Source organism: Marichromatium bheemlicum, from assembly GCF_012276755.1.
GTDB lineage: Bacteria > Pseudomonadota > Gammaproteobacteria > Chromatiales > Chromatiaceae > Marichromatium > Marichromatium bheemlicum.
In genome coordinates this window covers 56,384-113,374 of record NZ_JAAXKX010000009.1, presented here as the reverse complement: position 1 = coordinate 113,374, position 56,991 = coordinate 56,384, and the positions used below count along the sequence as shown (strand labels likewise).

Below are 56,991 nucleotides of genomic sequence, written 5' to 3'. Positions count from 1 at the left end.
GACGTGGTGGTCACCACCAACATGTTTGGTGACATCCTCTCCGATTGCGCGGCCATGCTCACCGGCTCGATCGGCATGCTGCCCTCGGCCTCGCTCAATGCCGAGGGGCAGGGTATGTACGAGCCGATCCACGGTTCGGCCCCGGACATCGCCGGTCGCGGCATCGCCAACCCGCTGGCCACCATCCTCTCGGTGGCGATGATGTTGCGCTACTCGCTCGATGCGGGCGAGGCGGCCGATCGCATCGAGGCGGCCGTCTCCAAGGTGCTCGACGACGGTCTGCGCACCGGCGACATCATGTCCGAGGGCATGCGTCAGGTCGGCACCGCCGAGATGGGCGATGCGGTAGTCGCGGCGCTGCGCGCCTGAGCCGATCGCGCTGAACGCCTGCCGGGGCAGGGTGCCGAGGGTTCGGCGCCACGCCCCGGCGGGCGAATCCAGATCAGATGACTGTGGGGTGAGAACAATGCAACGGGTTGGTTTCGTCGGCTGGCGAGGCATGGTGGGCTCCGTGTTGATGGAGCGGATGCGTGCCGAGGGTGACTTCGCCCACATCACCGAGCCGGTGTTCTTCTCCACCTCGCAGGCCGGGCAGCCCGGTCCCGACGTGGGGCAGGGCGCCCAACCGCTGCGCGACGCCGATTCGCTCGACGCGCTGGCGGAGATGGACGTCATCCTCAGTTGCCAGGGCGGCGACTACACCAAGCGCCTCCACCCGCAGCTGCGCGCGCGCGGTTGGGACGGCTACTGGATCGACGCGGCCTCGACGCTGCGCATGGCCGCCGATTCGACCATCGTCCTCGATCCGGTCAACCGTGAGGTCATCGACGCGGCGCTCGCCGCCGGTCGGCGTGATTTCGTCGGTGGCAACTGCACCGTCAGCCTGATGCTGATGGCCATCGGCGGGTTGTTCCGCGCCGGTGCGGTGGAGTGGGTCAGCGCCATGACCTATCAGGCCGCCTCGGGCGCCGGTGCGCGTAACATGCGCGAGCTGCTGGCACAGATGGACGCGCTGCACGAGGCGGTTGCGCCGCAGCTGGCCGATCCGGGGTCGGCGATCCTCGAGATCGACCGCGGTGTGACCGCGGCGATGCGGGATTCGGCCTTCCCGACCGAGAGCTTTGGGGTGCCGCTCGCCGGCAGTCTGATCCCCTGGATCGATACCCAGCTCGACAATGGTCAGAGTCGCGAGGAGTGGAAGGGACAGGCCGAGACCAACAAGATCCTCGGCCTCGACGCCGCCGCGCCGCTGCCGATCGACGGCATCTGCGTGCGTATCGGCGCGATGCGCTGTCACAGCCAGGCGCTGACCATCAAGCTCGCGCGCGATCTCGAGCTCGACGAGGTCGAACGCCTGATCGCTGCGGCCAACCCCTGGGTGCGGGTGATCCCCAACGAGCGCGAGCGCAGCATGCGCGAGCTCTCGCCGGCGGCGGTTACCGGGACGCTCGAGGTGCCCGTCGGACGGCTGCGCAAGATGAACCTCGGCCCGCGCTATCTCTCGGCCTTCACCGTTGGTGATCAGCTGTTGTGGGGGGCGGCCGAACCGCTGCGGCGGATGCTCGCCATCCTGCTCGCGCGAGTGGCCTGAAAACAGATGCCGGCTTGGTGTGTATCGGCCGATCGGATATAGTCGGGCCCATTTCGTGCGGCCCGTCGGGAGATCGTGACGGATCTGGCCGGCTGATCGTCGTTGCACAAGGTGCATGAGGGAAGACGATGTTTCGCAACTTTGTTCTGGCGTCGGCCGTGGTGCTGACCTTGGTCGTAGCCGATGCGAGTGCGCTCGGGCTGGGAAGCCTGCAGACGTACTCGGCGCTGAATCAGCCCTTCCGGGGCGAGATCGCGCTCATCGACGTTAATCCGGATACCTTGGATACGGTGCGCGTCGAGCTGGCGCCATCTGCGGTCTTCGATCGCGCCGGCCTCGAGCGCTATCACTATCTCACCGAACTCGAGTTCACCCCCGGCCTCTCGGCGCGCGGCGAACCGGTGGTCCAGATCACCAGTCAGGACCCAGTGCGTGAACCCTATCTCGACTTCCTGATCCAGGCCACCTGGCCCGACGGTCAGCTCGTCCGCGGCTATACCGTATTGCTCGATCCCCCGGTGTCGACCCAGGGGCGTGCCCCGGCGGTCGCCACGCCGCGGGTCTCGGCGCCTGCGGCCGAGGTGCGGGCCGAGCCACAGCGGGCGTCCGTGCCACCTGCCGCGGCCGATCGCGCCGAGCAGTCGGCCATCGACCTCCCCGAGGGGGTCGACCCCTCGGTGTTCCCGGTCAAGGTCGGTCCGGTCCCCGAAGGCGTGGGGTTGTGGCAGTTCGCGCTCGACTCCCGTACCCAGGGGGCGAGTCTGGCGCAGACGGCGATGGCGCTCTATCGCGCCAACCAGGACGCCTTCATCCAGGGGGACATCAACCGCCTGATCGCCGGCGAGACCTTGACCATCCCCTCGGCCGAGGAGCTGTTCGCGCTCGAGCCGAGTGCCGCCCAGAGCGAGTTCCAAGCAGCGATGCAGGGCCAGGCGGTCAATCGTGCGCCCTTGGCGCCGCCGCCCCCGGAGCCGGCGAGGCTGAAGATCGCCGGTGAGGTCGGCGAGGTCGGTCAAGAGACCCCGGCGCGCTCGGCCGAGGTGGTGGCGCTCGAGCAGGAACTGCTGACGGTGATGCAGGCACACGAGAGCACCCGCCAAGAGACCCTGGAGCTGCGTGCGCACATCCGCGAACTCGAATCACGGCTCAGCGAGATCCAGGAGCTGCTGCAGGCCCGTAACGCCGAGGTGGCCCGCCTGCAGGCCGTTGCCGCCGCGGCGCGTGAGCCGGTGCCTGCCGCCCCCGCTGAGTCCGAGCCGCCGCTGGCCGGTGTCGCGCCGCAGGTAGCGCCAGAGTCGGCGCAACCACGCCCCGAGCCCGCAGCCCCCGAATCACCGGACTCAGATGCCTCCACCGAGACGGAGACGATGGCCGCCGTCGATGCCGAGCCGACCACCACCGAGGCCGCGGCGGCGGACTCGATCGTCGAGCCCGAGCCGGTCGTGGCCCAGGACGATGCCGCCGACTCGTTGTGGCACGCCTTGTTGCTGCCCCTGGCCGGTTTCGCCGCGGTCGCTGCGCTGGGTCTGATCGGCTTCTCGTGGTGGTCGTCGCGCCGGCGTCAACGCGAGGATACCGAGCTGGTCTCCACCCTCGAGATCGAATCCGAACTCGCCCCGCTCGACGTTCCCGCCCGGGGTGCGAGCGCGGCGTCTCGGAGTGTCGAGGAGGAGAGCACCTTCTCGGAGCTGGTCGACGAGCCCTCGGCCTCGCCGTTCTCCGCGCTCACCCAGCTCGACTCGACGCTCAACGAGGCCGACCCGATCGCTGAGGCCGATATCTATATCGCCTATGGTCGTTACGACGAGGCGGTGCGATTGCTCGACGGTGAACTCGAGAACACCCCCGAGCGCATGGATCTGCGTCTCAAGCTGGCCGAGGCCTATGCTGCGATGCGTGATGCCGCGGCACTCGATGCCTTGGTCGAGGCCACGCGTACGGCTGGGGGCGAGCGCAACGACCCCGAGGGCTGGCAGCGGTTGCTGGCGATGCAGGCGCGACTGACGCAGGGCGGGGCAGGTTCAAGCGCGCCTCGGGAGTACGCCGGGCTCGACGCCGACTCGACGGCCGCCGATGAATCGATCTCGCTGCGCCTCGAGGACGTCGCCGATCCGGCCGCGCCGCGCCCGCCCGAGGCGGCGGCTCGGCACGACGAGTTCGATCTGCCGTTGCTGTTCGACGACACCGATCTCGAGGAGCCGCCGGCGGAGGAGGTCGATAAGGCGACCGAGCCGGCGCCGGCGAGCGCATCGACCCCGTCCCACCCGGCGCCGTCGCGTTCCGCACCCGCGCAGGCCACGCCAGCGCGGGCGCAACCGCCGGCCCGGCCTGAGGCCGAGGTCGAGGATTCGGCCCTCCCCGACGAGGCGGGCGATTCCGAGCTGATGCTGACCCTGGAGGACATCGACGGCTTCTCCGATTCCGATCTGGCGCCGCCGAGCAAGCCACAATCGCTTGCACCGGAGTCGACCGCCCGGCCCAGCGGTGGTGGCGAGGTCCGACCGATCGCCGATGCCGCGCCCAGTGAGTTCCTGCTCTCGCAGTGGGAGATGGACTCCGGACTGTGGGACGAGAACGCCACCAAGCTCGATCTCGCGCGCGCCTATCTCGACATGGACGACAAGGAGGCCGCTCGCGGGATCCTCGACGAGGTGATCGCAGACGGCCGTGACGATCAGCGCCAGGAGGCCCGTCAGCTGCTCGAAAGGCTCGGTTGACGGGTCGTTGATGAGACCAATGAACGCCCCCGTGCTACGGGGGCGGGGCCTGTCTGTGGCCCGACAGCAATCCACAGGAGAGAGACCGGCGTGACGCCTGGACGAATTGTGATGGGCGTCGAGTACGACGGCTCGGATTTTCACGGCTGGCAGATCCAGGTCGGGGTGCGTACCGTGCAGCAGTGCCTGGAGGCGGCGATCTCGCGGGTGGCCAATCACCCGGTCGGGGTGCAGTGTGCCGGTCGCACCGATACCGGCGTTCATGCCATCGAGCAGGTGGTGCACTTCGATACCACCGCCTCGCGCAGCGAACGCTCCTGGGTGCTCGGCACCAATGTCAACCTGCCGCCCGACGTGGCGGTGCGCTGGGCCCACCGGGTCGATGACGACTTCCACGCGCGCTTCAACGCGGTGGCGCGTCACTATCGTTATCAATTGCAGGTGCGCCGCACCCGCTCGCCGCTCGCACGCAACCGCGCCGTGTGGGTTCACGACGCGCTCGATCTGGGGCGGATGCGCGAAGCCGCGCGCGCCCTGGTCGGCGAGCACGATTTCTCGAGCTTCCGCGCCGTGGCCTGTCAGGCCAAGAGTCCGGTGCGCCGGGTGCACTATCTCGAGGTCGAGGCCGAGGGTGACCTGGTTGTGCTGCATATCGGCGCCAACGGCTTTCTCCATCACATGGTGCGCAACATCGCCGGGGTGCTGGTGGCGATCGGGCGCGGTGAGGCCGAGGTCGGCTGGACCCGCGAGCTGCTGGAGGTGTGCGATCGCACCCTCGGTGGTGTCACCGCGCCGCCCCAAGGGCTGTTCTTCGTGCGCGCCGACTATCCCGAGCACTTCGCCCTGCCGCAGGCGGCATATCGCACGCCGTTGCAGCGGCTGGCGGCGGACTGAGGCGCCTGGGGGGTTTACGCCATGATCAGGACCCGGGTTAAGATCTGTGGGCTGACCCGCCTGCTCGATGTCGAGGCGGCGGTCGCGGCCGGTACCGATGCCATCGGGCTGGTGTTCCATCCCGACAGCCCGCGTGCCGTCTCCATCGAACAGGCGCGAGGACTGTGTCAGCACTTACCGCCCTTCGTCACCGCCGTGGGGTTGTTCGTCGATGCTGACCCCGAGCAGGTGCGCGAGACCCTGCGCCAGGTGCCGTTGGAGCTGCTGCAGTTCCACGGTGAGGAGTCACCCGAGTATTGTGCCGCCTTCGGTCGGCGCTGGATCAAGGCGTTGCGGATGCGCCCGGGGATCGAGCTGGAAGCGGCGCGGGCGCGCTATGGCGCGGGCGCTGGGTTGCTGCTCGATACCTATCGCGCCGGCGTCGCCGGGGGGACCGGGGAGCGCTTCGACTGGGCGCGGATCCCGCCGCCGCTACGCGCCGAGATCGTGCTCGCCGGTGGTCTCGCGCCAGACAACGTCGCCGCGGCGATCGCCGCGGTGCGACCCTTCGGTGTCGACGTCAGCGGTGGCGTCGAGGCCACGCGAGGGGTCAAGAACCACGCAAAGATTTCCGCCTTCATGACAGGGGTAAGAGATGGCGACAGATGTCGATAGCACGCGTCCGCTGAATCCGCGGACCGCCAGCCAGGGGTATGATGATCTGCCCGACGCCGACGGTCACTTCGGACCTTATGGCGGCAGCTTCGTGCCAGAGACCCTGGTCTACGCGCTCGACGAGTTGCGCGAGGCCTATGCGCGGCTGCGCAATGACGCGGCGTTCTGCGCCGAACTCGAGGCCGATCTGCGCGACTACGTCGGGCGCCCCTCGTCGCTCTATCATGCCGCGCGCTGGAGCCGTGAACTCGGCGGCGCCCAGATCTACCTCAAGCGCGAGGACCTCAACCACACCGGCGCGCACAAGGTCAATAATACCATTGGCCAGGCGCTGCTGGCGCGGCGCATGGGCAAGACCCGGATCATCGCCGAGACCGGTGCCGGTCAGCACGGCGTGGCGACCGCCACGGTCGCCGCGCGACTCGGGCTCGAGTGCGTGGTCTACATGGGCGAGGTCGATGTCGCTCGTCAGGAGGCCAACGTCTATCGCATGCGCCTGCTCGGCGCCAAGGTGGTGCCGGTCAAGTCTGGCTCGCGCACCCTCAAGGACGCGATGAACGAGGCGATGCGCGACTGGGTCACCAACGTCGACAATACCTTCTACATCATCGGTACGGTTGCCGGACCACACCCCTATCCGATGATGGTGCGTGACTTCCAGACGGTGATCGGGCGCGAGGCGCGGGCGCAGATGCTCGAGCGCACCGGACGCCTGCCCGATGCCCTGGTCGCCTGCGTCGGTGGTGGCTCCAACGCCATCGGGTTGTTCCACGCCTTTCTCAATGACACCGCCGTGGCCATCTACGGGGTCGAGGCCGGTGGCGATGGCATCGCCAGCGGTCGTCATGCCGCGCCGTTGTGTGCCGGCACCCCAGGGGTGTTGCATGGCAACCGCACCTATCTGATGGAGGACGCCAACGGCCAGATCACCGAGACCCACTCGATCTCGGCCGGGCTCGATTATCCCGGGGTCGGTCCCGAGCACGCCTGGCTCAAGGACAGTGGTCGGGTGCGCTATGACGCAGTGACCGACGCAGAGGTGATCGACGCCTTCCATCAACTCACCCGCACCGAGGGCATCATCCCCGCGCTCGAGTCCAGCCATGCGCTGGCCTATGTGCAGAAGATCGCCCCCGGGATGCGCCCCGACCAGAGCATCCTGGTGAACCTCTCCGGTCGCGGGGACAAGGACATGCATACGGTTGCCAAGCTCGATGGGTTGACGCTATGAGCCGGATCTCGACACGTTTCGAACAGCTACGCGCGGCGCATCGTACCGCGCTGATCCCCTTTATCACCGCCGGCGACCCGCGCCCCGAGACCACCGTCGAGCTGATGCACGCGATGGTCGCCGCCGGCGCCGACCTCATCGAGCTGGGGGTGCCGTTCTCCGACCCCATCGCCGACGGTCCGGTGATCCAGCGCGCCACCGAGCGAGCCCTGGCTCGCGGTGTCTCGCTCGGGGACGTCCTGGAGATGGTGCGCTGCTTCCGCGAGCGCGATACCGACACCCCGGTGGTGGCCATGGGCTATCTCAACCCGATCGAGGTGATGGGCTATGGGCGTTTCGCCCGTGCCGCCGCCGCGGCCGGGCTCGATGGCGTGCTGATCGTCGACGTGCCCCCGGAGGAGGGGCATGAGCTGGTGCGTCCGCTCAAGCACGAGGGGATCGATCTGGTCTATCTGCTGGCGCCGACCTCGACCGAGCAACGCATCGAGCGGATCGGCGAGGTCGCCTCGGGCTTCGTCTATTACGTCTCGGTCAAGGGGGTGACCGGCGCGGCCAACCTCGATGCCGACGAGGTGGCCGCCAAGGTCGAGACCATCCGCGCCCGCATCCCGTTGCCGGTCGGTGTCGGTTTCGGGATCAAGGACGGCGAGACCGCGGCACGGGTGGCCGCCGTTGCCGACGCGGTGATCGTCGGTAGCGCCATCGTCAGGCAGATCGAGGCACTGGCCGAGACGCCTGAGGCGATCCCGTCGACCATTGGGGACTTCATCGCCGAGCTGCGTGGCGCCATCGACGCCGCCGACGTGGCCGCCAACCGACCCGAGCAGGTAACATCGTGAAGCAGGCAGTCGACAAGAGCAAAAGCTGGTTCGAAAAGCTGGTCACCAGCCGCATCCGCACCGAGGCGAGCAACAAGCGCGCCGTTCCCGAGGGCGTTTGGGCCAAGTGCCCGGGCTGTCAGGCGATCCTCTATCGCGCCGAGCTTGAGCGCAACCTCGAGGTCTGCCCCAAGTGCAACCATCACAACCGTCTCACCGCACGCAAGCGACTCGAGTCCTTCCTCGACCCCGACTCGCGTGAGGAGATCGGCGCCGAGCTCGAGTCGCTCGACCCGCTCAAGTTCAAGGACCTGAAGAAGTACAAGGACCGCGTCGTCCAGGCGCAGAAGCTGAGCGGCGAGAAAGAGGCGCTGATCACCATGCGCGGCGAACTCAAGGGCGAACCGATTGTGGCCAGCGCCTTCGAGTTCAAGTTCATGGGTGGCTCCATGGGCTCGGTGGTCGGTGAACGCTTCGTGCGTGGTGTGGAGGCGGCGCTCGAGCAGTCCTCCCCCTATGTCTGCTTCTCCGCCAGCGGCGGCGCGCGGATGCAGGAGAGCCTGTTCTCGCTGATGCAGATGGCCAAGACCAGTGCCGCGCTCGGGCGCATGCGCGAGCGGGGGCTGCCCTTCGTCTCGGTGCTCACCGATCCGACCATGGGTGGCGTCTCGGCGAGCCTGGCGATGCTCGGGGATCTCAACATCGCCGAACCCGGCGCCTTGGTCGGCTTCGCCGGGCCCCGGGTGATCGAGCAGACGGTGCACGAGAAGCTCCCCGAGGGCTTCCAGCGCAGTGAGTTCCTACTCGAGAAGGGGGCGATCGACATGATCATCGATCGTCGCGACCTGCGTGAGCGTATCGCCGACCTGCTCGCGATCCTTGCCCACCGACCGCGCTACTGTCGCACCGTGGTGCCGGTCTGACGATGCGCTTCGATACCCTACAGGGCTGGCTCGACTGGCAGTCCAGGCTCCATCCCCAGGCGATGGATCTGGGGCTCGATCGGGTGGCGGCGGTATGGCAGCGACTCGGTCACGGGGCCTTTGCCTGCCCGGTGATCAGCGTTGCCGGGACCAATGGCAAGGGCTCTTGTGTGGCCATGCTCGAGGCCACTGCGCTGGCTGCCGGTTATCGCTGCGGGGCCTACGGCTCGCCGCATCTGGTGCGCTACAACGAGCGCATCCGCATCGACGGCGAACCGGTCGACGATGCTGCGTTGATCGGTGCCTTCGACCGTATCGACCAGGCCCGGGGCGAGACCTCGCTGACCTATTTCGAGTTCGCCACCCTGGCCGCGCTCGATCTCTTCGCCCGCGCCGGACTCGACCTCGTCGTACTCGAGGTCGGGCTCGGCGGACGGCTCGATGCGGTCAACCTGATTGATGCCGATGTCGCCGTGGTGACCTCGATCGGGCGTGACCATACCGCGTGGCTGGGTGATAGCCTCGAGGAGATCGCCGTCGAGAAGGCCGGTATCTTCCGTGCGGGTCGAGCGGCGGTGATCGGTCAGCAGGATGCCCCTGCGGCGCTGCGTGCTACCGCACTCGAGATCGGTGCTCGGCCGTTGCAGCTCGGTGTCGAGTTCGCACGTCACGCGGCCGAATCGGGCTGGTCGTGGCAGGGGCCGGATGGGCGTCGTTACGCGCTGGCGCTGCCGGCGATGCGTGGTGACTTCCAGTGCGACAATGCCGCGGCGGCGATCGCTGCGCTCGATGCCCTGCGCGAGCGCTTGCCGATCTCGCGCAATGCCCTGCGCCAAGGGCTTGGGCGTGCGCGTTTACCGGGGCGCTTCCAGGTGTTGTCGGGGCCACCGAGCTATCTCCTCGACGTCGCCCACAATGCCCCGGCCGCCGCCGCGCTGGCCGCCAACCTGCGGGTCTTCGCCAGCCGTGGGCAGGCGGTGCGGGTGGTGTTGGCGATGCTCTCGGACAAGGAGCCCGAGGCGCTGCTCGCGGCGCTCGCCGATCAGGTCACGCACTGGTATCTGACCGAGACCGAGGATGCCCGCGCCATGCCGCGTGAGACCCTGCACGCGCGTCTCCTCACCGCCGGTCTGGACGAGGCGGCCTGCACCCTCTGTGTCGATCCGCAGGAGGCGCTGGCCAGTGCCGCGGCGGCCAGTGATGCCGAGGACTGCGTGCTGGTCTGTGGCTCCTTCACGACCGTCGGGGCCGCACTGCGGCTGCTTGGGCACGGTTGATATACTCTCGGCGGGGCGGGCGTCCCGGGTCCTTTCCGGGCCGGGAGGCCATTCGAGTCATTGCGCAGTCGCCCGGCTGCACGTGTTTTTGTGGGTGAAGTGTCATGCGTGAAGGTGCCAAGAGACGATTGACAGGAGCGGTGGTGATCGTCGCCCTGGTGGTGATCTTCGTCCCCATGCTCTTCGAGCAGCCCCCGTTGACTCCGCCCGAGCCGATCCCGACGGCGATCCCTGAGCAGCCCCCCTTCGCCGAGCGTTTCCGCTCCGAGTCCTATCTCGGCGACCCGGGGGAGGGAGCAAACGCCGTCATCGATTCCGCGCCGTTGCCGCAGGTTCAGCCGCAGACGCGCTTCCAGCCGTCCTACGAGCCCTATGAACCGGTCGCCCCGGTGCGTCAGTCTCCGCCCCAGCCGACCCCACCAGCCCCTCAGGCACCGGCGTCGCGTCAGCCGGCGACGACGCAGCTCCCGGCCTGGGTGGTACAGGTCGCCAGTCTCGGTACCGCCGCCGGTGCCGCTGAACTCGAGGCGCGGCTGCGGGCCGCTGGTTACTCTGCCTTCGTCGAGCAGGCCGAGATCGATGGCAAGCGCTACTACCGGGTTCGTGTCGGTCCCGAGATCGAGCGTGCCGATGCCGAGCGCGCCGCCGCGCGGTTGCGGGATCGGCAGGGGCTCGACACGCTGATCCAGCGCTACCCCTGATCCGGCGACCATGACCGGGATCGACCTGGCGGTGCTCGCCCTGGTCTCGTTCTCGGCCCTGATCGGTGCGTTGCGGGGCCTGATCCGCGAGTCCTTCTCGCTCGCTGCCTGGGTCGGAGGCTTGTTGTTGGCCTGGACCCAGCATCGCGCGTTCGCCGCCGCGCTCGGGACCTGGATCGTCTCACCGGCACTGGCCCTGGCGCTGGCCTTCGTCCTGTTGTTGCTGTTGGTCCTGCTGCCCGGCACGGTGCTCGGTGCGATCCTCGGTCGCTTGACCGAGCGAGTCGGGCTGGCCTTGCCGGATCGTCTCCTTGGGTCGATGTTCGGTGCCCTGCGTGGGCTGCTGATCGCGGCGCTCATGGTCTTCCTCGTCGCCCTGACCCCGTTGGCTGAGGCCGCTTGGTGGCAGGACTCGGCGCTGATCAGCGGCCTCGAGGGATTGGCCGAACGCCTCCTCGAGCGCCTACCGGCCTCGCTCGGTGCGCACTTTCGGTGAGGGCGGGTAGCAGCGACCAGCAAATTGAACCGCGAAGATATCGTCTTGCCCGTCAACCGCCGATCATCCACCCCAGTCTCCCCGACTGGATGCTGGAGGCTAATCGCAGGAAGCTGATTCGAACCGCGAAGATACCGTCTTGCCCGTCAATCGCCGATCATGCACACCGGCCTCGCCGACTGGAGGCTGGATGCTGATCGCAGGAAGCTGATTCGAACCGCGAAGATATCGTCTTGCCCGTCAACCGCCGATCATGCACACCGGCCTCGCCGACTGGAGGCTGGATGCTGATCGCTGGAAGCTGATTCGAACCGCCAAGACACCAAGGGCGCAAAGGAGAGAAGTGTCCCCAGCGGTCAGCCGCCAGCCACCAGTGGTGGCCTCTCCTCAAACACCGCAGCCAGACACCTGCGCAACGGCGGGCGGCTGGCGGCTGGCGGCTGAGAGCTGATTTCGTAGGTTGGGTTAATCGTCCGCCCACCATGGCATCGACGAAGCTGCGGCATTCGTCGACGGTTAACCCAACACCGGGGCGCGAGCGCCGAGCTTCGAGGCATGAACCGCGAAGATACCAAGCACGCAAAGGGGAGGAGCGTCTTCAGCGGCTAGCCCGTAGGTTGGGTTGTCCACACACCACCGGATCGGCGAATCGCCGGGATCTCAGGACGGGCAACCCAACATTGCCACCAGGTAGCCTGGCGACCGCCGGGGATGATGAACCGCGAAGGCACCAAGCACGCACAGAGGTTCAAGTTGCAAGCGACCGGCCTTCAGCTGCCGGTGGGGGCGCCTCCTCGACGAAGGCACTGCTTGCCAGCATCCATAGCGCAGGTGTCTGGCAGCGGTGTTTCAGGGTAGGCCGCCATCGGTGGAGCAGGAGGCCTTTCTGCTTGGCGTCCTTGGCGCCTTCGCGGTTCAATCCGCTGGCGGCGGGCGGGGTTGGAATGCGCCCGTCGCCCCCCGATCTTGGGCGTTGCGGGTTGCGGGGGCAGGGCGTATCGGGTAATTTCGATCGTTTCCATTCCATAACAATTCGGTTGTCGCCATGCTTCGTGGCGGCAGACGCGCGAGGACCTCATGTGCGGGATCGTCGGCATCGTCGGTAAGAGCCCTGTCAATCAGTCGCTTTACGACGCGCTCCTAGTTTTGCAGCACCGCGGCCAGGATGCCGCTGGTATCGTGACCTGTGAGGGGGGGCGGTTACACCTGCGCAAGGACAACGGACTGGCCCGCGATGTGTTCCGCACCTCGCATATGATCCAGTTGCGTGGCGACATGGGGGTGGGGCATGTTCGCTACCCTACCGCCGGGGCCTCGAGTTCGGCCGAGGCCCAACCCTTCTACGTCAATTCGCCCTATGGCATCGTGCTCGCCCACAACGGCAATCTCACCAATGCCGACGTGCTCAAGCGCGATCTCTTCGTCGACGACCTGCGTCACCTCAACACCGATTCCGACTCCGAGGTGTTGCTCAACATCTTCGCCCATGAGCTGCAGAAGCAGGGCAAGCTGAGCATCGACAAGGAGGACGTGTTCCAGGCCGTCGCCGGGGTACACCGACGCTGTCGCGGCGGTTATGCGGCGGTGGCGATGATTCCGGGGTTCGGGGTCTTCGGTTTCCGCGACCCGCATGGCATCCGTCCGTTGGTCTACGGTTATCGCGAGACACCCGAGGGCAACGAGTACATGATTGCCTCGGAGAGCGTGGCGCTCGATACCAGCGGCTTCAAGCTGATCGGCGACGTCGCCCCAGGCGAGGCGGTGCTGATCACCCTCGGCGGTGAACTCGTCACCCATCAGTGCGCCTCGGCCCCGTCGCTCTCGCCCTGTCTGTTCGAGTTCGTCTATTTCGCCCGCCCCGATTCCATCATCGACAACATCTCGGTGCACAAGGCGCGCTCGCGCATGGGCAAGAAGCTCGCCGCCAAGATCAAGCGTGACTGGGCCGATCACGACATCGACGTGGTCATCCCGGTGCCCGATACCAGTCGTACCGCGGCGCTACAGCTGGCCAACCATCTCGGTCTGCCCTATGCCGAGGGCTTCATCAAGAACCGCTATATCGCTCGCACCTTCATCATGCCTGGGCAGAAGGTGCGCAAGAAGTCGGTGCGCCAGAAGCTCAACGCCATCGATCTCGAGTTCCGCAACAAGAACGTGTTGTTGGTCGACGACTCGATCGTGCGTGGCACGACTTCGCAGCAGATCATCGAGATGGCGCGTGATGCCGGTGCCAACCGGGTCTATCTGGCCTCGGCCGCGCCGCCAGTGCGTTACCCCAACGTCTATGGCATCGATATGCCGGCGGCCAGTGAGCTGATCGCCTCCGGGCGTACCGAGGAGGAGATCTGCGCCGAACTCGGCGCCGATGGACTGATCTTCCAGGATCTCGACGATCTGATCGACGCGGTCCAGAAGAAGGGTAAGAGCCATGTCGACCGTTTTGATACCTCGGTCTTCGATGGCAACTATGTGACCGGGGACGTCACCCCGGAGTATCTGCGCGCCCTCGAGGCCAATCGCAACGATGGCGCCAAGGAACAGCGCGCTGCGCGCAGTGAGAGTGTCATTGACCTGCACAACTCAGTCTGATCCCGGTCTCCCGGATGATTCGGCCGGCGCCTCGGAGGCGCCGGGTTTTGCCACGCGTGCGGTACGGGCCGGTCAGCGCCGTACCCCGGAAGGCGAGCACGCGGAACCGATCTTCACCACCTCGAGCTTCGTGTTCTCGAGCGCGGCCGAGGCCGCCGCGCGTTTTGCAGGTGAGGCCGAAGGCAACATCTATTCGCGTTTCACCAACCCGACGGTACGTGCCTTCGAGGAGCGGCTGGCCGCCCTCGAGGGGGGTGAGTGTTGCGTGGCCACCGCCTCGGGTATGGCCGCCATCCTCGCGCTCTGTCTCGCGACCCTGGAGGCGGGCGATCACGTCGTGATCTCGCGTAGCGTGTTCGGCAGTACTAGCTCGCTGTTCAGTGGTTATCTCGCTCGTTTCGGTGTGCGTACCACCTGCGTGCCGCTCGCTGATGCCGCCGCCTGGGAGGCGGCGATCGAGTCGCGGACGCGGCTGTTGTTCTGCGAGACACCGTCGAACCCACTCACCGAGATGGCCGATCTGCGGCAATTGGCCGAGATCGCCCACCGGCACGACTGTCGGCTGGTGGTCGACAACTGCTTCTGTACCCCGGCGTTGCAGCGTCCGCTCGAACTCGGCGCCGATGTGGTGGTGCACTCGGCGACCAAGTATCTCGACGGGCAGGGGCGCTGTGTCGGCGGTGCCGTGGTCGGCGATCGCAAGTTGGTCGGCGAGGCGGTGTTCGGCGTGATGCGTACCGCTGGCCCGAGCATGAGTCCGTTCAACGCCTGGGTCTTTCTCAAGGGCCTCGAAACCCTTGAGCTGCGGATGCAGGCACATGCGCGTGCTGCCGCGCAGCTCGCCGCGTGGCTCGATGCCCATCCGGCGGTGACGCGGGTCCATTACCCAGGACTCGCCGATCACCCGCAGCACCATCTGGTCGGTCCTCAGCAGCGTAGTGGTGGCGGTATCGTCTCCTTCGAGGTGCGGGGGGCGCGTGCCGAGGCCTGGCGGGTGATCGACTCGACCCGGATGATCTCGATCACCGCCAACCTCGGCGATGCCAAGACCACCATCACGCATCCGGCTACCACCACCCATGGTCGTCTCAGCGCCGAGGCGCGGGCAGAGGCGGGTATCAGCGAGGCCCTGCTGCGGGTCGCGGTGGGGCTGGAATCGGTGGCCGACATCCAAGCCGATCTGGCACGTGGGCTGGCGGTGTCGTGAGCATGCGGCCGGCCTTGGAACTGATCTGTCCGGGACTGCTCGGTCCCTTGCCGCTGCGCCCCGAGCCCTTCCCGGCGCTGCCCAATCTCGATCGTCTGCTGGCGCGCGCACGGCCGTTCACCGATGCCGAGACCGATCCCTTCGTCGCCTTGTTCGCCGCCTTCGGTTATCGCGGTGAACCGGGGCGGGATCTGCCTAGCGCGCCACTGTGTCTGCTCGGCGAGGCCCCGGAGCTGATCGCGCCCGGTGCGGGCGAAGACGCCTACTGGCTACACGCCGATCCGGTCTATCTGCGCCCGGACATGGAGCGGCTGCGGTTGTTTGAACTCGAGCGCTTTGCGCTCACCGCAGAGGAGACGGCGGCGCTGGTGTCGAGCTTCAACGATCACTTCGCCGATGAGGGTGTGGAGCTGTTCGCACCGACCCCACAGCGTTGGTATCTGCGCTTGGCACATCCCCCGGCACTGGTGACCACGCCGCTCTATCGGGTGTTGGGCGAGGCGCTCAGCGCCGATGCCATCAGCGGTGCCGATGCCCTGACCTGGACGCGGTTGCTCAACGAGGTGCAGATGTTGTTCTTCGCCGACCCGGTCAACCGTGCCCGTGAGGCGCGCGGGGTGCCGGTGGTCAACGGGCTCTGGCCCTGGGGTGGAGGGCGGCTGCCGGCACCGCCATCGCGAGGTCCCGGTCTGGTGGTCGGGGAACATCCACTGACCTACGGACTGGCGCGCTGGGCCGGGGCGGGGCACCGGACTCCGGCGCAGTGGTTGCAGGATCCGGCGGTCAGCGATCGCGGCATCCTGGTCTATGACGACAGCCCCTGGCGTGCGCTGCACGGGCGTGACCTCGGGGCCTGGGCCGATGCCCTGGTCGCCTGCGATGCCGCGCTCGGCGCGCCGGTGCGGGCGCTGCGGCGTCACCGCTGGTCGGAGATCGTGCTCGAACCCTGTACCGGGATGGGCTACCGGACCAGTGCCTGGGGGCTGTTGCGCTGGTGGCGGCGGCGCGGGCTGCGGGGACACTGCCGGCTCGCCCGGCGCTGAAGTTGCCCCATCCCCCGATCGGGAGGGCGGGAGATCGGGTCAGCCGGGCACCGCGAGATCGAGTGGTTGCGCCTGCAGTAGCTGGAGCGCGGCCTGGGTCTCGATCTCGACGATGAAGCCGCGCTTACCTCCGTTGATGTAGATCCGCGGGAGTTCGAGGATGCCGCGCTCGCAGTAGACCGGCATCGGGTGGCGGGTCCCGAACGGTGAGGTGCCGCCGACCCGGTAGCCGGAGTGACGATCGGCGATCTCGGGCGCGCAGGGTCGTACCCGCTTGGTGCCGATGGCGCGTGCCAGGTGCTGGGTGGCGACCTGGCAGTCGCCGTGCATCAACACTACGAGTGCTCGCCCGTCGGCGTCCTCCATGATCAGCGTCTTGACTACCAGGTGCTCGTCGACTCCGAGTGCTGCGGCCACCTGCGCCGTGCCGCCGCCGCTGACATAGTCGTAGCCGTGCGCGGTGAAGGCGATACCGGCGGCGCGCAGCGCCCTGACCGCCTGGGTGACCGGGTGTTTCTCCTTGGCCATGTCTCTCTGCCTCGTTCAGCGTCGCCGCCACACCAGGATGCGGTTGTTGACCGGCATCGCGTGTTCGGCGAGTGCCTCGAACCCCTGCTCCTCGGCCAGTCCCAGCAACCAGGCACGATCGCGTACTCCCATCGCCGGGTCGCGCGCCCGCAACCAGGCGTCGAAGGTGGCGTTGCTCTCGCTGGTCGGGCGGCCGTCCTCGTGGAAGGGGCCATAGAGGGCGAAGAGGCCACCAGGGGCGAGCACCTCGCCGAGCCCACGGAACATCGCCGTGACCGCCTCGACCGGCATGATGTGCGCGGTGTTGGCGCTGAAGGCGGCGTCGAATCCGGGTGCCGGCCAAGGGTCGTTCAGCACGTCGAGCGTGATTGGCTCGGGCAGGTTGGGCAACGCCGCCTCGCTGATCCACTGGCGCATCCCCGGGAGTTCGTCGGCGCGATCACTGCACTGCCAGCACAGCTCGGGCAGCGCGGCGGCGAAGTGGACCCCGTGCTGTCCGGTGCCGCTGCCGATCTCCAGCAGCCGGCGCCGCCCGGCGTAGAGCGGGGCGATCACCGCGAGGATGGGGGCGCGATTCTGGTCACAGGATTCGGCGTAGGGCTTGGAGGTTTGCTGCATCGATGGACTCGTGTGTGGTGGTGGCGGGCGCCTGGAACGGACCACAGGATGCCGCGCGTCGGGGGCGGTCGCAAGTCAGCCGCCAGCCGCCAGCCGCCAGCCGCCAGCCGCCAGCCGCCAGCCGCCAGCCGCCAGCCGGAGAGATTGAACCGCGAAGGCGCGAAGGGCGCGAAGGGGGAATAAGCCGCCAGCGATCAGCCGCCAGTGGGCGCGATCACCCGACGGCGGTGCGGACCCACGCCGCCTGTGGCCTCACGCCGACATCACACATCACTCACTTTGCGCCCTTCGCGCCTTTGCGGTTCAGTCCGCTGGTCGCTGGTCGCTGGTCGCTGGTCGCTGGTACTGGAGCCGGTGACATGATCGGCTATCATGGCACCTTTGTGCCGCCAGGGCGGGGGTGCCCTTGATGTCGACGCCGAATCCCGATCCACAGTCCCTTCGCAGGTGTATCGCCGCCGTGATACCTCCCCTGTTGCTGGGCGTGCTGGTGTTGCTGCTCGGTGGCTGTGCCGGCTCAGGGGTGGTCGAGGGTGCGGCGCCCTGGCGTACCCCAGGCGCCGAGCTGGCCGCTGAGCGTACCAATGGGGGGCCGCGTCCGTCGATGTCGGAGCACATCCTCTACAGCACCGACCCGGCAGGGTTGCGCCAGGAGTTGCAGGCGCGCTGCGCGGGGATGGAGGGGCGTGGTAGCGGGGCAGAGCTGAGTCCTCTGGTCACCGACCTCTATCTCTCCGGGGTGGAGCCCGGCGAGGGCACCGAGGCGCTGTTGCGTGGCGGTTGTGCGCCGGTCAGTGAGATCGTCACCGAGATGATCGCCCAGGGCGGCGAGTCGGCCTTTACGCCGGTGCTTGAGCGTGCGCTGATGCTCACCGGTTCCGGGGCGCGCGCGACACTCGAGCAGGCCGCTGCCGCCGGGCTCGATCGTCGTGTCCGATTGCTCGATGCCAGCGACGGGCCGCTGCGAGAATCACTGGTCTATGGCATGCGCTATTACCCCTCGGGCGCGCCGGCCAGCGAGGCGCAGACGGCCGTCGCAATGAATCTGCTGTTCGAGCGCGCCGAGCCCGGTTACGGGCTCTATACCTTTGTGTTGCTCGGGCGCACCAGTGGGTTGGATGCGGCCGATGTGCAACGCTATCGTGAGTTGTTCCGGATCATCGAGACCTATGTGGCGCGCGCCACCGGCGCGCGGGCGCCGCGGCGCGATGCGCACACCTTCTTGGTGCCGGTGTATGCCGAGTCCGGTGATATGGCCCTGGTCGATCAGCTCGCTCCCGAACTCTCTGACCTGATGCGTCATCGGCTCGGGCGCACACTGCGCCGTCATGGCTGGCCAGGGTCGGCGGCCCGGTTGGAGCGCGGGAGCGGCCCCTTCCTGGTGACCGGTGTCGCCCCCCGGCTGCTGCCGCTCGAGGCGCGCAGACCGCGCTTGCTGGTCGACCTCTCCGGGGTCGGCGCCGAGTATCTCTACGGCGTCGTCGACGCCTGCGACCGCCCGGTCGAGGACGCGGCGGCGCTGGAGCGCTTGCACGAGCGCCTGCGGGCGTTGATCGAGGCCCCGCCCGAACACTGGCTGGAGTGGATCGAGCCGCGCTCTTCGGTCAGGCCGCGGGCGGCTGGGCTGAGCGCGTGGCCGGGGCGCAGTGTCGGGGGCGGTTGGCCGAGCATGGATTCTTCGTCGAGCCGCGCTCGGGCGTGGTTCACAACCTGAGCAGATGAGACTGATGAGCATCATTCCACACAGCCTCGGCAGCCTGATCCGATTCCTGATCGGGATCTTCCTGCTGCAGGGGGTTACCGCACTCCTGGTCTATACCGCGTTGAGCACCGATTGGCAGACCACTTGGCCGTTGTTCGCGTTGCTCGCTGGCGCGATCGGTATCCTGGTGGCGCTGTGGTTCAACACCATCGCCGATGCCTACCGTCACCGCGCCACCTCGCGTCTGAGCGAGCGCTTCTCCAAGGAGCGTGAGAAGATCCGGGTCAAGGCCGAGCAGCAGCGCGCCAAGGCCGGGCGCTCGCAGGAGCGGCTGGCGGCCAAGGCGCGGCGCAGTTCCTGGGGGGCGAGCCTCAAGACGGGGGCCGTGGTCGGCGGGGCGGTGGGGATCGGGGTCACTATGATGCTGACCCAGTTCGTCACCCTCGGGCTGGTGACATTGAGCGCCGCTGGTGGCGCAGCGCTCGGTTACGGGGTCCGGGTGCGTCAGCAGCGGGTGCTGGAGAACAAGCGCCTGGCCGCCGAGGCACACGAGCGCCAGATGCTGGAGATGGTCCCTGAGCAGCGGGTGTTGCCACGGCGGCGGGCCGCAGACGACTGAGTCGGCCGCTCGCTCAGTCGCTGGCGCGCATCCCCGCGCGATGTAGCGCCCAGGCGACGTCGGCGGCTTGGCGGTTGGCGGCGACGTCGTGGACGCGAAACACCTCGATCCCGGCCAATACTCCGGCAGTGGTGGTTGCTGCGGTCGCGGCATCCAACGCAGTCGGGCATGATTCGTTGCAGATGGTGCCGAGAAAGCGCTTGCGGCTGGTGCCGAGCAGCACCGGGTAGCCGTGGGCGCGCAGACGGCCGAGTGCGGCGATCAGCGCGAGGTTGTGCTCGAAGGTCTTGCCGAAACCGATCCCAGGATCGAGCAGGATGCGCTCGGCGGCAACGCCCGCGGCGATCGCCACCCCGGCGCGCTCGAGCAGATAGTCCTCGACCTCGGCAACGACGTCGTCATAGCGCGGGTCCTGCTGCATGGTCTCCGGGCGTCCCCGACGATGCATCAGTACCAGGGTGGCGCTGTTCTCGGCGGCTAGTGCGAGCAGTCCGGGGTCGTCCTCGCCGGCTGCGGTATCGTTGATCCAGTTGGCGCCGGCGTCGAGTGCCGCGCGCGCGACCTCGGCGAGGGTGGTGTCGATACTGATCTCCACGGCCCCGGGCAGCTCGGCGCGTAGCGCGCGGATCACCGGTAGCACGCGTTCGCACTGTTCGGCGGCGGGGACGGCGCGTGAGCCGGGGCGGGTCGATTCACCGCCGACGTCGATGATATCGGCCCCGGCCGCGGCGAGGGCGAGTCCATGGGTGATGGCCGCCTTAGGATCGAGGTGTCTGCCTCCATCGGAGAAGCTGTCCGGGGTGACATTGAGGATGCCCATGATCCTGGGTGGGATCGCGGGGGTTCGGGTGTGCATGTCTCAGACTCCTGGGCGATAGCGCCGGGCAGGCAGGCCCGGCGCCGATGGTCACTCGGCGCTGAGCGCCACAAAGCGGGAGGTGGCGCGGTCGCTATAGCCGTCGTCCTCGCGGACGACGAAGAAGGCGGCGATATCATGGGTCTCGGCGAGGGCGAAACCGGCCTCGGGGCCGAGTACCAGTAAGGCGGTGGCCAGGGCATCGGCCTGGGCGCAGTCGGCGGCGATCACACTGACCGAGGCCAGGGTGTGGGTGACCGGGCGGGCGGTGATGGGGTTGATGGTATGACTGTAGAGCTTGCCGTCACGGGTGTAGAAGTTGCGATAGTCGCCGGAGGTCGCCATGGCGCTGTCGTGCAGGGTGACGACATGATAGACCTCGCGTGCCCCGGTCTCGGGGCGCTCGATGGCGATCCGCCAGGGGCTACCGTCGGGCTTGGTGCCGCTGGCGCGCAGCTCGCCGCCGACCTCGGCGAGATAGTCGGTGACGCCCGCTGCCTCGAGCACCGCCGCGACCTGATCGACGCCATGGCCCTTGGCGATGCCGGAGAGATCGACATAGACCCCGGGTTTCTCCTTACGCAGCGCCGGAGGATCGAGCCGGTATTCAAGTCGGGGGAAGCCGATACGCTCGCGCACCTCGGCGAGCTGCTCATCGCTCGGCAGTTGCTCGGGGGGCTGGCCGGGGCCGAAGCCCCAGAGGTTGACCGCCGGGCCGACGGTGACGTCGAAGGCACCGATGCTGAAGAGGCTGATGCGTTCGGCGAGCGCGACCAGGGTGGCCAGTTCGGAGGAGACCGGGAACCAATCGTCCGACTCACTGGCATTGAAGCGCGAGAGCTCCGAATCGGGGCGGTAGGTCGACATCAGGTCGTTGACCCGTTCCAGCCGGGCGTCGATCCGCGCCTGCAGTTCACCGATCTCGAGGCCGTCGGGGTGACCGAAGAACTTGATACTGTAATGGGTGCCCATGGTGCGCCCCTGGAGTTCCTGGGCGGTGTTGTCCGGGGTGCAGCCGCCGAGCAGCGCGAGCGCGCCGAGCAGTAGGATCGAGAGAAGACGCCGGTGCAGTGGCGCGAGAACAGTGATCGATGACATGGGTCCTTCTCGGGCCGTATGGCCCTGGTGATCGTGATGGCCGATCCCCGCAAGCCGAGTGGGGCGGGGACGAGGGATGCGCGGGCGCATGGTCGGGTTCACCACCGCAGCAGCCGGCGCCGAGTAGGCCGCTCAGTGTCAGATCGACCCCCACCACATCGCCCTGCAGGTTGGGGCGGATCAGGGTCAGCGCCCTAGCGACCAGGGCGCTGATCGCCTGGGGTTTGGGGCGGACGTGACGAAAAGGCCGCTAGCAGGCCGTGGACGCCGATCAGCCGCAGACTAGGCCACGCCGGTATTTGCGTTGGTCGAGCTCGATCGTGCCGCGATCGAAGGCGCCATTCTAACCCGCCAGCCGCCAGCCGCCAGCCGCCAGCGGGTTGAACCGCAAAGCCGCGAAGGATGCGGAGAGAAGGGGGGCTGTCAGCCGCCAGCGGGAAGTGCAGGCTTGTCCCCTAGCGCCGGGGTTGAGCTGCAGACCGACACTGGAGACCGCCTTGCTGAAGGCTGGTCGCTTTCTTTGCGAGCGTCCTGTCTTGGCGGTTCAATCGCCAGCCGCCGGCGGGTTGAACCGCAAAGCCGCGAAGGATGCGGAGAGAAGGGGGGCTGTCAGCCGCCAGCGGGAAGTGCAGGCTTGTCCCCTAGCGCCGGGGTTGAGCTGCAGACCGACACTGGAGGCCAGCCTTGTTGAAAGCTGGTCGCTTTCTTTGCGAGCGTCCGGTCTTGGCGGTTCAATCGCCAGCCGCCGGCGGGTTGAACCGCAAAGCCGCGAAGGATGCGGAGAGAAGGGGGGCTGTCAGCCGCCAGCGGGAGGTGCAGGCTTGTCCCCTAGCGCCGGGGTTGAGCTGCAGACCGACACTGGAGACCGCCTTGCTGAAGGCTGGTCGCTTTCTTTGCGAGCTTCGTGTCTTGGCGGTTCAATCGCCAGCCGCCAGCGGGTTGAACCGTAAAGCCGCGAAGGATGCGGAGAGAAGGGGGCCAGCGGGAAGTGCAGGCTTGTCCCCTAGCGCCGGGGTTGAACTACAGACCGACACTGGAGACCAGCCTTGCTGAAGGCTGGTCGCTTTCTTTGCGAGCTTCGTGTCTTGGCGGTTCAATCTTCTGGCCGCTGGCCGCTGGCCGCTGGCCGCTGGCCGCTGGCCGCTGGCCGCTGGCCGCTGGCCGCTGAGAGCCCTTTGTTACCAGTTATAACCAAGTCCTCAGCTGTGATATTTATCAATGCCGTCGACGGCTCTGCCGACTAGACTGCGTCGCCTTTCGACCCATTCGTCAAGCGTCGTTGGCCGGGCCCTCTTCAGGTCTGGCTGCGGTGCGTGGAACCCAAAGGAGTCCCGCGATGACCACCAGCCCATTGCCGGCGCGTCCGGCCCAATTCTGGCCCTTCGTCCCGGCGAGCGCGATTGCGTTGGCGCTTGCCGTGCTGCTGTTCGGGTCGAGCCTGTGAGTGGCGCGCAGATGGGGGCGGCAGCTACCGACGATAGACCACAGGGGCGCCTGGCCTTCTTCCCGATCCCGTTCTTCGCCATGGTGATGGGGATGAGCGGGTTGACCATTGGTTGGGAGAAGGCCCAGCACCTGCTCGGCCTGGATCTCGGTATCAATCCTTGGCTGGTCGGCTTCAGTTCGTTGCTGCTGCTGGTGTTGGCGCTGCTCTATGGCGCTAAGCTGGTGCGCTATCCGCAGGCGGTACTCGCCGAGTTGCGCCACCCGGTCAAGCTCAACTTCTTCCCCACCATCTCGATCAGCCTGCTGCTGCTGGCCATCGCCTATCTACCGCTGCAACAGACGGTGAGTCGGACGCTGTGGTTCGCCGGTGCTGGACTGCACCTGGTCTTCACCCTCTATATCGTCAGCGCCTGGATGCATCAGGAGCACTTCAAGGTGCAGCACATGAACCCGGCCTGGTTCATCCCCGCGGTGGGTAACGTGTTGGTGCCGATCGCCGGGGTACCGCTGGGGTTCGAGTCGGTCTCTTGGTTCTTCTTCAGTGTCGGCGTGCTGTTCTGGCTGGTGCTGCTGACCATCATCTTCAACCGGGTGTTGTTCCACAATCCGATCGAGGACCGGTTGACCCCGACCCTGTTCATCCTGATCGCGCCTCCGGCGGTTGGATTCATCGCCTATACGCGACTGGTCGATGATCTCGATACCTTCGCCCTGGTGCTCTATTTCGCCGCGATGTTCCTGACCCTGTTGCTGTTCAGCCAGGCCCGGCGTTTCCTGCGCCTGCGCTTCTTCCTCTCCTGGTGGGCCTATTCCTTCCCGCTGGCGGCCTTCAGCATCGCCTCGATGGTGATGGCCGAACAGACCGAGGTGTTGTTCTACCGCTATTTCGGCGTGGCGATGCTCACCATGCTCACCGGCATCATCGTGATCTTGCTGTGGTCGACCGTACGGGCGGTCGCGCGGCACAAAATCTGTGTGCCCGGCCATTGACCGTGTCACCCGATCGGTTGTCGACTTCAGGAGTCATCTGCCATGTCTGAACAGACCTCGACGAGCGCCACCAAGGCCTGGTTCGCTGTCCCCTTCCTCTCGCTGATGTTCATTGCCGGGCTGGGCCTGGTCTATGTCGCCGACGGCGGGTTACCGGCCCCGGTCGCGGCCCCGCTCGAGGAACCCGATCCGCTGGCGCGTCTGCGTGCCGAACTGGCCGCGCAGACGGCGCGCTGGCAGGCGCAACAGCAGCGCATCGAGCAGCTGGAACAGCGGCAGCAGGAACGCGCGCATGACCAGGCCGCCGCGCTCGAGGCGCTCGAACACCGTATCGAGGCGCAGCGTGCCGATTTCGATCAGCGGTTCGCTGCCGCTCGCGGCGCAGCCGAGAGGGCGGCGCATGCGACGCTGTTGCACGACTATGCCGTGCTCGGCGCTCGTTTCACCGCGGACGGCGCCCTGGTGAGCCTGGGCGAGGAGGCGCTACGCTTTGCCCCGGGGAGCGCTGAGCTGCCCGATGGGCCGATCGCGGCGCTGGCGCCGGTCGCCGCACACCTCGACGCCCATCCCGCGCTCAAGGTGCGGTTGCGTGGGCACAGTGATGGCAGTGGTGATGCCACGCGGAATCAGGCCTTGTCGCGAGCCAGGGCCGAGGCGGTCGCCTCCGCCCTGGCCGGCCTCGGCGTGGCGCCGGAGCGGATGAGCGTCGAGGGTGTTGGCTCGGCCGAGCCCCTGGTCGAGGAGCGCGATGCCGGGACACGCGCCCGCAATCGTCGGGTCGAGGTCTACCTCACCCTGCCTGAGCCGGCGGTGGGCCAGGGCTGAGCCCTGGCCTCTTCGGCCTCAGCTGGCTGCTGCCAGCGTGGCGGCGGGGCTGTCCTCATCGAGCGCGGCGATCTCCTCGAGCAGGCGGGTGAAGTCGTGCGAGTCCTGGGCGGCATAATTGAGGTTCTTCAGTAGCGCGGTGAGCCGGGTGAAGAAGGCGCGCGCCGCGTCCTTGTCGGCGAAGTCGCGCTCGTGGCCGATCAGGGCATCGATCAGCTCGAAGATCTGACGCTGGCGCGTCAGTGGTACCGCCGCGTCGACCGCGTCGAAGGCGTCCTGCTGGAGGAAGGTCATGTCGAGCAGCAGCGCCTGCTGGTAGGTGACATAGTCTTCGGTGGTCACGCCCTCCTCACCGGTGACCTGCATCATCTGCTGCACCGCCTCGCCCCGGACCAGGAGCTGCTGCATCGCCTCGACCCGACGGTTCCAGTCGGCGCCGAGGTGTTCCTCGTACCAGGGGGCGAGCTGGCCGAGATAGCGCGACCAGGAGATCAGCGGGTCGATCGCCGGATAGAAACGCTTGTAGGCACGGTCGTAGGACAGCCCGAGGAAGCACTTCACGGTGCTCAGGGTCGATTGGGTGACCGGCTCCTCGAAGTTGCCGCCGGCCGGCGAGACGGTGCCGATCATGGTCAGGCTGCCGACGCTGGAATCGGCGGTGCGCACCACCCCGGCGCGCTCGTAGACGCCGCGGATCGCCGAGTCGAGATAGGCGGGGAAGGCCTCCTCGCCGGGGATCTCCTCGAGCCGTCCGGAGGTCTCGCGCATCGCCTGCGCCCAGCGCGAGGTGGAGTCGGCCAGCAGCAGCACCTGATAGCCCATCTGGCGGTAGTACTCGCCGAGGGTGATGCCGGTGTAGATCGAGGCCTCGCGCGAGGCCACCGGCATCGACGAGGTGTTGCAGATGATGATGGTGCGATCCATCAGCGAACCGCCGGTCTTGGGGTCGGCGAGCTGGGGGAACTCGCTGATGGTCTCGACCACCTCGCCGGCGCGCTCGCCGCAGGCGACCACGATCACGATGTCGACGGCGGCATGCTTGGCCAGCAGGTGCTGGAGCACCGTCTTGCCGGCGCCGAAGGGGCCGGGGATGCAGCCGGTGCCGCCGCGGGCGATGGGGAAGAAGGTGTCGATCAGGCGGATGCTGGTGGTCATCGGCTCGCTCGGGTAGAGCCGCTCGGTGGTGCGCGCGCGCAGCATGTGCTCGGTGAGCGCGCGGCGCACCGGCCAGCGCTGGATGAGGTCGAGCGAGCGCTCGTGTCCGCGCCGGTCGCGGATGCGCGCCACCGGGGTATCGACGGTGATGCTACCCTCTTGGATCCAGGTCACCTCGACCTCGCCGACCTGGTCGAAGGGCACCATGATCTTGTGGGTGTAGCGTCCCTCCTGGACGGTGCCAAGCACCCCGCCGGCGCGCAGCCGCGCGCCGTGCTGGACTTGTGGGACGAAGGACCACTTACGGTTGCGATCGAGGGCGTCGAGATCGACCCCGCGTGGCAGGAAAACCCCGTGGGTGATGGCGATCTTCTCCAGTGGGTTCTGCAGCCCGTCGTAGACCTCGCCGAGCAACCCCGGGCCGAGTTCGACCGAGAGCAGCTCGCCGGACTGCTCGACCGGGTCACCGACGCTCACCCCGCGGGTGTCCTCGAACACCTGCACATCGGCGAATGCGCCGCGCACCCGCAACACCTCGGACTTGAGTCGCTCCTCGCGACTGCGTTCGGGGCGAATGAAGACCACCTCGTTCTTCTTCAACGGCAGGCGCGCACCGTCGCGCCAGCCAGCCTCGATGGTGGCCAGGCTCTCCTGGACCGAGACCACCCGGGCGGGCGAGTCGGCCTGGACTTGGGGTGTCAGCGCGTCATCCATTGCGGGTTCCTCTTGAACAGGTGCGGGCGACCGGCGCGGTGCGCTCAGGCCGCCACCTCGGGCATGAGTTCGACCCCGTCGAGCGCGGTCTCGACCAGGTCGTCGAAGCGCGTCAGCGCGCGTTCGTGGTGATAGCTGGTCCAGCGCGCCACCAGATCCCAACGCAGGGCATAGATGATCACCGCGGCGAAGTCGAAGTGATGGCCGTCGTGGAGTCGCTCGAGATGGTCCCAGACGGTGCGCAGCAGCAATCGCTCGAGCCCCAGGGCATCCCCCTGGTCGAGACGGCGCGCGGCCTCCGGCAGCCAGGGACAGGCGCGTTCGAGTCGGAATGCTGGCTCGTTCCAGTGACGGTGCACCTGTCCGCTCCAGCGACCATGGCCCCAGCGCCGCTCGCTTGGCGGTGGCTCGCCGCGGTGACGGTGGCGTAGTGCACAGATCAGGGTGCGCATCTCCAGTCGCCAGTCGGCGAGGTCACGGGCGAAGGGATCGGGCAAGGTCGGGATCAGCCGCCGGGCGCGCTCGAGGACGGCTTGATCACTGCTGCGTGGATCCTGCTCGGCCCACTCGAGCAGGGTGCGCAGGGTGCGCAGGGTGCGCGCGTCCTCATCATCGAGCTGGGTCAGTCGCTGCTCGAGGCGCAGACGCGAGAGCGGTGTCTGACGCGCGGCGAACAGCGCCCCGTGCGCCGGTAGCGCACTCAGCAACATGGCATAACGGTGCGAGTCGGTCATGGCGCCTTCCCCGCTATTTCACCATCCCCTCGAGGATGGCGCGGAAGCGTGGCTGGAGGTGGGCGAGCAGCAGCGCCGCGACCTTGTCGTCGGTGAGATCGATCTGCACGTCCTGGTCGCGCAACGAGAGACGGATGCCACAACTGTCGTCGTCGCCGACGCTGAAGGTCACGCCCTCGGCGAGCACGTTGCCGGCGATCGAGAGCACGAAGTGCGACAACGAGCCCTCGCGCAGCTCCAGCGGGTTGCGCCGCAGCTCCTCGGGACCGACCAGGGCCCGGGGGAGTTGGATGTCGACCGCCTGGCCGGCGTCGACCCCGGCCTCCTCGCGGGCGGCGCGGGCGACCTCGAGGATCAGCTGCTGGAGGAAGCTCTGCTGTTCGAGTTCGACGGCGATCAGCCGCTTGACCTCGTCGCTGAAGCGGTCGGAGAGTTCCGACTTGAGCCGCAGCACGGTATCGCGCATGGCGATACGCAGCGCCTCCTCGCCGCCCTTGCGTAGGGCCTCGGCCTCGCGCCGCGCCTCCTCGACGATGGCCGCGGCGCGTTCATTGGCGGTGCGCTCGATCTCGGCGGCCTGGCGGCGTGCGGCACGCTCGATCTCGGCGGCCTGATCGCGCCCGGCGCTCACCCCCTCCTCGCGCAGTCGTGCGATCAGGGTCTCGATACCCGAGGAGGCGAGTCCCTCGGGGATGGCGTTGTCGGTGGTGGTCATCTGTTGCGTTCCCTCCGGGTCAGGCCGGGATGCCGCCGGCGAGCACCAGCGCGAAGACGAAGGCGAACACCGCGAAGCCCTCGACGATCGCCGCTGGGGCCAGCGACAGACCGAAGATCTCGGGCTTGGTCTTGCTCGCGTGGATCGCCGAGGCGCAGGCCTGGCCCTGGCGCACTGCCGAGAACAGCAGCGCCAGCCCGGCGAGGATGCCGATGCCGAACAGCGCCGGGGCGGTCTCGGCGGTGACCTCGCGCTGCAGGGTGAACATGATCACGATGCCGTAGATGACCTGCGAGGAGGGCATCACCGAGATGCCGATATAGCGGCCATAGCCGGAATCGGTGTCGACCATGGCGCCGATCGCCGCCTGGCCGGCGATCGCGCAGCCGATGATGCTGCCGATGGCGCCGAGCGCCATGGCGCCGCACAGCCCCGCCCAACCCAGTGCAATCACCAGTTCGTTCATTCGCTCAGCTCCGTCTTCTTAAAGGGCCTGAAGGGATAGCCCTCGCCGGCCAGGGCCCAGTTGTAGAACTCGATGAAGTTCAGACGCAGTCCGTGTACCACGCCACTCATCAGGCAGAGGGCGAGGTTGAGGACATGACCGACGAGGAGGATGAGGATCGAGAACAGCAGTCCGAGCCCAGGTAATCCCTGGTGGACGTCGCGCGCCAGCTCGTTGAAGGTCAGCGCCAGCGAGGCCGAGGCCAGGCCCAGCGCGAACAGACGAAGATAGGAGAGGACGTCACCGAAGGCCTGGGTGATACGGGCGAGCTGGCGCAGGCCATCGAGCAGGCGCAGCAATGCCGAGCCCAGGCTGCGTACCGGGCGGTCGCTGCCAAGGGTAAGGAGCGCGAACAGGGCCATACCGAGCAGCCACTGCGCGCTCGTGGCGAGCCAGTTCGGGGCCCCGGCACCGTTGCCGATCCATAGCGCGAAGCCGCCGATCAGTGCGGCGACCCAGGCAAGCGCGGCGCGACGCTCGCCGCCGGCCCCGGCACTGAGGGCGCGCTCGATGTTGGCCAGCACCAGGTGGAGGACGCCGATCGCCACCGACAGCCGCATCATGGTGGCGAAGTCGTCGAGATCGAAGACCTTGAGCCGGCCGAGCAGTCCGTCGGGCGCTGGCGTGACGCCGAAGTAGCTCCCCACCAGGATCCCCCAGAGCAACGCCCCGCCACAGAGCGCGAGTGCGAGCAGGCGCAGCCGCGCCCCGGTCTCGCTGTGCCCGAGCCGGCGCCAGCCGAGTGCCAGCCCGGCGCCAAGCACCAAGGCGTAGCCGGCGTCGGAGAGGATCATCGCGAAGAACAGGGTGAAGGAGAAGAACAGCACCCGCGATGGGTCCCAACTGCGATAGGCCGGCATCTGGTAGAAGCCGACCAGGTCCTGACCGGCGGCCACCGGGGCCGGGTTGTCGAGTCGGGTCGGCGGCTGGTCATCGGCACCCGGGGCCTCGAGCAGCAGCGCGAGGCCGAGCTGTTCGGCCAACACCTGGACGCCGGGGCAGTCCTCGAGCGCGACCCAACCCTGGACCAGGAACAGTGCCTCGTCGTCGTAGGTCTGGGCACGGGCGTAGTTGAGCCCGGCCAGATCCTCGGCCTGGGCGAGGTGCGAGGAGAGCAGGTAGATCCAGCGGGTGAGTGCATGACGCTCGGCGACCACCGACTCGAGTTCGATCTCGGTGCGTTCGAGGCGGCGCGCGACCTCGGAGCGGCTGAGCGCGCCGGTGTGGGTGCGGGCCACCGGTAGGGCGTCGCTCGGCGGTTCCTGCTCGGCGATCACCACCACCCAGGCCTGGCGATGGTCGCGATGGACGATCTGCCAGGGCAGGTCGAGTCGGGCGAGGGCGTCGAGCTGGCGTAGCGGCAGGATATAGAACCACAGCTTGTGCCCGGCGAGCGCCGCCGGCTCGGGGAGGTCGAATTCGCCCCAGGGGTCGAGTTCGGCGAGGCGCTGGCGCAGCGCATCACGACGATCGCTGACATCGCGCAGCCGCTGCTGATTGTCGAGTACCGCGCCGATGGTCGCGGTGAGGTCGAAGTCGGTGTGCTCGCGGATCTGGCGGCGCTTGTCCGGGACCTCGAGCAGATAGCGCAATGCCTTGCGGGCCTCGAGTGCGTGGGGCGAGGGCACGCGCTCGGGCTCGCTCGGGCGGTTGCCGAGTTCGACTAGGTGCATGCAGCCGAGCTGCTGGAGCTGTTCGAGCACCGCGTCCTTGTCGGCCGCGAGTCCGGCCAGGGTGACGCGGCGCATCGTCATGATGCTCATGCCAGACCTCCCCGTTGACGCTTGGCCTTGGCGATCTTGGAACGCACTACGGCGGCGCGCTCGGCATCCGAGAGGGCGACGCGGATGCGCTTGATGTGCGCGCGGGTGCGCGGGATCAGCACCTTCTCGAATAGGTTGACGCGCTGGGTGACCTTACGCACTGCGGTCTCGAGCAGCGCCACGCGCCGTTGCTGCAGGTGCAGCCGGAGGCGCAGCTCGAGCATCTGTTCGAGCCGCTCGACCAGTGGGTCGACCCAGTGCGGACGGCTCAGGCAACCGTAGTCGGTGCGGGTGAAGTCGACCCCGACGAGGCGTGGCAGCCGGGTGCCCATGCGGTTCTCTTCGTCGATCTGGACCTGGGCGACGTGGGTCAGCTCGGCCAGCGGGATCTCGGTGTTGGCGAGCATCGGCAGTTGCTCGCGGACCTGCGCGCGCAGGGCGGCGATCGCCTGCTCGAGCGCGGTGCGTTCATCCTGAGCGCGGGCGCGCTCGACGAGCAGCTGGCGGCGCTTGAGATCGAGCGAGGGTAGGTAGCGCTCGAAGGTCTGCAGCTGGCGCTGTTGCTTGGCCAGCGATGACTTGCTCAGGCTCAGTCGTGCCATGGCCGCGCTCCCGGGTCAGGCGACCGCGTCATGCGGATCGTCGAGGCGGGGGAAGTACTTGTCGATGAGCTGCTGCTTCATCAACAGGTCCGCAGGCTCGAAGCACTCGGCCAGGGTCTGCCAGCAGAGATCGAGCGCGGCCTCGAGCGGCAGGCTGACCTCGATGTCCATGAAGCGCTCACGAAACAGCTGACCGAATCTGAGCAGGCGGTGGTCGAACTCGGAGAGTTCGAAGGCCATCGCCTGCTTTTGCTCGGCGTCGCGGGCACCGGAGTAGAAGCGGATCATGGTGTTCATGATCTGGCCGTGGTCCTCGCGGGTGACCTTGCCGATGACGTGCTGCTTGAGTCGCGACAGCGATCCAAAGGGATCGATGACGCCGTCGTGCAGGTAGAACTGCCCCTCGGTGATGTAGCCGGTGTTGTCCGGGACCGGGTGGGTGACGTCGTCGCCGGGCATGGTGGTCACCGAGAGGATGGTCAGCGAGCCGCCGTCCTTGTAGTCGGCGGCCTTCTCGTAGCGGCGCGCGAGCTGGGAGTAGAGGTCGCCCATGTAGCCCCGGTTCGAGGGGACGGACTCCATTGCGATGCCGACCTCCTTCATGGCGTCGGCATAGGCGGTCATGTCGGTCAGGAGCACCAGCACCCGCTTGCCCTCCTCGACGGCGAAGCGTTCGGCTACCGCCAGCGCCATGTCTGGCACCAGTAGTCGCTCGACCACGGGGTCGGAGGCGAGGTTGACGAACATCACCGTGCGGGCGAACACGCCGGCGTCCTCGAAGCGACGCAGGAAGTAGTGATAGTCGTCGAAGATCAGCCCGAGCCCGCCGAACACCACGATGTCGGCGTCGGCCTGGATGCCGATGCGCGCGAGCAGCTGGTTGTAGGGCTCACCGGCGACCGAGAAGATCGGGATCTTCTGACTCTCGACGAGCGAGTTGAAGACGTCGATCATCGGCACGTCGGTGCGGATCATCTTCGAGGCGAGCAGGCGGCGTGCGGGGTTGGCCGGGGGGCCGCCGATGTCGAGCTTGGGGTCCTGGGAGAGGTCGGGGGCGGTGTCGAAGGGCTCGCCGTCGCCGCGGAACACCCGCCCGAGGATATTGGCCGAGTAGGTGACCTGCATCGGGTGGCCGAGGAAGCGTACCGAGGCCTCGGTGGAGAGCCCCTTGGTGCCGGCGAAGACCTGTAGCGAGACCAGGTCGCGGTCGATGCGGATGGCGCGCGCCAGCGAGCTGAAGCCGCCGGGGTCCTCGACCAGCGCCAGGTCGTCGAAGGCGACACGGGTCTGGGTGTTGCCGCCGCGGGTCGGGACCCTCACCTTGAGGATGTCACCGACGATCTCGACGACCTTGGAGTAGCGAACCAGGGTTTGGGTCACCTTAACAGGCCTCCGTGCTGGGCTGATACGGGGCGGATGCCGCGAGCAGGACTTCACTCGATAGTATCAGCTCGATACTGATGGCTCCAGGTGGTGTCTGCGGCGTGCGTGCTCAAGCGCTATTCATGCTCGGGGGCCTGCTGAATCGCTGGTGATGGTCATTTTCCTTTGTTTCTTCGTGGGTTGCGCGTCGGGTCGGTCCCGGCCGGGGTGACCGGGCGGATGACCGGCGAGCCGGCCGGGGTTGACAAGCGCATCCGACAACGCCAGAAAACAGGTCGATGATCTCTGCGTCCCAGGGTCCTGCCGTCTTCTCCATGCAGGTCCGGGATAATCAAGGTGTCAGAGTGAAAGGGTAGGCTGGAGCGTACCCGCCCAGGGATTCGGGGTCGGGTGCGCGATCACGGAAGCGCTGATACATGCCCCAGACTTATCTTGGGTGCGATGGCGCGGTGTGGTCAGGTCGTCGGAGATGGATATCAGGGTGCCGACCCGGGAGGACGCGACACACGTGCCTGCCGTGGCCGGTAGCCGGTGGCCGAGTGCGCGTTTTGTAAACCACGGAGCGAGCGATTTCCGACGAGTACCCCATGGCATGGCTTTTTCGACTGGGCGAGCGTGATGCCCCCAACAGGGCAATGGACGCAGATGCCTTTCTCGCAAACCTGGTCCGCCAGTTCCCCGATCCGACCTGGGTCAAGGACCCCGATGGCCGGTATCTGTACTGCAACCCCGCCTTCGAGCGCTGCTTTGCCGTCACTGCGGCGCAACTCATCGATCATCCCGCTGCCGAGCCGTTCCCCGCCGCCGTCGCCGCAGGGCTGCGCGACCATGAGACGACGGTCCTCGAGACCGGGACCGAACTGCGGCGCGACCATTGTTTCGAGCCGCCCGCCGGGACCGGGGGGCGCTGGTTCGAGGTGTGCTACTCCCCGCTGTGCGACGACAAGACCGGTGCCTGTTACGCGCTGCTCGGCTGTGCGCGCGACGTCACCGAGCGTCATCGCGCCGCCGAGGCGGCCTGGGATACCGAGACCCGTTTCCACGCCTTGTTCGAGCAGGTCGAGGCGATCTCGGTGCAGGGCTATGATCGCCACCGTCGGGTGATCTACTGGAACCCGGCCAGCGAGGTGCTCTACGGCTATCGCCCAGCCGAGGCGCTCGGGGCCAAGCTCGAAGATCTGATCATCCCCGATGTCATGCGCCACTACGTGGTCAGCGCGGTCGACTCCTGGGTCAACGGCGCCCCGGTGCCTCCGGCCGGGGAGATGACGCTGCGGCGTGCCGACGGCTCGCCGGCACACGTCTTCTCCAGTCACGTGATGCTGCGCGGTCCCGATGGCGAGCCGCAGATGTACTGTGTCGACATCGACCTGAGCGAGCGCAAGGCTGCCGAGGAGCGCATCCGTAAGCTCTCGCTGGCCATCGAGCAGAGCCCGGAGAGCATCACCATTACCGATCTCGATGGCTCGATCGAATATGTCAACGAGGCCTTCGTGCACAACAGCGGCTATGCCCGCGAGGCCCTGATCGGCGCCAATCCGCGCATCCTCCAGTCGGGACGGACGCCGCGTTCGACCTATCGTGAACTCTGGGCCGCGCTCGGGCGTGGTGAGGTGTGGCGTGGTGAGTTCGTCAATCGCCGCCGGGACGGCAGCGAATACATCGAGATGGCGGTGATCGCGCCGATCCGTCAGCCCGACGGGCGCATCACCCACTATGTCGCGGTCAAGGAGGATGTCACCGAGAAAAAACGCATCGCCGAGGAGCTGGCGCGCTATCGCGATCATCTCGAGGAGCTGGTCACGGCGCGTACCCGTCAGCTCTCCGAGGCGCGCGAGCGGGCCGAGGAGGCCAGCCGCGCCAAGAGTGCCTTCCTCGCCAACATGAGCCACGAGATCCGCTCGCCGATGAACGCCATTCTCGGGTTGAGCTATCTGCTCGGGCGCGATCTGGCCAACCCACAGCAGCGCGCTACCCTGGCCAAGATCACCGGGGCGGCCAATCATCTCCTATCGATCATCAACGACATCCTCGATGTCTCCAAGATCGAGGCCGGCAAGTTCACCCTGGAGAGCCACGACTTCGTCGTCGCTGAGCTGTTCTCGCAGGTCGAGGCGCTGGTCCAGGCGCAGGCGGCGACCAAGGGGCTGGAACTCGTCTGCGAGAGCGTGGGGTTGCCGGCCGTGCTCCATGGCGACAGTACGCGACTGCGCCAGGCGCTGCTCAATTATCTGGGCAACGCGATCAAGTTCACCCACGAGGGGCGGGTGCTGCTGCGCGCCGAGGTGCTCGAGGCGCGAGAGACGCGGCTGTTGGTCCGCTTCGCCGTCAGCGATACCGGCATCGGTATCGACGCCGCGGCACTCGAGCGCCTGTTCCAGCCCTTCAGCCAGGTCGACAACTCCACCACCCGGCGCTATTCGGGGAGTGGGCTGGGGTTGGCGATCACCCGTCGGCTGGCGCTGATGATGGGCGGACAGACCGGTGTCGAGAGTACCCCGGGCAAGGGCAGTACCTTCTGGTTTACCGCCTGGCTCGGGCGTCCCGACGACCAGGATGCGCAGCGGCTCGGGCACCGCCGCGAGGATGAGGATGCCGCGGCCCGCTTACGGGCGCAGCATCGCGACGCGCAGATCCTGTTGGTCGAGGACAACCTGGTCAACCAGGAGGTCGCCGCCGAGATCCTCAAGGACGTCGGATTACGCGTCGAGGTGGCCAGCAATGGTCGCGAGGCGGTGGAGATGGCGCAGCGCGGATCCTATGCGCTGGTGCTGATGGACCTGCAGATGCCCGAGATGGATGGTCTCGAGGCGACCCGGCGGCTGCGGCGGTTACCGGGATGGGAGACGGTGCCGATCATCGCGATGACGGCCAATGCCTATGACGATGACCGACGGCGCTGCGAGGCGGTGGGGATGAACGGTCATGTCCCCAAACCGGTCGAGCCGCAGCGCCTCTATGCCACCCTGCTCGATTGGCTCGCGCGTGTCCCGCACACCGCTGCCACCACGACGTCGGCCAGGACCGTGGTCGGCGTGGTGCCGGAGGAGATGATGGGTGCGGCCGAGACCGATGTCCTCGAGCGGCTCGCCCGACTCGATCATGTCGATCTCGACTTCGCCCTCAAGAGCCTGCATGGCAAGCGCGAGGTCTATGTGCGGTTGCTGGGGATGTATGCCGACCATCACCGCCACGACCTGACCGAGTTGCGCCAGGCGCTACAGACCGATGAGCGTGACCGGGCGCGGCGCATTGCCCACGCGCTCAGCGGTGTCGCCGGGACCCTCGGCTTCGTCGAGTTGCAGCGGCTGTGTCGAGCGCTCGACGTGGCACTGCGCGAGGGTGCGGCGAGCGTGGCCATCGATGGCTCGTTGACGCGCGCGGAGCTGCTCCAGGAGCAACTGCTGGCGGCGATCACCGCCACCGGCTGAGGGTCCGGGCAGGCCGTGTTCAGCGCTCCTGGAGCAACACCCCGAGTAGCCGGCGGGCGAGCAGCCCAAGCCCGAGGATCAACGCCAGGGCGAGCACGAGCAACAGGAACTGCTCCGGGCTGGCGCGACGTAACAGCGCCATCAGCCCCTCGGCGAATACCGCCATTGCGGCCACTCCGGGCAGCATCCCGACCAGGGTGCCGATGACGTAGTCGCGCAAGCGGATGTGCGAGGCCCCGGCGAGCAGATTGAGCAGGGTGAAGGGCGCCACCGGCACGATGCGTACGGCGACGATGGTGAGGATGCCGCGTCGTGCCAGACGTTCGCTGAGTCGATGGATGCGACCGCCGGCGAGTCGATCGACGGTGGGACGCCCAAGGTAGGCACCAATCGCGTAGGCGGCGAGCGCCGCGAGCAAGGCACCGAACAGGGCATAGCCAGCCCCCGCCAGGGGGCCATAGACCAGTGCGGTGACCAGGATCAGCAGCGTCACCGGGACCGCCAGCAGACTGCCGATGACGAACCCCGAGAGCAGTAGCGCCGGTCCCCAGGGGGCGTGGAGCTGTGCGGTCAGGCGCGTGGCGAGCAGCTGTGGGTCGAGCGCCTCGCCCAGCCCCCAGCGCCACAACAGCGCCAGTCCCGCGAGCAGGCCGATCAGTGCCATCCCCAGGCGCAGCCGTCGCCTGGCGTGGGGCAGGTGGCGCCGCCCGAGCACGGCGTCGCCGAGGTCGACCGGGCTGAGTGGACGCGGTGGGTCGATCAGGCGCTCGTCGGGGAGTTGGCGCTCCCACTCCGGATCAACCTCACCGGTCAGTGGCACCAGGGTGTGTTGCTCCGGGGTGGCCTGTGCGCGGATCGCGTCGATCGCCCCGATCAGGCCACCGGCGTCGGCCTCGGCCTCGGCCAGCTGCCGTGGGGTGCAGCCGAGTAGATTGCCGATGAGTTCGCGCCTGAGCGCGACGAGCGCGGTATGTGCCGCTTCCCCCTCGGCCTCGATACAGAGATCGCACTCGGTGTCCAACCCCATCGAGCGATTGCTGAGGTTGGCCGAGCCGATCCGCAGCCAGCGGTCATCGACGATTGCCAGCTTGGCGTGGACCATCAGGCAGCCCTGTTCGAGTCCAGGGACCTCAGGGGCGTAGACCCGTAAGCGATCGTGCCGATCGGCGGCGCGCAGGCGTTCGAGCTGGCGCGCGCGAAGGATGTCCATGGTGTGTTGCTCGAGCCAGGCGCCGGTCTCGCGCGGCAGTACGATCACTACTTCGGGGCCCTGGGGCTCGTCGAGACGCTCACACAGCGCGCTGCACAGGATCGTCGAGGTCAGGTATTGGTTCTCGACATAGATCAGTCGCTCGGCGCGGGCAAACAGTGCCAGATAGAGCTGCTCGACTTCGCGTACGGCGTGTTCGTTGCGTTCGGGCTGTGTCGGCTGGGTCCGGGCGATGGCGCAGCGCTGGCGATGGAAGCGTGCCTCGACCCCCGCTGGCCAGGGGCAGTGGTCGGGGGGCGGGGAGGGTACCGGAGGGGTGGTGCCGAGGCGCGCCCAGCGGGCGCGGGCCAGCTCGGCGAGTGCGCCGGCGCTCTCCCCGTCGACCAGCAGCTGTAAGTCGTGGAAGGGGGGGTAGGGCTCGCCGTCGGGGTCGCGCCGACGGGCGTCCTCGGCGCGGTGCGCGCTGCTGTCCCAGCGCCACTTGCCGAGATCGAAACCGCCGCAACAGGCCAGGGTCTCGTCGATGACCACCAACTTCTGGTGATGGCTAGCCGCCACGGGGTGGGTGTCGTCGAGTGCGAAGTGCAGGCGTGGGTGTTGGCGCCAGGGGTGGATGCCGAACAACAACGGCTCGCGTTCGAGGGCATAGATCGGGGCGTAGTCCCACAGCAGGATCCACGCCTCGAGCTCGGGGGTGCGCTCGAGCAGGGCGTGGAGCAGCTCGCCGAGCCGGGTCGGAAGGCCGTCGTCGGGGGGCTCGCGGACCAGTTCGAGCTGGCTGTGCAGGTCCCATCCGAGGATCAAGATCTGATGACGCGCTGCGATCAAGGTGCGGCGCAGGGTGGCGAAGTACTCTTCACCATCGATCAACGGCGTGATGCGCTCACTGGCGGTGACCTGCCAGCAGGTCTCGCCGGGTACGAACAGCGGGGCGTTGCGTTCCATGGTGTCAGGCTCCTCAGTCGCGGCGGGTGCTGGTCGTGGGGATCGGTAGCGCCAGTTCCGCATACAGTGGCAGATGATCGGAGGCGAGACGGGTGAGCGGGTCCTGGAGACGCGCGAGTCCCTGTAACACCCCCTCGGGGGCGACCCAGAGCCGATCGAGGGCGAGCACCGGCCAGCGCGCCGGAAAGCTGGCCAGACGGGGGCTGGGACCGAGCCACTGGGTAAGCCAGCGCTCGGTGCGTGCCAGCGGCCACCAGGTATTGAAGTCTCCCATCACCAGCAATGGGGTGGGAGGGGCAAGGAGCCAGGGGCGTAGCCGCTCGATCTGGCAGCGGCGCTCGCCGGTGCGCAGTCCGAGGTGGGTGGCAAGACAGCGTAGCGGGGTCCCTCGGGCGCTGTGCAGGTCGGCGACGATGGCCCCGCGCGGCTCGCGGGCATCTTGGCTGAGGTCGACACGGGTGAGCGCGGTGACCGCCAGCCGGGTGAGCAAGGCGTTGCCGTAGTGGCGGTCGTGGGTGAGGATGGTCGGGCCAGGGATGGCGAGGTAGTCGCCGAGCTGTGCCAGCTCGTGCATCTGCGCCGAGGGCTCACGGCCGGTCGGGGTCGAGTCGACCTCCTGGAGGGCGATCAGGTCGGCATCGAGGCGTTGCAGGACGGCGGCGATACGCCGCAGGTCACGTCGGCCATCACGGCCGACCCCGCCGTGGATGTTGTAGGTGGCCACGCGCAAGTGCTCGCGTGGTGCTCGGTCGGGCGTCATGTCGCCAGAGATGGCGCACCGGGTGGCTCGATTCAACCGGGCTGCGGCACGCGACCCCGATGCCGGACGGGACCGGACGTGGCGGTAGGGGATCGCCTGAATGCACTCGCCCCTGGCCGCCGCCCCGGTGACGGCGTTCGCCTCCCCGCACGGGATGCGCCCACGCTGTTGGATCAGTCCTCGTGGGAGCGCGGGGCGCGGCGGCGGCGGGTGGTCTCGAAGGCGAAGGCTACGGCATCGGCGACCTCTTCGGCCATGCGTGCGCGCTCCTCGTCGCTCTGGTGGGAGGCGAGATCGATGCTGTGGCGCACGTAACGCGGTGGCAGATAGTTGAGCGCGACACAGGCGAGATCATCGAAATAGCCCGCGTCGAAGGGCTCGCCGCGCGCCGCGAGCAGTTCGCTGATACGCGCGGCGACCAGACGTTCATAGTGGTTCTCGATGCTGGAAAGCATGGTGGTCGGCTCCGATTCTGCCTATCTGAGGAGGCGGCGGCTGCGGTTGCAGGTGCGCTCCGCCAAGGATGGCGCTATCTTAGCCGAAGGCTCGCGGTCGCGGCCAAGATTGGCAGGGCGCCGCGGTGACGGTCGGTCCGGCCCCGGCGAGGAGCGACCGTCGGCGCGAACCTCAACCTGGATTCTGCGATGCATGATCGACACGTCGCCGCCGATGCCGTCATTCCTGCCGCCTGGCGAGCGGTGCTGGGCAATGGTTTGGCGGTGACCCTCACCCTGGCATTGGCGCCGAGTCGGCGGGCCGTGACCCTGCCCGAGGCCGGAGTGCGTTTACTCGATGCGGTCGCGGTCCTCGAGGACGGTGGTCGCGCCGGTCGTGACGAGTCCCCGCCGTTGGAGTTGCAGCGCCTCGAGGCCAAACTCGACCTACTGATGCAGTTGCTCTCGACCTGGATGCAGGAGCAGGTGCCGGCGCCGGTCACGGCCACGCTGAGCGCCGAGGGCGTGGTGGTCCCGTCCGCGTTGCTGGCGAGCGGGGAGGATCGACTCGAATTCTACCCCTCGACGGCGTTCGCCCAACCCTTGGTGCTCGAACTCGATACACGTTGCACCTTCGAGGCGATGGTCGGGGCACGCTGGCGGTGTCACGACGCAGGGCTGGGCGAGGCGCTGGGGCGTTGGGTGTTTCGGATGCACCGTCGCGCGGTGGCTCGGGCCCGTCGTTGAATGACCGTCGGTGGTTGTGATTGCGCGTCCCCGGTCGCACCCTGATGGCCGTATGCTTGACAGGCGTCGGTGCGGACGTTAGAAACTCGACGCTCCATCAAGAATCGCGATGCGCCCTCTCCGGAGCAAACAGCAAGCCGGTTCGGCGGCCGTCTGCTCGCCTTCCGCGTGTCGGGGGCGCGAGTGTTACGAGCGCGGGGCTGCGTTCACCGCGGAAGGATTGCGTTTACGATGCCGAGCGAGGGCAACCCATTTGAGCAACGCGTGCGGATTGGTCTGTTCGGTGACCAAGCGTCTCGCGACCGGACCGGCCATATCCTGGAATTCCTCGGCTGCGAGGTGCAGCCGCTCGGGACCCTCGACGATCTCGATGCCGCGGCGCTCTCGGCGCTGTGGTTGTGTGCGCCAGGGGCGCAGCTGACTCGGCTGCTCGCGGGTCTGTCCCCATCATCGCTGCCACTGATCTGCCAGCCCCTCGATGAAGTCGCCCGGGAGGCGCTGCCCGAGCAGGTCTGCGTGGTCGGCTCACCGCCTGCGCCGGGGCGGGTGTTGGCGGTGTTGCAATGGCTGCTCGCCGGCGCCGCGCCGCGCCGTGCCGAGCCGCCCGGACTCGAGGGTCTGGTCGGTGTCCATCCGAGCATGCGCGCGGTCAAGCGCGCCATCACCCAGGTCGCCAACAGCGATGCCACCGTCCTCATCCTCGGTGAGACCGGCTCGGGCAAGGAGGTGGTGGCGCGTGCCATCCATGCCGCCTCGGCACGCCGTGACCGGCCCTTCGTCGCGGTCAACTGTGGCGCTATCCCTCCCGACCTGCTCGAGAGCGAGCTGTTCGGGCATGAGAAGGGCGCCTTCACCGGCGCCTTCACCGCTCGCACCGGGCGCTTCGAGCTTGCCGCCGACGGTGTGCTCTTCCTCGATGAGATCGGCGACATGCCGTTGCCGATGCAGGTCAAGCTGCTGCGTGTGCTCGAGGAACGGACCTTCGAGCGGGTCGGTTCCAACAAGCCGATCCAGGCCCGTGCGCGGATCATCTCGGCGACCCATCGCAACCTCCAGGATGCGGTCGATGCAGGCACCTTCCGTCAGGACCTCTTCTTCCGGCTCAACGTCTTCCCGATCGAACTCCCGGCATTGCGCGAGCGGCGCAGCGACATCCCGGTGCTGATCTCTGCGCTCGAGGAGCGGCTCGCTGAACAGGCGATCGAGACCGCGCGACTGACCCCGGCGGTGATTGCCTATCTCGCGCAACGACCCTGGCCGGGCAATGTGCGCGAACTCTCCAACCTGCTCGAGCAGTTAGCGATCCTCTATCCGGGTGAACCGGTCGACTTGGCGCAGCTGCCGCCACGTTTTCGTCCCGAGTCGGCCGCCGCCGCGCTCGTCGATCTGCCGTTGGTTACTGGTGTGTCCGAGTCCAGCCCCGCGCCCACACCTCTCCCCGATGACGATGAGGTGGCCTTGCCCCCAGAGGGCACCGAGCTGCGCGGCTATCTCAATGAGCTCGAGCGTCGCATGATCGTCGCCGCCCTGGCGCAGAACGATCAGGTCGTGGCACGTGCGGCGCGGCGCCTGGGGATGCGGCGTACCACCCTGGTCGAGCGGATGCGCAAGTTCGGGCTGGGGCGCGGGGGCTAGCTGGCGAGACCGGGAGACCGAGATCAGCCGTCAAGAATTCGACGGCTTGCGGCCGATCGACCACGTGACGTGTCCCTGACCCTGGGTCCGTATCACTAAGATGCCCCTCGCGATCGCTGATCGCCACCTTTCCGACTGTTTGGCATTTAATTTGCAATGTCCTGGTTGTGTCCATGATCGGGAGCGCCTTCGCGTCTGCGAGGCCCGATCCGGTCAGGCAGATGGAAGCTATGGGAGATTGCGAACGTGAGTGACATGCAGATCCAGAACGTCTTGCAGCAGATGCGCGCGCTCTCGCAGTCGGGACGGGTCGAGGGGAGCATGCCCACGACGCCGGAGCCGGCGGCGCAGAGCGAGGGCGATGCCTTTGCCACGGTGTTGCGCGACTCGCTGCGCTCGGTCAATGCGGTCCAGCAGGAGGCGCGGCAGGTGCAAACCCGTTTCGAACTCGGCGAGGCCAACACCAGCCTGCCTCAGGTGATGGTGGCGATGAACAAGTCGAGCCTCGCCTTCGAGGCGACCAATCAGGTACGCAATCGATTGCTGACGGCGTATCAGGAAGTCATGCGGATGCAGGTCTGAGCGCTGAGCGCGCCCGGATCCACGGAGCTATTTGTCGATGGCGTCTTCGTTGACAGCCGCTTTCTCGACCGGCATCAAGACCTTCAACGAGCTGCCGGTGGGGCGGCAGATTGCGTTGTTGGGGATGATCGCCGGTGGGTTGGTGGTGGCCGGCGCCATCCTCTACTGGTCGATGCGCCCGACCTATGCGCCGCTGTTCTCGCGGATGGAGAACGCCGAGGCCGCCGAGGTGGTGCAGGCGCTCGATCAGCTCGGCGTGGCCTATCGTATCGATGATCTCTCCGGACGCATCGAGATCCCCCAGGCACAGATTGCCGAGACCCGGTTGTTGCTCGCCGGCCAGGGGTTGCCGCGCGCCTCGGACTTCGGCTTCGAGCTGTTGCAGGAGGACATGGGTTTCGGCGCCAGCCGGCTGATGGAGGGAGCGCGTCACCAGCGTGCACTCGAGGGGGAGCTGGCGCGCTCGATCGCGGCGCTTGACCCGGTCGAACGTGCACGGGTCCATCTCGCGCTGCCCGAGCGCTCGGTGTTCGTGCGCGAGCGCAAGCCGGCGAGCGCCTCGGTGGTGGTCCACCTGCGTGGCACCCGGGCCTTGAACGACACCCAGGTCGCAGCCATCGTCCATCTGGTGTCCTCGAGCATCCCGGCGCTCGATCCCGAGCAGGTCACCGTGGTCGATCAGCACGGTCGACTGCTCACCAGCAACGACGACGAGATGGGGTTGTCGACCTCGGCCGATCAGCTCGACTACATCCGCCGTCTCGAGAGCAGCTATGTCGATCGGGTGATGACCCTGCTGGTGCCGATCCTCGGGCGCGACGGGGTGCGGGTGCAGGTGGCCGCCGACATCGACTTCTCGCGCGTCGAGCGCACCCAGGAGTCGTTCGATCCCGAGCGTACCGCGGTGCGTTCCGAGCAGCTCAGCGAGCAGGAGCGCGTCGGCAGCGATCCGGCGATCGGTGGTATCCCCGGCGCGCTGACCAACCAACCGCCGGCCGGTGGCGCCGTCGGCGAGGCCCCTGTGGCCGATCCGATGATGCCGAGCAGCCGTAGCATGCAGAAGACGCGCAACTACGAGATCGACCGGGCGATCTCACACGTGCGCGAGATGCCGGGCAATATTCGCCGGCTGTCGACGGCGGTGGTGGTCGATTATCGCGAGGAGCTCAATGAAGAGGGCGAGGTGGTGCGGGTACCGCGCTCGGAGGAGGAGCTGGCGAGTATCCGCGCGCTGGTGCGTGAGGCGGTGGGGTTCGATGACACCCGTAACGACTCGCTCAATGTCATCACCGCCTCCTTCACCCCCGCCGACGCGGTCGATGCCGAGCCGGTCTGGACCCAGCCGTGGTTCCTCGAACTGGCCAAGATCGGCGCCGGGCTGATCCTCGCGCTGATGATACTCTTGACCATCGTGCGCCCGGCGGTGCGGCAGCTTGCGCCGCCGCCTGCCGACGAGGCCGCCGCCGCGCTCGAGGATCAATCGGGTGAAGGGGGCGGTGTCGGTGGCGAGGGTGAACTTGGCGAGGACACCGTGGCAATCACCCAGCAGAGCGCGGCAATCGCCGCGCTCACCGGGCCGAAGGAGGGCGATCAACAGCAGGTCGATCTCGAGGCAGTGCGCGAGCTGGTCAAAGAGGATCCGAAACGTGTGGCACAGGTGATGAAGAGCTGGCTGAACGAAGATGGCAACTGATCCTTCGAAGCGCCCCGGCCCCGAGCAGGTGGCGATCTTCCTGATGAGCATCGGAGAGGCCCCGGCCGCCGAGGTGCTCAAGCACATGGGACCGAAGGAGGTGCAGAAGATCGGCACCGCCATGGCCTCGCTTGAGCGGGTCTCGCGCACCGACATCGACTATGTGTTGAAGCGTTTCTCGGAGACGGCCATGGAGCATACCTCGCTCGGCATCGGTGCCGAGGACTATGTGCGCTCGGTGCTCAACTCCGCACTCGGCGAGGACAAGGCCTCGGGGCTGATCGATCGTATCCTGCTCGGGCGCAACTCCAAGGGGCTCGAGGCGCTCAAGTGGCTCGATCCGCGCGCCATCGCCGAGATGATCCGTCACGAGCACCCGCAGATCGTCGCCATCGTGCTCTCGCACCTCGACGCCGACCAGGCCGCCGAGACCCTCTCCTATCTCCCCGACCGGATGCAGTCGGACATCGTGCTGCGCATCGCCACCCTCGACGGCGTCCAGCCCGCCGCGCTCCACGAGCTCGACGAGATCCTCGAGCGCCAGCTCTCGGGCAAGAACACCGCCAAGTCCTCGATGGTCGGCGGGGTCAAGACCGCCGCCGACATCCTCAACTTCATGGACGCCTCGCAGAGCACCAACGTGATGTCCGGGGTCACCCAGGTCGACGAGGACCTCGGCGAACGCATCCAGGAGCTGATGTTCGTCTTCGAGAGCCTGGTCGACGTCGACGATCGCGGTATCCAGACCCTGCTGCGCGAGATCTCCACCGACTCGCTGGTGCTTGCGCTCAAGGGCGCCGATGACGCGCTCAAGGACAAGATCTTCAAGAACATGTCCAAGCGCGCCGCCGAGATGCTGCGCGAGGACCTCGAGGCCAAGGGACCGGTGCGGTTGAGCGACGTCGAGGGGGCGCAGAAGGAGATCCTTGCCGTGGCGCGTCGACTCTCCGAGAGCGGTGACATCGTCCTCGGCGGGGCCGGCGGGGAGCAGATGGTGTGAGCGGTTCGGGATCTTCGGTGCTTTATGCCGATCTGCTCGACGGGCCGGTGCAACGCTGGCAGCCGCCGGATGTCGGCGCGCCGCCGCCCGAGCCAGAACCCGAGCCAGAACCCGAGGTCGAGCCCGAACCCGAGCGCCATCTGCCGACCGCCGCCGAGATCGAGGCGATCGAGCAGGCCGCGCGTGATGCCGGTTACGAGGCCGGTTTCGAGACCGGCTACAAGGAGGGGCGCGAACTCGGCCAGGGTGAGGCGGAGAAGGAGGGCCGGGCGCGCTACGACAAGAAGGTGCGCGAGACGGTCGAGGCGCTCGAGGGTGTGGCGCGCGATCTCGCCGATCCCCTGGCCGCCGCCGCCGATGCCCTCGAGCCCGAGCTGCTGGCGCTGGTGGTGGCGATGGCGCGACGGGTGGTGATGGCCGAGCTCGAGCAGCACCCGGAACACGTCGCCCGGGTGCTCGGCAGTGCGCTCGGGCAGCTGCCCTCGCGCAATCGCGAGATCCGCGTGCGCATCAACCCCGAGGATGCGGAGATCCTCGAGGCCTATGCGCGTGATCGCGACGAACGCATCAGCTGGCGCCCGGACCCGGAGGTCGCCCGTGGCGGCTGTATCGTCGAGAGCGGCCCGAGCCGGATCGATGCCACGCTCGAGGAGCGGCTGCGTCAGGGTGTCGAGGCGCTCTGGGGCGAGGTCGAGCCGGCGGCGGATGAGCCCGTGGCAGGCGGCGCCGAGCCCTCGTCGCGAGCGGTCCCGGTGGATGCGCCGGTCGCAGACGCCGATGCCGCGCCCGGGCCGGCGAGCGCCACGCTGGCCGATGAAGAGGTCGAGCAACGATGAGCGAGCTGATCGATGGACTGCGCGAGCAGGGCACCCGCGATCTGGTCAGCGGGCTGCGTGAGCGCCTGGCGCAATCGGGACGGCGCATCGACAAGGTGGTGCCGCCCCAGCCCGAGGGGCAGCTCTCGCGCATGGTCGGGTTGACCCTCGAGGCCGAGGGGATCCGGCTGCCGGTCGGCGGGCGCGCGGCCATCCATACCGCCAGCGGTGGTCGGGTTTCGGCCGAGGTGGTCGGCTTCCAGGGCGAGCGTACCTTCCTGATGCCCGAGGGGCGGATCGAGGGACTGGTGCCGGGGGCGCGGATCGAGCCGCTCGACCAGCAGCGGCGCATCGCCGTTGGGCCACAGCTGCTCGGACGGGTGATTGACGCCAACGGCGAGCCGCTCGACGGCGCCGGGCCGCTGCGCGCGCAGCAAGAGATGCCGATCGACGGGCGCCCGATCAATCCGCTCACCCGCGACCCGATCCGCACCCAGCTCGACGTCGGCGTGCGCACCCTCAACGGTCTGCTCACCGTCGGGCGCGGTCAGCGTCTCGGGCTGTTCGCCGGCAGTGGTGTCGGTAAGAGCGTGCTCTTGGGGATGATGACCCGCTTCACCGCTGCCGATGTCATCGTCGTCGGTCTGATCGGCGAGCGTGGTCGCGAGGTCAACGAGTTCATCCACGACATCCTCGACGACGAGTCGCGCCGGCGCACCGTGGTGGTGGCGGTGCCGGCCGACCAGTCGCCGCTGCTGCGCCAGCACGGCGCGTTGGTGGCAACCACGGTGGCCGAGTACTTCCGCGACCAGGGGCTCGACGTGCTGTTGCTGATGGACTCGCTGACGCGCTTCGCCCAGGGCGCGCGCGAGATCTCCATGGCCATCGGCGAGCCGCCGGCAACCAAGGGCTATTCGGCCTCGGTGTTCGCGCGCCTGCCCGCGCTGGTCGAGCGCGCCGGCAACGGCGACAGGGGCGGGGGCTCGATCACCGCCTTCTACACCGTGCTTGCCGAGGGCGACGACCAGAACGACCCGATCGTCGACGCCGCGCGCGGCATCCTCGACGGCCACGTGGTGCTCTCGCGCGAGATCGCCCAGAGCGGGCGCTATCCGGCGATCGACGTCGGCGCCTCGGTCTCGCGCGTGATGAGCGCGCTAATCAGCCCCGAACACGAGCAGGCGGCGCGGCGCTTTCGCGGCATGATGGCCACCTATGCCGCCAACCGCGACCTGATCGCCGTCGGCGCCTATCGCAAGGGCACCGATCCCCAGCTCGACGAGGCGGTGGCGATGTATCCCCGTCTCGAGGCCTATCTCGCCCAGCAGCGCAGCGAGTGCGTGACCTTCGAGGAGGCCTGCGACGGCCTGATCGCGCTGATGCGGGGTGGACTGTGAGTGCCGGCATCCGTCGTTTCAAGCGCCTGCTACGCATCCGCGAGGCACAGGAGAACGAGGCCGCGGTCGGCCTCGCCGCGCGGCTCGATACCCTCAACCAGGTCGAGGCCCAGCGCGAGCAGCTCGAGCGCTATCTCAACGACTATCTGAACGCCCTGGTGCCGGAGGATGTCAACATGCTCAAGCAGTTGGCGCGGATGCGTGATCAGCTGCGCGAGGCCCTTGACCAGCAAGAGTTGCGCATCAGCGCTGCCCAGGCACAGGTCGACCAGGCCCGCGCGGCCTGGCTCGAACGTCACCAGGCGAGTCTGTCGCTGGACAAGCTGATCGAGCGACGTCGTGAGCAGGAGGCGCTCCAGGAGGGGCGTCGCCAGCAGCGTGAGCAGGACATGTGGGCGACCCGGCGTGCCTTCGATCAACGGCATCAAGACTAGCTCGGGGCGGTGGGGTCGCAACCGGGGCGACCCCGCCCCGCTTCATCAATAGCGAGGATCGCGGTCATGCAAGCGCAGTCGGCCCAATTACAGCCCTATGGTCTGTTGCAGCTGCTCTCGGGGGTGCGTCCGTCAGGGGCAATGGAGGCGGATGAGGCGGGAGCGGCCTTCGGCGAGGCGCTCGAGACCCAGTTGCGGGGGGCACTCGTCGAACTCGGGGTCGACCTCGATGCGCTCGACGCCGAGCTGCGCGCAGCGCAGTCACCCGAGGCCGCCTTGGCGGCGCTGATGACGTTGTTGCAACAGCTCCCGAACCAGCCGCCTGCTGCGTTCCCGTTAGCGGCGTCGTCGGCCTCGGCATCAACAGGCGCTGCCGAGGCTGAGGCGGCGCTGCTCCGTGATGGCGAGGCGCTGCTCGCGGCGCTACGGCGCCAGCTCGATGCCGGTGTCGCGACCACATCCGGGGAGGCCCGTCCTGCCGATGCCGGTGTCCTGGTCGAGCGTCTGCGCGCATTGCTACACGGCGAGACCCCGAGCGTTGTGCTCGACGCGGCGGCGCACGCCACGCTGGTGGCGCTGCTCGGCGGTGCTGGTGACGATGTGGCGGATAGCGAGATCGATGCCTTGGCGCCGCCGCTGAGGGCGTTGCTGGCCCCGGTCGTGGGGGCTCACGCCGTGGCCGAGGAGGAGACCTTGCCCGCGGCCCTGCGTGCGCTCCTGGCCCCGGTCGTCGGTGGCGGTGCAGCGCCTGCACTCGGTGATGCGGGTGAGGGTGGGGGCGGGGCCTTACCAGCCGCGCTGCGGATGCTGTTGAGCCCCGAGGCGCGGGTGGAGGGGGATGAGGCCACGCTGGTGCTCCCGACAACATCCAGGGCGGGGCTGTCGCCCGCGGACGGTACACGAGAGCTCTCCCGCGAGGCCTTGCTCGACCTGATCCGGCACTGGGGGCAGCAGTCTCCGGTCGAGGGTGAGCGAGACGCGGTGCAGGGGGCGGTGACGCCGCCGGCGGTCAGTGTCCAGGGCGCGGCGGTGACCGAACTCAGCCGACCGCTGGTGCTCGATCTCCAGCAGCTGCTCCGTCCCGGTGGTGAACAACCACTGGTCGAGCGTATGCAGTGGCTGGCGCGCGCGGGTGACGGGGTTGCCGAGATCAAGCTGCACCCCCCGAGCCTGGGGGCGCTGGATGTACGCGTGGTGATGGAGGGCGACAAGGCCAACGTCCAGTTCTTCGCCGCCAATCCGGTCGCCCGCGAGGTGATCGAGGCGGCGTTGCCTCGGTTGCGCGAGGCGTTTGGTCAGGATGGGGTGGGGCTGGGTGATGTCGTCGTCGCCGATCGGCCGCCGCAGCACCAGGGGGGAGATGCCCAGGCCGGTAGCGGCTCTGGATATGAGGGCCGGGGCGCCGGCGACGACGATTCGGCCGAGCCGGCCGGGAACGGGACGCTCGGCCATAGTACCCTCGGCGCCCTGTCGCAGCGCCTCGACCTGTTCGTCTGATCCCCGTCGCGATCTGTCCTGCTGACGATCGGGTCGCCTCCCTGGTCGTTGACCTCCGCTCGGCGGTGCTTTGGTAGACTGCCAGGACCGGTGCTCGTGTGGGCGACCCGGGCCGTCTCCCCGGGGTGTCTGGGTCGTGTCGTCAATATCTTGACGATTGTTGGGCGGGTCGGTGCCACGACACGAGATCCCCTCCACGGATGGAGTCAATTCGCATCCCGTTCACGGGTGCCAGTCAATCTTTGGGTGAATCATGGCGAAGAACAAGAAGGCTGAGACCGAGGACGCCGCAAAGCCCTCCGGTAAGTGGAAGTTGATCATCCTGATCCTGCTGGTGGTGCTGGTGCTCGCCGGTGGTGGTGCGGCCGCCTATTTCCTGCTAATGGGGGGCGATGATCCTGAGGCCACCGAGGGCGAAGAGGTTGTCGCCGAGCAGGAAGCTACCGCAGGTGCCGCGGCCCCGGCCGTGGCGCTCGGGCCGATGCTCTATCGTCCGCTCGACTCGATGACGGTCAACCTCTCGGCCGAGGGGCCGGTGCGTTTCCTGCGGGTGGGGGTGACGGTGATGACGCGTGACGAGGCGGTGGCCGCGGCCATCGAGCGTCATCTGCCGATGATCCGCAACGACTTCCTGGCCCACCTGGCGATCCAGGACTACACCAAACTCAATACCCCAGAGGGCAAGGACGCACTGCGTGAGGAACTCGCCGAGATGCTCGGTGCGGCCCTGATCAAGGCCGGCGAGCCGGCGCAGATCGAGGGGATCCTGTTCACGGATCTGGTGATGCAGTAGAGGACAGGCGGCAATGGCCCAGCAGACCGATATCCTCAGTCAGGACGAGATCGATGCCCTGTTGCACGGTGTCGACAGCGGCGATATCGATACCGAGGAGAATCCGTATCCGGCCGATGGCCAGGTTCGACCCTTCAACCTCGCCAGTGAAGAGCGCATCGTGCGTGGGCGGATGCCCACGCTCGACATGATCAACGAGCGTTTCGCCCGCTATCTGCGCGTACACCTGTTCAACCTGTTGCGCCGCTCCTCGGAGATCTCGGTGGTGGGCACCAAGGTCACCAAGTTCTCCGAGTACATCCACTCGCTCTACGTCCCCACCAGCCTCAATCTGGTGCGGGTGACACCGCTGCACGGTACCGCGCTGTTCGTCTTCGACCCGCGACTGGTGTTCACCCTGGTCGACAACTTCTTCGGTGGCGACGGGCGCTATTACTCGCGTATCGAGGGGCGTGACTTCACCCCGATGGAGCTGCGCGTCATCCAGAACCTGCTGCACGCGGCCTTCGACGACATGAAGAAGGCCTGGGAGCCGGTGATGGACCTGACCTTCGAGTACGTCAACTCCGAGGTCAATCCGCAGTTCGCCAATATCGTCAGTCCCACCGAGATCGTGGTGATCAACGACTTCCACATCGAACTCGAGGGTGGCGGCGGCAACCTCCACGTGACCCTGCCTTACTCGATGATCGAGCCGATCCGCGAGTTGCTCGACACCGGCCTGCAGTCGGACCGCTCCGGGGTCGACGAGCGCTGGCTGCACGCACTCAGCGAGGAGGTGCAGATCGCCGAGGTGGAGATCTTCTCGATGTTGACCGAGGCGACCCTGACGGTGCGCGAGCTGCTCGATATTCGCCCCGGTGACATCATCCCGATCGAGCTGCCGGAGACGGTGGTACTCAATGTCGAGGACATCCCGACCTGTCGCGGCAGGTTCGGGACCTCGAACGGCAATAACGCCATCAAGATCACTGAATTCCTGCAAGGGAACAAGGAGACGACGACGCCATGAGTCCGGAGAAGGGCAAGGGCCAGGACGATGCGGCGCTGGCCGATGACTGGGCGGCGGCACTCGAGGAGCAGAAAGAGTCCGACACCCCGCCACAGACCTCACCAGGGGGCGCGGTGCACGAGTTCGGCGCGGGCGCGCCCCAGCCGATGACCCCGGAGGACTTCACCGACAACCAGACGCCGCCCTCGGACAACGTCAACCTCAACATGATCCTCGACGTCCCGGTGACCATCTCGATGGAGATCGGACGCGCCCGGATCCCGATTCGCAACCTGCTCCAGCTCAACCAGGGCTCGGTGGTCGAGCTCGATCGACTGGCCGGCGCGCCGCTCGATGTCTTGGTCAATGGCACGCTCATTGCTCATGGTGAGGTCGTCGTGGTCAACGAGAAGTTCGGTATCCGTCTGACCGATGTCATCAGTCCCAGTGAGCGTGTGCGAAAACTCAAATGAGATCAGTGCGTTCGAGATCGGTGTGGTCCCTGTCCTGTAGCCTGGGTGTACTCCCGGAGGCGGGCTGGTGCGCCGAGATCGAGCCGGCCAGCGCCGGTTATCTGGCGCAACTCCTCGGTGCACTGGTCCTGGTGATCGTCGCCATCCTGACGCTGGCTTGGCTGTTGCGCCGGTTGCCCGGCGGGGTGGGGCGGGGTGAGCAACCGATCGCGATCCTCGCGGTCCGCGCCGTCGGCGCACGCGATCGCTTGCTGTTGGTCCAGGTCGGCGAGGAGCAGTTGCTGATCGCCTCCGGGACCAATGGCATGCGCACCCTGCATCGGCTGCGCAAGCCGGTGACTGTCGCGCCGCCGGAGAACGGTGGCGGTGCCGACTTCGCCACGCTGCTCAAGCAGACCCTGGGGCGGAGGTCGTCGTGAGCGTGCGTCCCTGGTTGCTGCTGGCGCTGTTGCTGGTGCCGGGATTGGCCTTGGGGCAGGCCGGTGGACTCACCGCGGTGACCGTCAGCAACGACCCGGACGGGGGCCAGACCTACTCGGTCACCCTCCAGGTGTTGTTGTTGATGACGCTGCTGACGCTGTTGCCGTCGGTGCTGATCATGATGACCTCCTTCACTCGCATCATCGTGGTGCTGGCGTTGTTGCGCCAGGGGTTGGGGACCACCCAGACACCCTCGAACCAGATCCTGTTGGGGCTGGCGCTGTTTCTCACCCTGTTCATCATGGCGCCGGTGTTCCAGGAGGTCTATGACACCGCGGTCAAGCCCTACATGGACGAGGAGATCAGCACCGAGGCGGCGATGAGCCGAGCGGTGGCGCCGTTGCGTCGCTTCATGATCGCCCAGACCCGCGAGAACGACCTGGCGATGTTCGCCGAGATCCGCGGTATCGATGGGTTCGACTCGCCCGAGGCGATCCCGCTGAGCATGCTGGTGCCGGCCTTCGTCACCAGCGAGCTGAAGACCGCCTTCCAGATCGGTTTCCTGATCCTGATCCCCTTCCTGATCATCGATCTGGTGGTGGCCAGCGTGCTGATGTCGATGGGTATGATGATGCTCTCGCCGCTGATCATCTCGTTGCCGTTCAAGATCATGTTGTTCGTGTTGATCGACGGCTGGCCGCTGCTGATGGGTACCCTGGCGCAGAGCTTCTACAGTTGAGGACGATGCTATGACCCCCGAGATGGTGATCGACGTCGGCAAGGACGCGGGCATGGTAGTGGTACTGCTCTCGGCCCCGGCGCTGCTGACCGCGCTGGCCGTCGGCCTGGCGATCGGGATGATCCAGGCCGCCACCCAGATCCAGGAGATGACCCTGACCTTCATCCCCAAGCTGCTCGGCATGGGGGTGGCGTTGTTGTTCGCCGGTCACTGGATGCTGGCGCTGGTCACCGACTACACTCTCAGGCTCTATCACAGCATCCCCGAGTTGATCGGTTGATGTGCCGATGGTGATCTCGGTCGATACCCTGCTCGGTTGGGTGGGGATGTTCGTCTGGCCCTTCGTACGCATCAGCGCCATGCTGCTGGTCGCGCCGATCTTCGGGGCCCGTACCCTCAATGCCCGTACGCGGCTGTCGCTGGGGTTGCTGTTGGCGATCCTGGTGGCGCCGATGCTGTCGCCGCCGCCGCTGATCGACCCGCTCAGCATGACCGGGTTGGTCGTCGCCCTGCAGCAGGTACTGATCGGCATCATGATGGGCTTCGTCGCCCAGCTGGTATTCGCCGCCGTGACCCTGGCCGGCGAGAGCATCGCCTTGTCGATGGGGTTGGGGTTTGCCTCGGTGATCGACCCCGCCGGTGGGGTACAGGTGCCGATGGTGTCGCAATACTTCGTGATCCTCACCACGCTCTTGTTCCTCGCCTTCGATGCCCATCTGGTACTGATCGAGCTGATGGCGCTGAGCTTCGAGGTGATGCCGGTGGGGATGCAGGGGCTGGACGCCGAGGACTTTTGGCGCATCGTCGGTTTCGGGACCACCATGTTCGCCGGGGCGGTCCTGATCGCGCTGCCGGCGATGGCCTCATTGTTGCTTGTCAATCTCGCCATGGGTGTGGTCACTCGTGCCGCGCCTCAGCTCAACATCTTCGCGGTCGGTTTTCCGGTGACCCTGCTGATGGGCTTCGTGCTCATCATGTTGACCCTGCCGGGATTGCCGGTGCGTGTCGGTGACCTGCTCACTGCCGCCTTCCTGCTGATCCAGCGGCTGCTCGGGGTGTGATATGGCCGAGAACGAGAACGGCCAGGAAAAAACCGAGGAACCCACTGCCAAACGCCAGCGTGAGGCGCGCGAGAAGGGGCAGGTGCCGCGTTCGCGTGAGTTCAACACCCTGGCGGTGTTGCTCGCCGGTGCCGGGTTCATGGTGTTCTTCGGGGGGCATCTCGGGGCGCAACTGGCCGCGCAGATGGCCGATGGTTTCAGCCTCGAGCGGGCGTTGTTCTATGACACCCAGCGTCTGTTTCCTTATCTGGCCAGCCAGATCGGGCGCGCCCTGTTGATCCTCGCGCCGCTGTTCGCGCTGTTGTTGGCGATCGCCCTGCTCGGGCCGGTGTTGATCGGTGGGGCGAACTTCTCGACCCAGGCGATGGCGCCAAAGTTTGAAAAGCTTGATCCGATCAAGGGGCTCAAGCGCCTGTTCTCAGCACAGGCGCTGCTCGAGCTAGGTAAGACGCTCGCCAAGTTCGTGGTCGTCACCTTGGTCGCCGGCGCAGTGCTCTGGGGCGTCTCTGGCGAACTGCTCCATCTCGGTGACGAGCCGGTCAAGGAGGCGATCGTCCATACCGCGAGGTTGGCGGTATGGATCTTCCTCCTGGTCTCGGCGGCGCTGGTCCTGGTCGCTGCGGTCGATGTGCCCTTTCAACTGTGGAACCACAACAAGCAGCTACGCATGACCCGTCAGGAGCTCAAGGACGAGTACAAGGAGACCGACGGTAAACCCGAGGTCAAGAGCCGAGTCCGCCAGCTGCAGCAGGAGATGGCCAGTCGGCGGATGATGGCCGAGGTGCCCAAGGCCGACGTGGTCATCACCAACCCCACCCGCTATGCCGTGGCCATCGTCTACGAGCCCTCGCGGATGCGGGCCCCGCGGCTGGTCGCCAAGGGGGTCGGCGAGGTTGCCGGGGCGATCCGCGCGCTCGCCGACGAGCACGGCATCACCCGAGTGGAGGCGCCACGGGTGGCGCGCGCGATCTATTTCACCACCGATCTCGATCAAGAGATCCCGGGCGGGTTGTTCGTCGCCGTGGCGCGCATCCTCGCCTATGTCTATCAGCTCAAGCGTCACGACCCTGAGGTATCGATGCCGACCGATCTGCCCGTCCCCGATGAGTATCTCGATCCACGCGAGGCCGCACGCGCGGCGCGGGGGAGTCGCTAGTGGCCGGACTGAGCGAGCGTTTGGGGGGGCTGAGCCGACTCGGGTTGGGGGCGCCGCTACTGCTCATCGCACTGCTGTCGATGATGGTGCTGCCGCTGCCGCCGCTGGCCCTCGACCTGCTCTTCACCTTCAACATCTCGCTGTCGCTGATCGTGGTGATGGTGGCCGTCTACACCCCGCGCCCGGTCGATTTTGCCGCCTTCCCCTCGGTGCTGCTGCTCGCCACCCTGTTGCGCCTGGCGCTCAATGTCGCCTCGACCCGGGTGATCTTGCTGCGCGGCGCCGATGGTACCGATGCCGCCGGGCAGGTGATCCAGGCCTTTGGTGACTTCGTGCTCGGCGGTAACTTCGCCGTCGGTCTGGTGGTCTTCACCATCCTGGTGATCATCAACTTCGTGGTCGTCACCAAGGGCGCGGGTCGTATCTCCGAGGTCAGTGCCCGTTTCACCCTCGATGCCATGCCGGGCAAGCAGATGGCCATCGACGCCGACCTCAACTCCGGGTTGATCAACCAGGACGAGGCGCGCAAGCGCCGCGAGGACATCGCCCAAGAGGCCGACTTTTATGGCTCGATGGATGGCGCGAGCAAGTTCGTGCGCGGCGATGCCATCGCCGGCATCCTCATCCTCTTTATCAACATCCTCGGTGGGATCGTCATTGGTACCACCCAACACGGCATGTCCTTCGGTGAGGCCGGCAACGTCTATGTGTTGTTGACCATCGGTGACGGGCTGGTGGCGCAGATCCCCTCGTTGATGCTTTCCTCGGCCACGGCGATCATCGTCACCCGTACCTCGACGGCGCAGGACATGGGCCAGCAGGTGTTCGGACAGATGTTCGAGAACCCGCGGGCGCTGTTCGTCGCCGCTGCGGTGCTCGGCATCCTTGGTGCCATCCCGGGGATGCCGAACCTGGTCTTCCTCGGGCTGGCGGCGATGATGGCCGGTGGTGGGTACCTGCTCAGTCGCCGGCGTGCCCAGCCCGTTGGGGCCGAGGAGGTCGAGCAGCTCCCGCCCGGGGTAGAGATGCCGCCGGCGCCAGAGGAGCGCGAACTCTCCTGGGAGGATGTGCCGCCGGTCGACCTGGTCGCACTCGAGGTCGGCTATCGGCTCATCCCGCTGGTCGATCGCGGCCAAAACGGGCAGCTGATGGGGCGGATCAAGGGCATCCGGCGCAAGCTCTCGCAGGAGCTCGGCTTCCTCATCCAGCCGGTGCACATCCGCGACAACCTTGAGCTTGGCCCCAACCACTATCGTATCTCGCTGCTCGGGGTGACCCAGGCCGAGGCCGAGGTCTTCCCCGAGCGTGAGCTGGCGATCAACCCCGGCCAGGTCTTCGGCACCGTCCCCGGTACCCCGACCAAGGATCCGACCTTCAATCTCGATGCCCTGTGGATCGATCCGTCCGATCGCGAGAACGCACAGGGTGCGGGTTACACCGTGGTCGATGCCGCCACCGTGATCGCCACCCATCTCTCCCAGGTCTTTCGTGAGAACGCCCATCGGTTGATCGGTCATGAGGAGGTGCAGCACCTGCTCGATCAACTCGGCCGGCGTTCACCCAAGCTCGTCGAGAATCTGCTGTCGAAGTCGCTGTCGCTGAGCGTGATCCTCAAGGTGATGCAGAACCTGCTCGCCGAGCAGGTCTCGATCCGTGACATGCGCACCATCGCCGAGACCCTGGCGGAGCAGGCACAGAAGAGTCAAGATCCTGGCGCTTTGACTGCGGCGGTGCGGGTGGCGCTGGCGCGCTCGATCGTCCAAGACCTGGTCGGTCCCACGGGAGAGCTGCCGTTGATCGCGCTCGATCCAACATTGGAGCAACTCTTGCATAAGTCGTTGCGAGGCAGTCAGGGCGAGGCCGTTGGCATCGAACCCGGACTGGCTGAGCGGGTTCAGCGGTCGGTGGCCGATGCAGCCCGACACCAGGAGATGGAGGGGGCACCTGCGGTACTGGTGGTGGCCCCGGAGATCCGCACCTGGGTCGCGAGCTGGTTACGCGGTGCCGTCAGCAGCCTGACGGTGCTGGCCTTCACCGAGATCCCGGACAACCGCAAGATCCGGGTGGTGGCCACCGTGGGGCAGGGCGACGCCGCTCCGGCAAAGGCATGATTGAGCGAGCAGGAGTACGACCATGAGTGTGAGGCGCTATACGGCACGGGACATGCGCGACGCGATGCGTCAGGTGCGCGAGTTGCAGGGGCCGGATGCGGTGATCCTGTCGAGTCGGCGGGTCGATGGCATGCTGGAGGTGATCGCCGCGCTCGATGAGGGCGAGCAGGCCGCCGCCCCGGCTCCCACGGTGCCGACGCGCTCACCGCGCCGCGAGCGTGCGCCAGAGGCACGCGCGTCGCGCCCGGCCGCGCCAGCGACCGCGACCCT

General features: G+C 67.4%; 52 protein-coding genes (2 of these 52 only partly in view). 38 read left to right on the top strand and 14 right to left on the bottom strand.

The window, feature by feature from the left end; translation table 11 throughout:
- The 14 genes from leuB to HF203_RS08375 all read left to right on the top strand — a co-directional run.
- A protein-coding gene (gene leuB, locus HF203_RS08440) for a 3-isopropylmalate dehydrogenase (protein ID WP_168668621.1) crosses the window boundary here: on the top strand, positions 1–369 show its final stretch. 711 nt of this gene lie to the left of the window's left edge; only the last 369 of its 1,080 coding nucleotides appear in the window; its start codon lies beyond the left edge, outside the window; its stop codon occupies positions 367–369.
- 97 nt (positions 370–466) lie between these two features.
- On the top strand, positions 467–1,591 hold the full coding sequence (asd, locus tag HF203_RS08435) for an aspartate-semialdehyde dehydrogenase (RefSeq protein WP_168668619.1): 1,125 nt from the start codon (positions 467–469) through the stop codon (positions 1,589–1,591).
- Between the two features lie 128 nt (positions 1,592–1,719).
- On the top strand, positions 1,720–4,308 hold the full coding sequence (locus tag HF203_RS08430; protein WP_168668617.1) for a FimV/HubP family polar landmark protein: 2,589 nt from the start codon (positions 1,720–1,722) through the stop codon (positions 4,306–4,308).
- Between the two features lie 111 nt (positions 4,309–4,419).
- A complete protein-coding gene (gene truA, locus HF203_RS08425) occupies positions 4,420–5,202 on the top strand; it encodes a tRNA pseudouridine(38-40) synthase TruA (RefSeq protein ID WP_168668657.1) in 783 nt (260 codons plus the stop codon).
- A 24-nt stretch (positions 5,203–5,226) separates the two neighbouring features.
- Positions 5,227–5,856 (top strand): phosphoribosylanthranilate isomerase, encoded by a 630-nt coding sequence (locus HF203_RS08420; protein ID WP_168668654.1) that lies wholly within the window; start codon positions 5,227–5,229, stop codon positions 5,854–5,856.
- Positions 5,837–7,087: a tryptophan synthase subunit beta gene (gene trpB, locus HF203_RS08415; RefSeq protein WP_168668615.1), complete on the top strand. Its 1,251-nt coding sequence runs from the start codon at positions 5,837–5,839 to the stop codon at positions 7,085–7,087. Before HF203_RS08420 ends, trpB begins: the two co-directional genes overlap by 20 nt.
- A complete protein-coding gene (gene trpA, locus HF203_RS08410; RefSeq protein WP_168668613.1) occupies positions 7,084–7,926 on the top strand; it encodes a tryptophan synthase subunit alpha in 843 nt (280 codons plus the stop codon). The genes trpB and trpA overlap by 4 nt, the downstream gene beginning before the upstream one ends.
- The gene (gene accD / locus HF203_RS08405; protein WP_168668611.1) at positions 7,923–8,828 is read left to right on the top strand and encodes an acetyl-CoA carboxylase, carboxyltransferase subunit beta; all 906 of its coding nucleotides are present in this window, start codon (positions 7,923–7,925) and stop codon (positions 8,826–8,828) included. Before trpA ends, accD begins: the two co-directional genes overlap by 4 nt.
- A gap of 2 nt (positions 8,829–8,830) precedes the next feature.
- The gene (gene folC / locus HF203_RS08400) at positions 8,831–10,105 is read left to right on the top strand and encodes a bifunctional tetrahydrofolate synthase/dihydrofolate synthase (RefSeq protein ID WP_168668609.1); all 1,275 of its coding nucleotides are present in this window, start codon (positions 8,831–8,833) and stop codon (positions 10,103–10,105) included.
- Between the two features lie 104 nt (positions 10,106–10,209).
- Complete coding sequence (locus tag HF203_RS08395) at positions 10,210–10,806, top strand: SPOR domain-containing protein (RefSeq protein WP_168668607.1); 597 nt, start codon at positions 10,210–10,212, stop codon at positions 10,804–10,806.
- Positions 10,807–10,816: 10 nt separating this feature from the next.
- Entirely contained in the window at positions 10,817–11,302 is a 486-nt protein-coding gene (locus tag HF203_RS08390) for a CvpA family protein (protein WP_168668605.1), read from the top strand.
- A gap of 1,077 nt (positions 11,303–12,379) precedes the next feature.
- Positions 12,380–13,894, top strand: coding sequence for an amidophosphoribosyltransferase (gene purF / locus HF203_RS08385; protein ID WP_168668603.1), 1,515 nt, complete (start codon positions 12,380–12,382; stop codon positions 13,892–13,894).
- On the top strand, positions 13,872–15,101 hold the full coding sequence (locus HF203_RS08380; protein ID WP_168668602.1) for an O-succinylhomoserine sulfhydrylase: 1,230 nt from the start codon (positions 13,872–13,874) through the stop codon (positions 15,099–15,101). Before purF ends, HF203_RS08380 begins: the two co-directional genes overlap by 23 nt.
- 2 nt (positions 15,102–15,103) lie before the next feature.
- Entirely contained in the window at positions 15,104–16,144 is a 1,041-nt protein-coding gene (locus HF203_RS08375) for a phosphoglycerate mutase (RefSeq protein WP_210424692.1), read from the top strand.
- A gap of 39 nt (positions 16,145–16,183) precedes the next feature.
- Here the strand turns inward: HF203_RS08375 and HF203_RS08370 are convergent, their stop codons facing one another.
- Positions 16,184–16,672, bottom strand: coding sequence for a YbaK/EbsC family protein (locus tag HF203_RS08370; protein ID WP_168668598.1), 489 nt, complete (start codon positions 16,670–16,672; stop codon positions 16,184–16,186).
- 15 nt (positions 16,673–16,687) lie between these two features.
- Entirely contained in the window at positions 16,688–17,290 is a 603-nt protein-coding gene (locus HF203_RS08365) for a DUF938 domain-containing protein (RefSeq protein ID WP_168668596.1), read from the bottom strand.
- A gap of 460 nt (positions 17,291–17,750) precedes the next feature.
- On the opposite strand from HF203_RS08365, the gene HF203_RS08360 reads away from it, so the two are divergent.
- Complete coding sequence (locus HF203_RS08360) at positions 17,751–19,004, top strand: hypothetical protein (RefSeq protein WP_168668594.1); 1,254 nt, start codon at positions 17,751–17,753, stop codon at positions 19,002–19,004.
- A 13-nt stretch (positions 19,005–19,017) separates the two neighbouring features.
- Positions 19,018–19,611: a hypothetical protein gene (locus HF203_RS08355; protein WP_168668592.1), complete on the top strand. Its 594-nt coding sequence runs from the start codon at positions 19,018–19,020 to the stop codon at positions 19,609–19,611.
- Between the two features lie 13 nt (positions 19,612–19,624).
- Here HF203_RS08355 and folP read toward each other — a convergent pair whose 3' ends face one another.
- Together folP and HF203_RS08345 are read right to left on the bottom strand one after the other, a co-directional pair.
- Positions 19,625–20,467 carry a dihydropteroate synthase gene (gene folP / locus HF203_RS08350; protein WP_168668590.1) on the bottom strand — a complete coding sequence of 281 codons (843 nt, stop codon included), beginning with the start codon at positions 20,465–20,467 and terminating at the stop codon, positions 19,625–19,627.
- 51 nt (positions 20,468–20,518) lie between these two features.
- Entirely contained in the window at positions 20,519–21,565 is a 1,047-nt protein-coding gene (locus HF203_RS08345) for an FAD:protein FMN transferase (protein WP_168668588.1), read from the bottom strand.
- A gap of 1,455 nt (positions 21,566–23,020) precedes the next feature.
- Here HF203_RS08345 and HF203_RS08340 point away from each other — a divergent pair.
- Together HF203_RS08340 and HF203_RS08335 are read left to right on the top strand one after the other, a co-directional pair.
- Positions 23,021–24,001 carry an SLAC1 anion channel family protein gene (locus HF203_RS08340; protein WP_168668586.1) on the top strand — a complete coding sequence of 327 codons (981 nt, stop codon included), beginning with the start codon at positions 23,021–23,023 and terminating at the stop codon, positions 23,999–24,001.
- 42 nt (positions 24,002–24,043) lie between these two features.
- A complete protein-coding gene (locus HF203_RS08335; RefSeq protein WP_168668584.1) occupies positions 24,044–24,826 on the top strand; it encodes an OmpA family protein in 783 nt (260 codons plus the stop codon).
- Positions 24,827–24,844: 18 nt separating this feature from the next.
- Here HF203_RS08335 and HF203_RS08330 read toward each other — a convergent pair whose 3' ends face one another.
- Genes HF203_RS08330 through HF203_RS08300 form a run of 7 tightly spaced genes read right to left on the bottom strand, consistent with a single transcriptional unit; the run spans position 24,845 to position 32,394 of the window.
- Positions 24,845–26,695: a V-type ATP synthase subunit A gene (locus tag HF203_RS08330; protein WP_168668582.1), complete on the bottom strand. Its 1,851-nt coding sequence runs from the start codon at positions 26,693–26,695 to the stop codon at positions 24,845–24,847.
- 44 nt (positions 26,696–26,739) lie between these two features.
- The gene (locus HF203_RS08325) at positions 26,740–27,429 is read right to left on the bottom strand and encodes a hypothetical protein (RefSeq protein ID WP_168668580.1); all 690 of its coding nucleotides are present in this window, start codon (positions 27,427–27,429) and stop codon (positions 26,740–26,742) included.
- Positions 27,430–27,442: 13 nt separating this feature from the next.
- Positions 27,443–28,144, bottom strand: coding sequence for a hypothetical protein (locus HF203_RS08320; protein ID WP_168668578.1), 702 nt, complete (start codon positions 28,142–28,144; stop codon positions 27,443–27,445).
- 19 nt (positions 28,145–28,163) lie between these two features.
- Complete coding sequence (locus HF203_RS08315; RefSeq protein ID WP_168668576.1) at positions 28,164–28,610, bottom strand: ATP synthase subunit C; 447 nt, start codon at positions 28,608–28,610, stop codon at positions 28,164–28,166.
- Positions 28,607–30,412 (bottom strand): V-type ATP synthase subunit I, encoded by a 1,806-nt coding sequence (locus tag HF203_RS08310; RefSeq protein WP_168668574.1) that lies wholly within the window; start codon positions 30,410–30,412, stop codon positions 28,607–28,609. Before HF203_RS08310 ends, HF203_RS08315 begins: the two co-directional genes overlap by 4 nt.
- A complete protein-coding gene (locus HF203_RS08305; protein WP_168668572.1) occupies positions 30,409–31,014 on the bottom strand; it encodes a V-type ATP synthase subunit D in 606 nt (201 codons plus the stop codon). The genes HF203_RS08310 and HF203_RS08305 overlap by 4 nt, the downstream gene beginning before the upstream one ends.
- A gap of 15 nt (positions 31,015–31,029) precedes the next feature.
- Positions 31,030–32,394: a V-type ATP synthase subunit B gene (locus HF203_RS08300; protein ID WP_168668570.1), complete on the bottom strand. Its 1,365-nt coding sequence runs from the start codon at positions 32,392–32,394 to the stop codon at positions 31,030–31,032.
- 590 nt (positions 32,395–32,984) lie between these two features.
- On the opposite strand from HF203_RS08300, the gene HF203_RS08295 reads away from it, so the two are divergent.
- A complete protein-coding gene (locus HF203_RS08295; protein WP_168668568.1) occupies positions 32,985–35,828 on the top strand; it encodes a PAS domain-containing hybrid sensor histidine kinase/response regulator in 2,844 nt (947 codons plus the stop codon).
- A 19-nt stretch (positions 35,829–35,847) separates the two neighbouring features.
- Here HF203_RS08295 and HF203_RS08290 read toward each other — a convergent pair whose 3' ends face one another.
- The 3 genes from HF203_RS08290 to HF203_RS08280 form a co-directional block, all read right to left on the bottom strand.
- The gene (locus tag HF203_RS08290; RefSeq protein ID WP_168668566.1) at positions 35,848–37,983 is read right to left on the bottom strand and encodes a VTT domain-containing protein; all 2,136 of its coding nucleotides are present in this window, start codon (positions 37,981–37,983) and stop codon (positions 35,848–35,850) included.
- Between the two features lie 13 nt (positions 37,984–37,996).
- The gene (locus HF203_RS08285) at positions 37,997–38,707 is read right to left on the bottom strand and encodes an endonuclease/exonuclease/phosphatase family protein (RefSeq protein ID WP_168668564.1); all 711 of its coding nucleotides are present in this window, start codon (positions 38,705–38,707) and stop codon (positions 37,997–37,999) included.
- Positions 38,708–38,916: 209 nt separating this feature from the next.
- Entirely contained in the window at positions 38,917–39,198 is a 282-nt protein-coding gene (locus HF203_RS08280; protein ID WP_168668562.1) for a late competence development ComFB family protein, read from the bottom strand.
- Positions 39,199–39,387: 189 nt separating this feature from the next.
- On the opposite strand from HF203_RS08280, the gene HF203_RS08275 reads away from it, so the two are divergent.
- The 19 genes from HF203_RS08275 to flhF all read left to right on the top strand — a co-directional run.
- Positions 39,388–39,924: a PilZ domain-containing protein gene (locus tag HF203_RS08275; RefSeq protein ID WP_168668560.1), complete on the top strand. Its 537-nt coding sequence runs from the start codon at positions 39,388–39,390 to the stop codon at positions 39,922–39,924.
- A 231-nt stretch (positions 39,925–40,155) separates the two neighbouring features.
- The gene (locus tag HF203_RS08270; protein WP_168668558.1) at positions 40,156–41,559 is read left to right on the top strand and encodes a sigma-54 interaction domain-containing protein; all 1,404 of its coding nucleotides are present in this window, start codon (positions 40,156–40,158) and stop codon (positions 41,557–41,559) included.
- A gap of 246 nt (positions 41,560–41,805) precedes the next feature.
- A complete protein-coding gene (fliE, locus tag HF203_RS08265) occupies positions 41,806–42,141 on the top strand; it encodes a flagellar hook-basal body complex protein FliE (RefSeq protein WP_168668556.1) in 336 nt (111 codons plus the stop codon).
- Between the two features lie 37 nt (positions 42,142–42,178).
- A complete protein-coding gene (gene fliF / locus HF203_RS08260) occupies positions 42,179–43,834 on the top strand; it encodes a flagellar basal-body MS-ring/collar protein FliF (RefSeq protein WP_168668554.1) in 1,656 nt (551 codons plus the stop codon).
- Positions 43,824–44,834: a flagellar motor switch protein FliG gene (gene fliG, locus HF203_RS08255; RefSeq protein WP_168668552.1), complete on the top strand. Its 1,011-nt coding sequence runs from the start codon at positions 43,824–43,826 to the stop codon at positions 44,832–44,834. Before fliF ends, fliG begins: the two co-directional genes overlap by 11 nt.
- On the top strand, positions 44,831–45,670 hold the full coding sequence (locus tag HF203_RS08250; protein ID WP_168668550.1) for a FliH/SctL family protein: 840 nt from the start codon (positions 44,831–44,833) through the stop codon (positions 45,668–45,670). Before fliG ends, HF203_RS08250 begins: the two co-directional genes overlap by 4 nt.
- Positions 45,667–47,046, top strand: coding sequence for a flagellar protein export ATPase FliI (fliI, locus tag HF203_RS08245; RefSeq protein ID WP_168668548.1), 1,380 nt, complete (start codon positions 45,667–45,669; stop codon positions 47,044–47,046). The genes HF203_RS08250 and fliI overlap by 4 nt, the downstream gene beginning before the upstream one ends.
- Positions 47,043–47,480, top strand: a complete 438-nt coding sequence (gene fliJ, locus HF203_RS08240; RefSeq protein WP_168668546.1) for a flagellar export protein FliJ — start codon at positions 47,043–47,045, stop codon at positions 47,478–47,480. The genes fliI and fliJ overlap by 4 nt, the downstream gene beginning before the upstream one ends.
- A gap of 66 nt (positions 47,481–47,546) precedes the next feature.
- Positions 47,547–48,977, top strand: a complete 1,431-nt coding sequence (locus HF203_RS08235) for a flagellar hook-length control protein FliK (protein ID WP_168668544.1) — start codon at positions 47,547–47,549, stop codon at positions 48,975–48,977.
- A gap of 253 nt (positions 48,978–49,230) precedes the next feature.
- Positions 49,231–49,770, top strand: coding sequence for a flagellar basal body-associated FliL family protein (locus HF203_RS08230; protein ID WP_168668542.1), 540 nt, complete (start codon positions 49,231–49,233; stop codon positions 49,768–49,770).
- A gap of 13 nt (positions 49,771–49,783) precedes the next feature.
- Positions 49,784–50,782: a flagellar motor switch protein FliM gene (fliM, locus tag HF203_RS08225; protein ID WP_168668540.1), complete on the top strand. Its 999-nt coding sequence runs from the start codon at positions 49,784–49,786 to the stop codon at positions 50,780–50,782.
- Positions 50,779–51,234 carry a flagellar motor switch protein FliN gene (gene fliN, locus HF203_RS08220; RefSeq protein WP_210424691.1) on the top strand — a complete coding sequence of 152 codons (456 nt, stop codon included), beginning with the start codon at positions 50,779–50,781 and terminating at the stop codon, positions 51,232–51,234. The genes fliM and fliN overlap by 4 nt, the downstream gene beginning before the upstream one ends.
- A 20-nt stretch (positions 51,235–51,254) precedes the next feature.
- On the top strand, positions 51,255–51,653 hold the full coding sequence (gene fliO / locus HF203_RS08215; RefSeq protein WP_343043897.1) for a flagellar biosynthetic protein FliO: 399 nt from the start codon (positions 51,255–51,257) through the stop codon (positions 51,651–51,653).
- Complete coding sequence (gene fliP, locus HF203_RS08210; protein ID WP_168668536.1) at positions 51,650–52,393, top strand: flagellar type III secretion system pore protein FliP; 744 nt, start codon at positions 51,650–51,652, stop codon at positions 52,391–52,393. Before fliO ends, fliP begins: the two co-directional genes overlap by 4 nt.
- Before the next feature lie 10 nt (positions 52,394–52,403).
- Positions 52,404–52,673: a flagellar biosynthesis protein FliQ gene (gene fliQ / locus HF203_RS08205; protein ID WP_168668534.1), complete on the top strand. Its 270-nt coding sequence runs from the start codon at positions 52,404–52,406 to the stop codon at positions 52,671–52,673.
- 7 nt (positions 52,674–52,680) lie between these two features.
- On the top strand, positions 52,681–53,454 hold the full coding sequence (fliR, locus tag HF203_RS08200; protein ID WP_168668532.1) for a flagellar biosynthetic protein FliR: 774 nt from the start codon (positions 52,681–52,683) through the stop codon (positions 53,452–53,454).
- Between the two features lies 1 nt (position 53,455).
- Complete coding sequence (gene flhB, locus HF203_RS08195) at positions 53,456–54,610, top strand: flagellar biosynthesis protein FlhB (RefSeq protein WP_168668530.1); 1,155 nt, start codon at positions 53,456–53,458, stop codon at positions 54,608–54,610.
- The gene (flhA, locus tag HF203_RS08190; RefSeq protein WP_168668528.1) at positions 54,610–56,721 is read left to right on the top strand and encodes a flagellar biosynthesis protein FlhA; all 2,112 of its coding nucleotides are present in this window, start codon (positions 54,610–54,612) and stop codon (positions 56,719–56,721) included. Before flhB ends, flhA begins: the two co-directional genes overlap by 1 nt.
- A 22-nt stretch (positions 56,722–56,743) precedes the next feature.
- Positions 56,744–56,991, top strand: partial view of a flagellar biosynthesis GTPase FlhF gene (gene flhF / locus HF203_RS08185; RefSeq protein ID WP_168668526.1) — the beginning only. The gene runs 1,024 nt beyond the window's last position; only the first 248 of its 1,272 coding nucleotides appear in the window; its start codon is at positions 56,744–56,746; its stop codon lies beyond the right edge, outside the window.

What these genes read in the sequence shown, in the direction of transcription:
- HF203_RS08340 (WP_168668586.1), top strand. Translation starts at nt 23,021, where the DNA reads ATGGGGGCGGCAGCTACCGACGATAGACCACAGGGGCGCCTGGCCTTC.
- HF203_RS08345 (WP_168668588.1), bottom strand. Translation starts at nt 21,565, where the DNA reads ATGTCATCGATCACTGTTCTCGCGCCACTGCACCGGCGTCTTCTCTCG.
- HF203_RS08370 (WP_168668598.1), bottom strand. Translation starts at nt 16,672, where the DNA reads ATGGCCAAGGAGAAACACCCGGTCACCCAGGCGGTCAGGGCGCTGCGC.
- fliQ (WP_168668534.1), top strand. Translation starts at nt 52,404, where the DNA reads ATGACCCCCGAGATGGTGATCGACGTCGGCAAGGACGCGGGCATGGTA.
- HF203_RS08365 (WP_168668596.1), bottom strand. Translation starts at nt 17,290, where the DNA reads ATGCAGCAAACCTCCAAGCCCTACGCCGAATCCTGTGACCAGAATCGC.
- HF203_RS08270 (WP_168668558.1), top strand. Translation starts at nt 40,156, where the DNA reads ATGCCGAGCGAGGGCAACCCATTTGAGCAACGCGTGCGGATTGGTCTG.
- HF203_RS08320 (WP_168668578.1), bottom strand. Translation starts at nt 28,144, where the DNA reads ATGACCACCACCGACAACGCCATCCCCGAGGGACTCGCCTCCTCGGGT.
- HF203_RS08335 (WP_168668584.1), top strand. Translation starts at nt 24,044, where the DNA reads ATGTCTGAACAGACCTCGACGAGCGCCACCAAGGCCTGGTTCGCTGTC.
- fliF (WP_168668554.1), top strand. Translation starts at nt 42,179, where the DNA reads ATGGCGTCTTCGTTGACAGCCGCTTTCTCGACCGGCATCAAGACCTTC.
- trpB (WP_168668615.1), top strand. Translation starts at nt 5,837, where the DNA reads ATGGCGACAGATGTCGATAGCACGCGTCCGCTGAATCCGCGGACCGCC.
- truA (WP_168668657.1), top strand. Translation starts at nt 4,420, where the DNA reads ATGGGCGTCGAGTACGACGGCTCGGATTTTCACGGCTGGCAGATCCAG.
- HF203_RS08315 (WP_168668576.1), bottom strand. Translation starts at nt 28,610, where the DNA reads ATGAACGAACTGGTGATTGCACTGGGTTGGGCGGGGCTGTGCGGCGCC.
- HF203_RS08325 (WP_168668580.1), bottom strand. Translation starts at nt 27,429, where the DNA reads ATGACCGACTCGCACCGTTATGCCATGTTGCTGAGTGCGCTACCGGCG.
- folC (WP_168668609.1), top strand. Translation starts at nt 8,831, where the DNA reads ATGCGCTTCGATACCCTACAGGGCTGGCTCGACTGGCAGTCCAGGCTC.
- HF203_RS08375 (WP_210424692.1), top strand. Translation starts at nt 15,104, where the DNA reads ATGCGGCCGGCCTTGGAACTGATCTGTCCGGGACTGCTCGGTCCCTTG.
- fliN (WP_210424691.1), top strand. Translation starts at nt 50,779, where the DNA reads ATGAGTCCGGAGAAGGGCAAGGGCCAGGACGATGCGGCGCTGGCCGAT.
- asd (WP_168668619.1), top strand. Translation starts at nt 467, where the DNA reads ATGCAACGGGTTGGTTTCGTCGGCTGGCGAGGCATGGTGGGCTCCGTG.
- HF203_RS08230 (WP_168668542.1), top strand. Translation starts at nt 49,231, where the DNA reads ATGGCGAAGAACAAGAAGGCTGAGACCGAGGACGCCGCAAAGCCCTCC.
- purF (WP_168668603.1), top strand. Translation starts at nt 12,380, where the DNA reads ATGTGCGGGATCGTCGGCATCGTCGGTAAGAGCCCTGTCAATCAGTCG.
- HF203_RS08355 (WP_168668592.1), top strand. Translation starts at nt 19,018, where the DNA reads ATGAGCATCATTCCACACAGCCTCGGCAGCCTGATCCGATTCCTGATC.
- flhB (WP_168668530.1), top strand. Translation starts at nt 53,456, where the DNA reads ATGGCCGAGAACGAGAACGGCCAGGAAAAAACCGAGGAACCCACTGCC.
- HF203_RS08305 (WP_168668572.1), bottom strand. Translation starts at nt 31,014, where the DNA reads ATGGCACGACTGAGCCTGAGCAAGTCATCGCTGGCCAAGCAACAGCGC.
- HF203_RS08430 (WP_168668617.1), top strand. Translation starts at nt 1,720, where the DNA reads ATGTTTCGCAACTTTGTTCTGGCGTCGGCCGTGGTGCTGACCTTGGTC.
- fliR (WP_168668532.1), top strand. Translation starts at nt 52,681, where the DNA reads ATGGTGATCTCGGTCGATACCCTGCTCGGTTGGGTGGGGATGTTCGTC.
- fliG (WP_168668552.1), top strand. Translation starts at nt 43,824, where the DNA reads ATGGCAACTGATCCTTCGAAGCGCCCCGGCCCCGAGCAGGTGGCGATC.
- fliM (WP_168668540.1), top strand. Translation starts at nt 49,784, where the DNA reads ATGGCCCAGCAGACCGATATCCTCAGTCAGGACGAGATCGATGCCCTG.
- folP (WP_168668590.1), bottom strand. Translation starts at nt 20,467, where the DNA reads ATGCACACCCGAACCCCCGCGATCCCACCCAGGATCATGGGCATCCTC.
- HF203_RS08295 (WP_168668568.1), top strand. Translation starts at nt 32,985, where the DNA reads ATGGCATGGCTTTTTCGACTGGGCGAGCGTGATGCCCCCAACAGGGCA.
- HF203_RS08280 (WP_168668562.1), bottom strand. Translation starts at nt 39,198, where the DNA reads ATGCTTTCCAGCATCGAGAACCACTATGAACGTCTGGTCGCCGCGCGT.
- fliI (WP_168668548.1), top strand. Translation starts at nt 45,667, where the DNA reads ATGAGCGAGCTGATCGATGGACTGCGCGAGCAGGGCACCCGCGATCTG.
- HF203_RS08395 (WP_168668607.1), top strand. Translation starts at nt 10,210, where the DNA reads ATGCGTGAAGGTGCCAAGAGACGATTGACAGGAGCGGTGGTGATCGTC.
- HF203_RS08310 (WP_168668574.1), bottom strand. Translation starts at nt 30,412, where the DNA reads ATGAGCATCATGACGATGCGCCGCGTCACCCTGGCCGGACTCGCGGCC.
- HF203_RS08390 (WP_168668605.1), top strand. Translation starts at nt 10,817, where the DNA reads ATGACCGGGATCGACCTGGCGGTGCTCGCCCTGGTCTCGTTCTCGGCC.
- HF203_RS08330 (WP_168668582.1), bottom strand. Translation starts at nt 26,695, where the DNA reads ATGGATGACGCGCTGACACCCCAAGTCCAGGCCGACTCGCCCGCCCGG.
- HF203_RS08290 (WP_168668566.1), bottom strand. Translation starts at nt 37,983, where the DNA reads ATGGAACGCAACGCCCCGCTGTTCGTACCCGGCGAGACCTGCTGGCAG.
- trpA (WP_168668613.1), top strand. Translation starts at nt 7,084, where the DNA reads ATGAGCCGGATCTCGACACGTTTCGAACAGCTACGCGCGGCGCATCGT.
- HF203_RS08235 (WP_168668544.1), top strand. Translation starts at nt 47,547, where the DNA reads ATGCAAGCGCAGTCGGCCCAATTACAGCCCTATGGTCTGTTGCAGCTG.
- HF203_RS08275 (WP_168668560.1), top strand. Translation starts at nt 39,388, where the DNA reads ATGCATGATCGACACGTCGCCGCCGATGCCGTCATTCCTGCCGCCTGG.